68 protein-coding genes and 4 tRNA genes (1 of these 72 running past the window's edge) are annotated in these 54353 nt (G+C 56.2%); 8 read left to right on the forward strand and 64 right to left on the reverse strand.

Translation table 11 applies throughout. From position 1 onward, the window contains the following. The coding region (locus J4G38_RS20940; protein WP_226163630.1) for a transposase at positions 1 to 318 on the forward strand (318 nt) is incomplete at its 5' end. Positions 319 to 476: 158 nt separating this feature from the next. On the opposite strand, the gene rplQ is transcribed toward J4G38_RS20940, so the two are convergent. The 16 genes from rplQ to lepB form a co-directional block, all read right to left on the reverse strand. Further along, positions 477 to 1079: a 50S ribosomal protein L17 gene (gene rplQ, locus J4G38_RS20945; RefSeq protein ID WP_210521199.1), complete on the reverse strand. Its 603-nt coding sequence runs from the start codon at positions 1077 to 1079 to the stop codon at positions 477 to 479. A gap of 220 nt (positions 1080 to 1299) precedes the next feature. Beyond that, entirely contained in the window at positions 1300 to 2289 is a 990-nt protein-coding gene (locus tag J4G38_RS20950; protein ID WP_210521200.1) for a DNA-directed RNA polymerase subunit alpha, read from the reverse strand. A gap of 90 nt (positions 2290 to 2379) precedes the next feature. Next, positions 2380 to 2985 (reverse strand): 30S ribosomal protein S4, encoded by a 606-nt coding sequence (gene rpsD, locus J4G38_RS20955; RefSeq protein WP_210521201.1) that lies wholly within the window; start codon positions 2983 to 2985, stop codon positions 2380 to 2382. Positions 2986 to 3011: 26 nt separating this feature from the next. Beyond that, the gene (gene rpsK / locus J4G38_RS20960; RefSeq protein ID WP_035567868.1) at positions 3012 to 3404 is read right to left on the reverse strand and encodes a 30S ribosomal protein S11; all 393 of its coding nucleotides are present in this window, start codon (positions 3402 to 3404) and stop codon (positions 3012 to 3014) included. Positions 3405 to 3491: 87 nt separating this feature from the next. Further along, the gene (gene rpsM / locus J4G38_RS20965; RefSeq protein ID WP_046246596.1) at positions 3492 to 3869 is read right to left on the reverse strand and encodes a 30S ribosomal protein S13; all 378 of its coding nucleotides are present in this window, start codon (positions 3867 to 3869) and stop codon (positions 3492 to 3494) included. Between the two features lie 111 nt (positions 3870 to 3980). After that, the gene (gene ykgO / locus J4G38_RS20970) at positions 3981 to 4097 is read right to left on the reverse strand and encodes a type B 50S ribosomal protein L36 (RefSeq protein ID WP_035567872.1); all 117 of its coding nucleotides are present in this window, start codon (positions 4095 to 4097) and stop codon (positions 3981 to 3983) included. Positions 4098 to 4272: 175 nt separating this feature from the next. Beyond that, positions 4273 to 4491: a translation initiation factor IF-1 gene (gene infA / locus J4G38_RS20975; protein WP_035567874.1), complete on the reverse strand. Its 219-nt coding sequence runs from the start codon at positions 4489 to 4491 to the stop codon at positions 4273 to 4275. Between the two features lie 5 nt (positions 4492 to 4496). Next, positions 4497 to 5279 carry a type I methionyl aminopeptidase gene (gene map / locus J4G38_RS20980; RefSeq protein ID WP_210521202.1) on the reverse strand — a complete coding sequence of 261 codons (783 nt, stop codon included), beginning with the start codon at positions 5277 to 5279 and terminating at the stop codon, positions 4497 to 4499. Between the two features lie 9 nt (positions 5280 to 5288). Then, the gene (gene secY, locus J4G38_RS20985; protein WP_210521203.1) at positions 5289 to 6608 is read right to left on the reverse strand and encodes a preprotein translocase subunit SecY; all 1320 of its coding nucleotides are present in this window, start codon (positions 6606 to 6608) and stop codon (positions 5289 to 5291) included. 15 nt (positions 6609 to 6623) lie between these two features. Then, entirely contained in the window at positions 6624 to 7073 is a 450-nt protein-coding gene (rplO, locus tag J4G38_RS20990; RefSeq protein ID WP_210521204.1) for a 50S ribosomal protein L15, read from the reverse strand. A gap of 13 nt (positions 7074 to 7086) precedes the next feature. After that, positions 7087 to 7266, reverse strand: a complete 180-nt coding sequence (gene rpmD / locus J4G38_RS20995; RefSeq protein ID WP_168672170.1) for a 50S ribosomal protein L30 — start codon at positions 7264 to 7266, stop codon at positions 7087 to 7089. Between the two features lie 5 nt (positions 7267 to 7271). After that, a complete protein-coding gene (gene rpsE / locus J4G38_RS21000; protein WP_035567955.1) occupies positions 7272 to 7763 on the reverse strand; it encodes a 30S ribosomal protein S5 in 492 nt (163 codons plus the stop codon). A gap of 90 nt (positions 7764 to 7853) precedes the next feature. Beyond that, positions 7854 to 8204: a 50S ribosomal protein L18 gene (gene rplR / locus J4G38_RS21005; RefSeq protein WP_210521205.1), complete on the reverse strand. Its 351-nt coding sequence runs from the start codon at positions 8202 to 8204 to the stop codon at positions 7854 to 7856. Positions 8205 to 8213: 9 nt separating this feature from the next. Then, positions 8214 to 8768, reverse strand: a complete 555-nt coding sequence (gene rplF, locus J4G38_RS21010) for a 50S ribosomal protein L6 (protein WP_210521206.1) — start codon at positions 8766 to 8768, stop codon at positions 8214 to 8216. A gap of 27 nt (positions 8769 to 8795) precedes the next feature. Next, a complete protein-coding gene (gene rpsH / locus J4G38_RS21015; RefSeq protein WP_068191741.1) occupies positions 8796 to 9194 on the reverse strand; it encodes a 30S ribosomal protein S8 in 399 nt (132 codons plus the stop codon). Positions 9195 to 9470: 276 nt separating this feature from the next. Beyond that, positions 9471 to 10631, reverse strand: a complete 1161-nt coding sequence (lepB, locus tag J4G38_RS21020; RefSeq protein WP_210521207.1) for a signal peptidase I — start codon at positions 10629 to 10631, stop codon at positions 9471 to 9473. A gap of 193 nt (positions 10632 to 10824) precedes the next feature. On the opposite strand from lepB, the gene J4G38_RS21025 reads away from it, so the two are divergent. Further along, the gene (locus tag J4G38_RS21025; protein ID WP_210521208.1) at positions 10825 to 11550 is read left to right on the forward strand and encodes a hypothetical protein; all 726 of its coding nucleotides are present in this window, start codon (positions 10825 to 10827) and stop codon (positions 11548 to 11550) included. Positions 11551 to 11748: 198 nt separating this feature from the next. On the opposite strand, the gene J4G38_RS21030 is transcribed toward J4G38_RS21025, so the two are convergent. The 40 genes from J4G38_RS21030 to J4G38_RS21225 form a co-directional block, all read right to left on the reverse strand. Then, positions 11749 to 11961, reverse strand: coding sequence for a type II toxin-antitoxin system HicA family toxin (locus J4G38_RS21030; protein ID WP_210521209.1), 213 nt, complete (start codon positions 11959 to 11961; stop codon positions 11749 to 11751). Further along, positions 11958 to 12158 carry a type II toxin-antitoxin system HicB family antitoxin gene (locus tag J4G38_RS21035; protein ID WP_210521210.1) on the reverse strand — a complete coding sequence of 67 codons (201 nt, stop codon included), beginning with the start codon at positions 12156 to 12158 and terminating at the stop codon, positions 11958 to 11960. Before J4G38_RS21035 ends, J4G38_RS21030 begins: the two co-directional genes overlap by 4 nt. A gap of 115 nt (positions 12159 to 12273) precedes the next feature. Next, positions 12274 to 12609 carry a type II toxin-antitoxin system HicB family antitoxin gene (locus J4G38_RS21040; protein ID WP_210521211.1) on the reverse strand — a complete coding sequence of 112 codons (336 nt, stop codon included), beginning with the start codon at positions 12607 to 12609 and terminating at the stop codon, positions 12274 to 12276. Positions 12610 to 12665: 56 nt separating this feature from the next. Beyond that, entirely contained in the window at positions 12666 to 12875 is a 210-nt protein-coding gene (locus J4G38_RS21045; protein ID WP_262906182.1) for a type II toxin-antitoxin system HicA family toxin, read from the reverse strand. Between the two features lie 235 nt (positions 12876 to 13110). Beyond that, positions 13111 to 13782 carry a hypothetical protein gene (locus J4G38_RS21050; protein WP_210521213.1) on the reverse strand — a complete coding sequence of 224 codons (672 nt, stop codon included), beginning with the start codon at positions 13780 to 13782 and terminating at the stop codon, positions 13111 to 13113. Positions 13783 to 13896: 114 nt separating this feature from the next. Next, positions 13897 to 14166: a 30S ribosomal protein S14 gene (rpsN, locus tag J4G38_RS21055; protein WP_035567891.1), complete on the reverse strand. Its 270-nt coding sequence runs from the start codon at positions 14164 to 14166 to the stop codon at positions 13897 to 13899. Between the two features lie 12 nt (positions 14167 to 14178). Then, the gene (rplE, locus tag J4G38_RS21060) at positions 14179 to 14733 is read right to left on the reverse strand and encodes a 50S ribosomal protein L5 (protein ID WP_210521214.1); all 555 of its coding nucleotides are present in this window, start codon (positions 14731 to 14733) and stop codon (positions 14179 to 14181) included. A gap of 15 nt (positions 14734 to 14748) precedes the next feature. Then, positions 14749 to 15093, reverse strand: a complete 345-nt coding sequence (gene rplX, locus J4G38_RS21065; protein WP_210521215.1) for a 50S ribosomal protein L24 — start codon at positions 15091 to 15093, stop codon at positions 14749 to 14751. A 3-nt stretch (positions 15094 to 15096) separates the two neighbouring features. Next, positions 15097 to 15465 carry a 50S ribosomal protein L14 gene (gene rplN, locus J4G38_RS21070; RefSeq protein WP_188561967.1) on the reverse strand — a complete coding sequence of 123 codons (369 nt, stop codon included), beginning with the start codon at positions 15463 to 15465 and terminating at the stop codon, positions 15097 to 15099. Positions 15466 to 15474: 9 nt separating this feature from the next. Beyond that, the gene (gene rpsQ, locus J4G38_RS21075) at positions 15475 to 15774 is read right to left on the reverse strand and encodes a 30S ribosomal protein S17 (RefSeq protein ID WP_168672178.1); all 300 of its coding nucleotides are present in this window, start codon (positions 15772 to 15774) and stop codon (positions 15475 to 15477) included. Positions 15775 to 15779: 5 nt separating this feature from the next. Then, positions 15780 to 15992, reverse strand: coding sequence for a 50S ribosomal protein L29 (rpmC, locus tag J4G38_RS21080; RefSeq protein ID WP_035567897.1), 213 nt, complete (start codon positions 15990 to 15992; stop codon positions 15780 to 15782). Positions 15993 to 15995: 3 nt separating this feature from the next. Then, positions 15996 to 16421 (reverse strand): 50S ribosomal protein L16, encoded by a 426-nt coding sequence (gene rplP, locus J4G38_RS21085; protein ID WP_035567899.1) that lies wholly within the window; start codon positions 16419 to 16421, stop codon positions 15996 to 15998. 106 nt (positions 16422 to 16527) lie between these two features. Continuing rightward, the gene (gene rpsC, locus J4G38_RS21090) at positions 16528 to 17418 is read right to left on the reverse strand and encodes a 30S ribosomal protein S3 (RefSeq protein WP_092676431.1); all 891 of its coding nucleotides are present in this window, start codon (positions 17416 to 17418) and stop codon (positions 16528 to 16530) included. Between the two features lie 6 nt (positions 17419 to 17424). Next, the gene (gene rplV / locus J4G38_RS21095) at positions 17425 to 17871 is read right to left on the reverse strand and encodes a 50S ribosomal protein L22 (protein WP_210521216.1); all 447 of its coding nucleotides are present in this window, start codon (positions 17869 to 17871) and stop codon (positions 17425 to 17427) included. 1 nt (position 17872) lies between these two features. Next, positions 17873 to 18151 carry a 30S ribosomal protein S19 gene (gene rpsS, locus J4G38_RS21100; protein WP_068191730.1) on the reverse strand — a complete coding sequence of 93 codons (279 nt, stop codon included), beginning with the start codon at positions 18149 to 18151 and terminating at the stop codon, positions 17873 to 17875. 3 nt (positions 18152 to 18154) lie between these two features. Next, on the reverse strand, positions 18155 to 18982 hold the full coding sequence (gene rplB / locus J4G38_RS21105; RefSeq protein WP_210521217.1) for a 50S ribosomal protein L2: 828 nt from the start codon (positions 18980 to 18982) through the stop codon (positions 18155 to 18157). Between the two features lie 44 nt (positions 18983 to 19026). Beyond that, on the reverse strand, positions 19027 to 19314 hold the full coding sequence (gene rplW, locus J4G38_RS21110; RefSeq protein WP_210521218.1) for a 50S ribosomal protein L23: 288 nt from the start codon (positions 19312 to 19314) through the stop codon (positions 19027 to 19029). Continuing rightward, positions 19314 to 19952 carry a 50S ribosomal protein L4 gene (rplD, locus tag J4G38_RS21115; RefSeq protein WP_210521219.1) on the reverse strand — a complete coding sequence of 213 codons (639 nt, stop codon included), beginning with the start codon at positions 19950 to 19952 and terminating at the stop codon, positions 19314 to 19316. Before rplD ends, rplW begins: the two co-directional genes overlap by 1 nt. 9 nt (positions 19953 to 19961) lie before the next feature. Beyond that, positions 19962 to 20582, reverse strand: coding sequence for a 50S ribosomal protein L3 (gene rplC, locus J4G38_RS21120; protein WP_070727262.1), 621 nt, complete (start codon positions 20580 to 20582; stop codon positions 19962 to 19964). Between the two features lie 159 nt (positions 20583 to 20741). Beyond that, a complete protein-coding gene (locus tag J4G38_RS21125) occupies positions 20742 to 21908 on the reverse strand; it encodes an O-antigen ligase family protein (RefSeq protein WP_210521220.1) in 1167 nt (388 codons plus the stop codon). Between the two features lie 198 nt (positions 21909 to 22106). Beyond that, positions 22107 to 22412: a 30S ribosomal protein S10 gene (gene rpsJ, locus J4G38_RS21130; RefSeq protein WP_035567915.1), complete on the reverse strand. Its 306-nt coding sequence runs from the start codon at positions 22410 to 22412 to the stop codon at positions 22107 to 22109. A gap of 39 nt (positions 22413 to 22451) precedes the next feature. Beyond that, on the reverse strand, positions 22452 to 24590 hold the full coding sequence (fusA, locus tag J4G38_RS21135; protein ID WP_210521221.1) for an elongation factor G: 2139 nt from the start codon (positions 24588 to 24590) through the stop codon (positions 22452 to 22454). A 110-nt stretch (positions 24591 to 24700) separates the two neighbouring features. After that, positions 24701 to 25168, reverse strand: coding sequence for a 30S ribosomal protein S7 (gene rpsG / locus J4G38_RS21140; RefSeq protein WP_035567919.1), 468 nt, complete (start codon positions 25166 to 25168; stop codon positions 24701 to 24703). Positions 25169 to 25263: 95 nt separating this feature from the next. Then, on the reverse strand, positions 25264 to 25695 hold the full coding sequence (gene rpsL, locus J4G38_RS21145; RefSeq protein WP_210521222.1) for a 30S ribosomal protein S12: 432 nt from the start codon (positions 25693 to 25695) through the stop codon (positions 25264 to 25266). 182 nt (positions 25696 to 25877) lie between these two features. Further along, positions 25878 to 26201 (reverse strand): DUF3467 domain-containing protein, encoded by a 324-nt coding sequence (locus tag J4G38_RS21150; RefSeq protein WP_035567389.1) that lies wholly within the window; start codon positions 26199 to 26201, stop codon positions 25878 to 25880. A 28-nt stretch (positions 26202 to 26229) separates the two neighbouring features. Further along, positions 26230 to 26541 carry a hypothetical protein gene (locus tag J4G38_RS21155; protein WP_210521223.1) on the reverse strand — a complete coding sequence of 104 codons (312 nt, stop codon included), beginning with the start codon at positions 26539 to 26541 and terminating at the stop codon, positions 26230 to 26232. 83 nt (positions 26542 to 26624) lie between these two features. Further along, entirely contained in the window at positions 26625 to 30977 is a 4353-nt protein-coding gene (gene rpoC / locus J4G38_RS21160) for a DNA-directed RNA polymerase subunit beta' (RefSeq protein ID WP_210521224.1), read from the reverse strand. Between the two features lie 416 nt (positions 30978 to 31393). Next, positions 31394 to 35293 (reverse strand): DNA-directed RNA polymerase subunit beta, encoded by a 3900-nt coding sequence (rpoB, locus tag J4G38_RS21165; protein WP_210521225.1) that lies wholly within the window; start codon positions 35291 to 35293, stop codon positions 31394 to 31396. A gap of 252 nt (positions 35294 to 35545) precedes the next feature. After that, on the reverse strand, positions 35546 to 35926 hold the full coding sequence (rplL, locus tag J4G38_RS21170) for a 50S ribosomal protein L7/L12 (protein ID WP_210521226.1): 381 nt from the start codon (positions 35924 to 35926) through the stop codon (positions 35546 to 35548). Positions 35927 to 35992: 66 nt separating this feature from the next. After that, positions 35993 to 36541 carry a 50S ribosomal protein L10 gene (rplJ, locus tag J4G38_RS21175; protein WP_210521227.1) on the reverse strand — a complete coding sequence of 183 codons (549 nt, stop codon included), beginning with the start codon at positions 36539 to 36541 and terminating at the stop codon, positions 35993 to 35995. 15 nt (positions 36542 to 36556) lie between these two features. Next, positions 36557 to 37255: a 50S ribosomal protein L1 gene (gene rplA / locus J4G38_RS21180; protein WP_210521228.1), complete on the reverse strand. Its 699-nt coding sequence runs from the start codon at positions 37253 to 37255 to the stop codon at positions 36557 to 36559. Positions 37256 to 37274: 19 nt separating this feature from the next. After that, a complete protein-coding gene (rplK, locus tag J4G38_RS21185; RefSeq protein WP_210521229.1) occupies positions 37275 to 37718 on the reverse strand; it encodes a 50S ribosomal protein L11 in 444 nt (147 codons plus the stop codon). 191 nt (positions 37719 to 37909) lie between these two features. Then, on the reverse strand, positions 37910 to 38476 hold the full coding sequence (nusG, locus tag J4G38_RS21190; protein ID WP_210521230.1) for a transcription termination/antitermination protein NusG: 567 nt from the start codon (positions 38474 to 38476) through the stop codon (positions 37910 to 37912). A 12-nt stretch (positions 38477 to 38488) separates the two neighbouring features. Next, the gene (secE, locus tag J4G38_RS21195; protein WP_210521231.1) at positions 38489 to 38683 is read right to left on the reverse strand and encodes a preprotein translocase subunit SecE; all 195 of its coding nucleotides are present in this window, start codon (positions 38681 to 38683) and stop codon (positions 38489 to 38491) included. A gap of 61 nt (positions 38684 to 38744) precedes the next feature. After that, positions 38745 to 38818, reverse strand: a tRNA-Trp gene (locus J4G38_RS21200). 148 nt (positions 38819 to 38966) lie between these two features. After that, complete coding sequence (gene tuf / locus J4G38_RS21205) at positions 38967 to 40154, reverse strand: elongation factor Tu (protein WP_210521232.1); 1188 nt, start codon at positions 40152 to 40154, stop codon at positions 38967 to 38969. 169 nt (positions 40155 to 40323) lie between these two features. Next, positions 40324 to 40395: transfer RNA gene (locus J4G38_RS21210), tRNA-Thr, on the reverse strand. 17 nt (positions 40396 to 40412) lie between these two features. Next, positions 40413 to 40485: transfer RNA gene (locus tag J4G38_RS21215), tRNA-Gly, on the reverse strand. A gap of 16 nt (positions 40486 to 40501) precedes the next feature. Beyond that, positions 40502 to 40584, reverse strand: a tRNA-Tyr gene (locus J4G38_RS21220). A gap of 170 nt (positions 40585 to 40754) precedes the next feature. Beyond that, positions 40755 to 43343, reverse strand: a complete 2589-nt coding sequence (locus J4G38_RS21225; protein ID WP_210521233.1) for a M1 family metallopeptidase — start codon at positions 43341 to 43343, stop codon at positions 40755 to 40757. A gap of 97 nt (positions 43344 to 43440) precedes the next feature. On the opposite strand from J4G38_RS21225, the gene J4G38_RS21230 reads away from it, so the two are divergent. From J4G38_RS21230 to frr, 3 genes are all read left to right on the forward strand, one after another. After that, positions 43441 to 43944, forward strand: coding sequence for a biotin/lipoyl-containing protein (locus tag J4G38_RS21230; protein WP_210521234.1), 504 nt, complete (start codon positions 43441 to 43443; stop codon positions 43942 to 43944). Between the two features lie 199 nt (positions 43945 to 44143). Then, entirely contained in the window at positions 44144 to 44947 is an 804-nt protein-coding gene (gene pyrH, locus J4G38_RS21235; protein WP_210521235.1) for a UMP kinase, read from the forward strand. A 99-nt stretch (positions 44948 to 45046) separates the two neighbouring features. After that, a complete protein-coding gene (gene frr / locus J4G38_RS21240) occupies positions 45047 to 45610 on the forward strand; it encodes a ribosome recycling factor (protein WP_210521236.1) in 564 nt (187 codons plus the stop codon). Between the two features lie 113 nt (positions 45611 to 45723). Here frr and nadD read toward each other — a convergent pair whose 3' ends face one another. The 6 genes from nadD to J4G38_RS21270 form a co-directional block, all read right to left on the reverse strand. After that, positions 45724 to 46293, reverse strand: coding sequence for a nicotinate (nicotinamide) nucleotide adenylyltransferase (gene nadD, locus J4G38_RS21245; protein WP_317198220.1), 570 nt, complete (start codon positions 46291 to 46293; stop codon positions 45724 to 45726). Then, on the reverse strand, positions 46290 to 46874 hold the full coding sequence (gene gmk, locus J4G38_RS21250; RefSeq protein WP_210521237.1) for a guanylate kinase: 585 nt from the start codon (positions 46872 to 46874) through the stop codon (positions 46290 to 46292). The genes nadD and gmk overlap by 4 nt, the downstream gene beginning before the upstream one ends. 29 nt (positions 46875 to 46903) lie before the next feature. Then, on the reverse strand, positions 46904 to 47203 hold the full coding sequence (locus J4G38_RS21255) for a hypothetical protein (protein ID WP_210521238.1): 300 nt from the start codon (positions 47201 to 47203) through the stop codon (positions 46904 to 46906). A 72-nt stretch (positions 47204 to 47275) separates the two neighbouring features. After that, positions 47276 to 47920 carry a sigma-70 family RNA polymerase sigma factor gene (locus tag J4G38_RS21260; protein WP_210521239.1) on the reverse strand — a complete coding sequence of 215 codons (645 nt, stop codon included), beginning with the start codon at positions 47918 to 47920 and terminating at the stop codon, positions 47276 to 47278. A 286-nt stretch (positions 47921 to 48206) separates the two neighbouring features. Continuing rightward, on the reverse strand, positions 48207 to 49229 hold the full coding sequence (locus J4G38_RS21265; RefSeq protein ID WP_210521240.1) for a glycosyltransferase family 9 protein: 1023 nt from the start codon (positions 49227 to 49229) through the stop codon (positions 48207 to 48209). Positions 49230 to 49255: 26 nt separating this feature from the next. After that, positions 49256 to 50023 (reverse strand): glycosyltransferase family 2 protein, encoded by a 768-nt coding sequence (locus J4G38_RS21270; RefSeq protein WP_210521241.1) that lies wholly within the window; start codon positions 50021 to 50023, stop codon positions 49256 to 49258. A 97-nt stretch (positions 50024 to 50120) separates the two neighbouring features. Between J4G38_RS21270 and J4G38_RS21275 the strand changes: the two genes are divergently transcribed. From J4G38_RS21275 to J4G38_RS21285, 3 genes are all read left to right on the forward strand, one after another. Beyond that, positions 50121 to 51314, forward strand: a complete 1194-nt coding sequence (locus J4G38_RS21275; RefSeq protein ID WP_210521242.1) for a hypothetical protein — start codon at positions 50121 to 50123, stop codon at positions 51312 to 51314. A gap of 128 nt (positions 51315 to 51442) precedes the next feature. After that, the gene (locus J4G38_RS21280) at positions 51443 to 51673 is read left to right on the forward strand and encodes a hypothetical protein (protein ID WP_210521243.1); all 231 of its coding nucleotides are present in this window, start codon (positions 51443 to 51445) and stop codon (positions 51671 to 51673) included. A 104-nt stretch (positions 51674 to 51777) separates the two neighbouring features. Beyond that, positions 51778 to 52308, forward strand: a complete 531-nt coding sequence (locus tag J4G38_RS21285) for a GNAT family N-acetyltransferase (RefSeq protein WP_210521244.1) — start codon at positions 51778 to 51780, stop codon at positions 52306 to 52308. A gap of 225 nt (positions 52309 to 52533) precedes the next feature. Here J4G38_RS21285 and J4G38_RS21290 read toward each other — a convergent pair whose 3' ends face one another. Both J4G38_RS21290 and J4G38_RS21295 read right to left on the reverse strand, forming a co-directional pair. Next, positions 52534 to 53232, reverse strand: coding sequence for a DUF4328 domain-containing protein (locus tag J4G38_RS21290; protein ID WP_210521245.1), 699 nt, complete (start codon positions 53230 to 53232; stop codon positions 52534 to 52536). A gap of 163 nt (positions 53233 to 53395) precedes the next feature. Next, positions 53396 to 54353: the 3' end of a matrixin family metalloprotease gene (locus J4G38_RS21295; protein WP_210521246.1), read on the reverse strand. 1184 nt of this gene lie beyond the right edge of the window; only the last 958 of its 2142 coding nucleotides appear in the window; its start codon lies off the right edge, out of view — the gene reads right to left on this strand; its stop codon occupies positions 53396 to 53398.

Here is a 54353-nt window from a genome sequence, read left to right on the forward strand (position 1 = left end):
AACTACCGACAAGTGATTGCCATGGCGGGCTTGTCGCCCCGCGAACATACGTCGGGCACGAGCATCCGCGGCAAAGTGCGCATTACCAAAATGGGTGGCGGCTTGATTCGAGGTAAGCTGTTTATGTGCAGCTTCTCCGCTAAGAAAACAAACGCGGCCTGTGCCGCCCTTTTTGACCGACTCGTGGCCAAGGGCAAGAATAAGAAGCTCGCCCTGATTGCCGTCTGCAACAAACTGCTCAAGCAAGCTTTTGCCATCATCAAATCAGGCGTGCCTTACCAAGCCGATTTTACCTCAAAACGTGCGCTGAAAGCTTGACTTTTAACACAGTTCTTGTAAATTATTGACTCATTTATTCAACGGTCTGAACGAGTTGCTTCGCGGCGCGCAGCATCGAGGGATGAATATAGTTTGACACAAAAAAGGGGACACACCTCACGGCGCGTCCCCTCTTATATCCTACCTTCAGCTACGGCTTAAGCACCGGCTTCATCAGTCTTGGCTTCTTCGCGGCTCTCGCCATCCTTCACCGTTTCAGTAGCGGTATCGGCCGGAGCCGAAGTCTCTACTACGGCAGCAGGAGCAACAGTTTCGCCTTTCACTTCGGTAGCCGAAGTAGCGGCGTCGCCAGTAGCTTTTTTGCCACCGCGGCTGCGCGAACGGCGAGTGGTAGCGGTAGCTTTCTCAGCCGCCGCCGATTTAGCTTCCAGCAGCGTCTCGTTGAAATCAACTAGTTCGATGATGCACATCTCAGCGTTGTCGCCCAGACGGGTGTCGCTCAGCTTCAGAATGCGGGTATAGCCACCGGGACGGTTAGCAATTTTGCTCGAAATGTTGCCGAACAACTCCTTGATGGATTCTTTGTCCTGCAACGCAGCAAACACCATCCGACGCGAGTGCGTGGTGTCTTCCTTCGACTTGGTCAGCATCGGCTCTACGTACTTGCGCAGCGCTTTAGCCTTTGCCACAGTCGTGGTGATACGCTTGTGCAGGATAAGCGACGAAGCCATGTTCGACAGCATCGCGTGACGGTGGGCGGTAGTCCGGCCCAGGTGGTTGATTTTTTTTCCGTGTCTCATTGGACGTTTGAAAAAGTGTGCGCTTGCGGGCGGCGACCACGGCGGGCCTTCAATGCCTCATTAGAACCGCTGCCCCTTGGGCGCACTGGTGAATTAATTGATGGGGTGATTCTTTATGTGTTACTGTGCTGGCTCAGCGCATCAGCAGCAAGGGCTAAAAAGAAGATGTGCCAACCTGCCAGGAACTCCCAGCACATCAGCACATCTAATAATCAGCAACCTAGTCTTCGTCCAGGCGATACTTGCCCAGGTCCATCCCAAACTCCAAACCACGTTCTTCAACGAGGTTTTCCAGTTCGGTCAGGCTCTTCTTGCCGAAATTGCGGAACTTCATCATGTCGGCGATTTCGAGCTGCACCAGTTCGCCCATCGTCTTGATGTCGGCAGCCTTGAGGCAGTTCTTGGCGCGTACGCTGAGCTCCATGTCCTCCAACGGAGTCTTGAGCATCTTGCGCATCTGCATCGTTTCCTCATCAATCGGCTCGTCTTCGGTCACGCGCGGACCTTCGAGGGTCATCGTGTTGTCCGAGAACAGCATGAAATGCTGAATGAGGATATTGGCCGCACCTTTCAGTGCTTCCTCCGGGTGAATCGAACCGTCGGTCTGAATCTCGATAACGAGCTTCTCATAGTCGGTCTTCTGCTCCACGCGGGTGTTCTCAATGCTGTACTTCACGTTCTTGATGGGCGTGTAGATAGCATCGATGGCAATCTGACCGAAAACCTGGTCAGCCGGCTTGTTCTCATCGGCGGGCACGTAGCCACGGCCACGGGCAATCGTCAGTTCAAACTCCAACTCTTTGCTGGGGTCGATGTGCGCGATAACGTGGTCGGGGTTCAACACCTCGAAGCCGCTGGCGAACTTGCCGATGTCGCTACCCGAGAAGGTCTCCTGACCTTTCACGCGCACCGTAATTTTATCGGCAATGGCGTCGCTTGTCTTCTTGAAACGGACCATTTTCAGGTTCAGGATGATTTCGGACATGTCCTCAATCACCCCTTCAATCGTCGAAAACTCGTGCAGCACGCTGTTCGTGCGCACCGACGTGATGGCGAAACCCTCCAGCGACGACAACAGAATGCGACGTAGCGCATTGCCGATGGTGACGCCGTAGCCCTTCTCGAGCGGCTTAAATTCAAACGTCCCGGTGAAGTCGTCGGATTTCTCCATCACCACTTTCTCCGGCATCTGAAAAGCTAAGATTGACATATGTGGGGCGTAAAAAAATTAAAAAAATTTGGTGAAGTATAAGCACAAGTGCGGCCCGGCAAAATGCCGGGCCGCTACCAGTAGCGCTATTTACTTCGAATACAGTTCGACGATGAGCTGCTCGGTGATTTTCTCCGGAATCAGCTCACGGGCGGGGGCATTGATGAACTTGCCAGCCAGCTCCTTGCCGTCCCACTCCAGCCAGGAGAACTGGCGCGAGTTGCGAACCGACAGGCTCGTGGTGATGGCTTCCAGCGACTTCGACTTCTCACGCACGGCAACGATATCGCCGGGACGGAGGTGGTACGAAGGGATGTTCACCACTTCACCGTTCACGGTGATGTGCTTGTGACCAACGAGCTGGCGGGCAGCACGACGCGTCGAGGCAATGCCCAAACGGTACACGGCGTTGTCCAGACGGGCTTCCAGCAGCGCGAGCAGGTTGTCGCCGGTGATGCCGGGAAGGGCTGCTGCTTTGTGGAACAGGTTTTCGAATTGCTTCTCCAACATGCCGTACATGTACTTCACCTTCTGCTTCTCCATCAGCTGGACAGCGTACTCCGACTGCTTCTTGCGACGGCCACGGCCGTGCTGGCCCGGAGGGTAGGCTTTCTTGTTGAGCGCTTTGCTCGGGCCGAAAATCGGCTCGTTGAAGCGACGGGCAATTTTTGAGGTAGGGCCGGTATAACGTGCCATTGTAATCTAATTTCTGAAGTGGAAAACTAAACGCGACGACGCTTGGGGGGGCGGCAGCCGTTGTGGGGCAGCGGCGTTACGTCGCGGATGGTGGTCACCTCAATACCCACGTTGCCGAGGGCGCGGATGGCCGACTCACGGCCCGAGCCGGGGCCTTTTACGAATACTTCGGCTTTGCGCATGCCCAGGTCGTGGGCTACTTTACCGCAGTCGCTCATCGCCATTTGGGCGGCGTAGGGCGTGTTTTTTTTCGAACCACGGAAGCCCATTTTGCCGGCCGAAGCCCACGAAATCACTTGACCGTTATTGTTCGTAATCGAGATGATGATGTTGTTGAACGAGGCACGGATGTGTACCTGGCCCACCTGCTCCACCACGACAACGCGCTTCTTGGCTTTGTCTTTTCTTTTTTGTGCCATTTGGTTATCGCAAAAAATGCGGGAGGTGTTGGCGCTGGCTGCGCGAGTGCATTACTCGCCAGAGCCAGCGCCGATTCCCGGTTAAGTTTATTTAGTTGCCTTCTTCTTGCCGGCCACCGTTTTACGCTTGCCCTTGCGGGTACGCGAGTTGTTCTTGGTGCGCTGACCACGAACTGGCAGACCTTTGCGGTGACGCAGACCACGGTAGCAGCCGATGTCCATCAAACGCTTGATGTTCGTCGTTACTTCCGAGCGCAGCACGCCTTCCGTCTTGTGCTCAGCAGCAATGATGGCACGGATGGCACCCGACTCCTCGTCGGTCCAGTCCTTCACCTTCTTGTTGATGTCAACCCCGGCTTTCACCAGAATCTTCTGAGAATTGCTCCGGCCAATGCCGAAGATGTAAGTCAGGGCGATTTCGCCGCGCTTGTTGTCCGGGATATCAACCCCTGCGATACGAGCCATTGTGTGTGGTTATGTGTTTGCGGACAGAAACCCGGCAACTGCTTGGAAGGCGGGCCGGAGGTGAATAACCAACGACTCAGTACCCAAGGTTCCGGGGTTCTAAAAATTGAATTAACCCTGACGCTGCTTAAAGCGTGGGTTTTTCTTGTTAATGACGTAGAGTTTGCCATTGCGACGCACAATTTTGCAATCAACGCTACGCTTCTTGATGGAGGTCTTGACTTTCATTGTTCAAAAAATTTATTTCTTGCTTCTCGTTTTTTGTCGCTATGCCTCTTGATTAAAAACTTGATTGTTTTATAAACAAGCACAAGAACTAACGTGACTCCAAGAACACTGATGAACAAAGAACCAAAAACTATTTGATTCCAATTATCATCAAGTTTATCAAGGAGAAATGGTATCACTTGTAGCGATACTTAATCCGACCCTTCGACAAGTCGTAGGGCGACATTTCCAGTTTCACCTTATCGCCGGGCAGAATCTTGATGTAGTGCATCCGCATCTTGCCCGAAATGTGGGCAATCAATTGGTGACCGTTCTCCAATTCCACGCGGAACATGGCGTTAGAAAGGGCTTCCAGGATGGTTCCGTCCTGCTCAATCGAGGCTTGTTTTGCCATAAGGGCTACTGCTGCAATGCTTTTTCTATGTACTCAAAGGAGGTGAGAATCTCCGCCTTTTCTTTTCTTACTACCACGGTGTGCTCGAAGTGCGCCGAGGGCTTGCGGTCCTTGGTGCGGACAGAGCCATCTTTCTCGAATATCACTTCCTTCTTGCCCAGGTTAACCATCGGCTCAATAGCGATGACCAAACCCGTTTGCAAGAGCGGCCCGGAACCTCGCTTGCCGTAATTCGGTACCTCGGGTTTCTCGTGCAGCTTGGCTCCCAACCCGTGACCGACCAACTCACGCACCACCCCGTAGCCCAACGGGCCCACATGGTTCTGGATGGCGTAGCTGATATCGCCCACGCGGTTGCCACTCACGGCTTGTTCGATGCCTTTGTACAAGGCTGCTTTGGTTTCCCGCAGCAAAGCCAGTACTTCTGGCGCCACCTCCCCGATTGGGTAGGTGTAAGCACTATCTGAATGAAAACCATTCAGTAAAACTCCGCCGTCCACCGTGAGAATGTCGCCATTCTTCAGCGGCTCGTCGGTGGCAAACCCATGCACCACCACCGAATTCGGCGAGAGGCAGAGGCTGTCCGGGAAATCATACAATCCTTTGAAAGATGGCACCCCGCCGTGGTCCCGGATGAATTCCTCCGCGCGCTTATCAAGCTGCCGCGTCGTTACTCCTTCCTTTATCATGCTTGCAACTTCACCGTGGGCTTTGGCCAACAGTTGAGCGCTAGCCCGCATGAGGTCAATTTCTTCTTCGGTTTTGTATTGAATGCTACCGCTTGCCATTGCTGTGGTTTACGAGGCGATGGAAATGGGCTGGGCCGTGCGACCGCGCAGCTTACCCGATTTCATCATGCCATCGTAGTGCTGCATCAACAAGTAGCTCTGCACCTGGTTCACCGTGTCGAGCACCACACCCACCATGATGATGAGCGACGTGCCGCCATAGAAAGCCGAGAACGGGCGGGTAACGCCCAACAGCAGCGCAATAGCGGGGAAGATGGCAATGAGGGCCAGGGCCACAGCACCCGGCAGAGTGATGCGCGTCAGAATCTCATCGATGTATTCCGAGGTATCGCGGCCAGGCTTTACGCCGGGCACGAAACCACCACTCCGCTTCAGGTCATCGGCAATTTGGTTGGGATTGACACTGATGGCAGTGTAGAAGTAGGTGAAGATGACAATCAGCAAGCCGAAAGTCAGGTTGTACTGCCACGACGTGTAGTCCGAGAACTTCACGCCGATGTAGCTGGCGGTGTCACTCTGGTTCTGCCATACCGACGCCACGATAGCGGGTACGAACATCAGCGACTGCGCGAAGATGATGGGCATTACACCAGCCGCATTCACTTTGAGGGGAATGAACTGACGCTGCGCATCAAGCTGCGTGGTGCCGCCAACCTGCTTGGCGTACTGCACCGCAATGCGGCGAACAGCTTGCGTGAGCACGATTACCGCCATTACCACAAGGAACAGCACCACCATTTCCAGCAGGAAGATGAGGGATTTGTTCACGCCTTTGGCAGCGGCCTCACCAATGATAGCACCAGGGAGACGCGACACGATACCAATCATGATAATCATGGAGATACCGTTGCCGATGCCTTTGTCCGTGATTTTCTCGCCCAGCCACATGCAAAACAACGTGCCGGCCGTGATGATAATCATGGTCGAAACGGTGAAGAATGTGCCGGGGTTGATGATGGCCTCAGCGTTGATGGTAGCGATGAAGCCAACCGATTGGGCCAATACAATCGGAATCGTGAGAATCCGGGTGTACTGGTTGATTTTCTTACGTCCCGACTCGCCTTCCTTCTGGAGTTTCTGGAAGTAAGGCACGGCAATCGTGAGCAGCTGCAACACGATAGAGGCCGAGATGTACGGCATGATGCCCAGCGCGAAAATCGACGCATGGCTGAATGCGCCGCCGAGCAGCGTATCCAGAATACCGAATAGACCTTGGGCACCCGTCTTGAGTTGGGTGGGGTCCACGCCCGGCAGCACCACGTACACGCCGAGGCGGTAGATGGCAATGAAGAAAAGCGTATTGAGGATTCGCGTACGCAAATCCTCAATCGCAAAAATGTTTTTTATCGACTCGATAAACTTATTCATTGCCGAAGGTAGCTATTAGAGCGTTACCGCTTTGCCGCCCGCCTTCTCAATGGCTTCAACAGCCGACTTCGAGAATGCGTGAGCATGAACTTCTACAGCCGTAGCGATTTCGCCGCGACCGAGGATTTTGATTTTCGCGTTCTTGGAAACCAAGCCGTTAGCCACGAAGTAGGCAGCATCCATCGTAGTGGTACTGTTCTTTTCGAGGAGGGTAGCCAGCGCATCGAGGTTGATGGCTTTATACTCTACACGGTTGATGTTCGTGAAGCCGAACTTAGGCACACGGCGCTGGAGGGGCATCTGGCCACCTTCGAAACCGGACTTGCGCTTGTAGCCCGAACGCGACTTGGCGCCTTTGTGACCACGGGTCGACGTGCCACCGCGCGTGGAGCCTTCGCCCCGGCCAATCCGCTTCTCGTTTTTAGTCGAGCCGTAGGCAGGCGATAAATTGCTTAGATTGAGCATGACGATAATAGTCTTACAGTTCGGTTACTTGGAGCAGGTGCTGCACGCTTTTAACCATGCCCATAACGGACGGGTTCACTTCGTGGGTAGCGGTGCTGTTGAGTTTGTTCAGGCCGAGGGACTGAACGGTGCGCTTCTGACGCTCGGGGCGGTCAATGGCGCTGCGCACGAGCTTTACTTGAATTTGTGCCATGTCAATTAACCGTTAAAAACGCGGGCCAAAGAAATACCACGGGCTTGAGCGATTTGCAACGGGTCACGCATTTTGGCGAGGGCTGCAAACGTTGCTTTTACCACGTTGTGAGGGTTCGACGAGCCTTTCGACTTCGCCAGCACATCCTTGATACCGGCGCTCTCGAACACGGCGCGCATGGCACCGCCGGCGATTACACCCGTACCAGCCGCGGCGGGCTGGATGAGCACGAAACCACCGCCGTAGCGGCCTTCCATGAGGTGAGGAACGGTGTGCTTGTACATCGGCACTTTCACTACGTTCTTCTTGGCGTCGTCAATGCCTTTGGCAATGGCGTCGGTTACTTCGTTGGCTTTGCCGAGGCCGTAGCCTACGTTGCCGTTGCCGTCGCCTACTACCACAATGGCAGAGAAGCTAAAGCGGCGACCGCCTTTCACCACCTTCGCTACGCGGTTGATGGCTACTACTTTTTCTTTGAAGTCGGAGTCAGCTCCCATGCGGGAGTTGTCCTTGTTCCGGTCGCGGTCGTTGCTGCGCTGACGGTCTCCGCCAGGACGATTGTTGTCGCGTTCTTGCGCCATGATAGTTTAGAAATTAAGGCCGCCTTCGCGAGCTCCTTCAGCCAATGATTTTACGCGACCGTGGTAGAGGTAACCCGAGCGGTCAAACACCACTTTCGTGATGCCTTTCTCCTGGGCGACGGCGGCGATTTGCCGGCCTACGGCAGCGGCCAGGGCCACGCCGTTACCACCTTCGGCGGTTACTTTTTTCGACGTTGCGGCAGCCAGGGTGCGGCCGGTCGTGTCGTCGATAATCTGAGCATAAATGCCCGTGTTGCTGCGGAACACCGACAGGCGCGGACGCTCCGTGGTACCAGACACTTTCGTGCGGATGATGCGCTGAATCCGCTTGCGGCGAGTTGCTTTATCAAATGCCATGATGCGAACTTATTTAGAGGCCGTTTTACCAGCTTTGCGACGGATAATCTCGCCCACGAAGCGCACACCTTTGCCTTTGTAAGGCTCCACTTTGCGCAGCGAACGAATTTTAGCGGCTACCTGGCCCAGCAATTGATTGTCGATGCTGGTCAGCGTAACAATCGGGTTTTTGCCTTTGTCGGTAACGGCGGTAGCAGTTACTTCACCCGGCAGGGCGATGTACACGTTGTGCGAGTAGCCCAGGGCCAGCTCCAGCGTGCTGCCCACCAGCGAGGCCTTGTAGCCTACGCCTACCAGCTCCAGCTTCTTCTCGAAGCCTTTGCTAACGCCTTCCACCATGTTGTTGATGAGCGAGCGGTAGAGACCGTGCATGGCCTTGTGGCGCTTCTGCTCGGTGGGACGGGTTACCGTGAGGGTACCGTCTTCAACAGCTACGGTGATGTCGCGGTCCACTTTCGTGGTTAGCGAGCCCTTGGGGCCTTTCACCGTCACTGCGTTATCGTTGTCGACCGAGATAGCGACCCCAGCAGGGACGGAAATCGGCAGTTTACCAATACGTGACATAATTGAATTTGCTAAAGCGGTTCCGGACTAGTACACGTAGCACAGCACCTCGCCGCCCACGTTCTCGGTTTTGCACTCTTTCTCCGTCATCACGCCTTTCGAGGTCGAGATGATGGCGACACCCAGGCCGCTGAGGACGCGGGGCAGGTTGTCGGCGGCCACGTACTGACGCAAACCGGGCGTCGAAACGCGCTGCAGTTTGGTGATGGCGGGTGCCTTCGTGGTCGGGTTGTACTTCAGAGCAATTTTGATGGTGCCCTGAACCGACGAATCATCAAAACGGTACGACTGAATGTAGCCCTTGTGGTAGAGCACTTTCGTGATTTCCTTTTTGATGTTGCTGGCCGGGATTTCTACCACCCGGTGGTTCGCCTTGATGGCGTTGCGCACCCGGGTCAGGTAGTCGGCAATGGGGTCAGTGTTCATTATGTAGTAAATACGTCCGCTTTTTTCGGAGCGCAAAGATAAGAAAATTTCGCCGGGTGCCCAACGGGACCAACGAAATTTCGGTTAAGACTACTTGGCACGCCCGGCGACGGCACGGCCAATGGTTTCTTTTGGCAACCTGCCAAATGGTTTTGAGGCGAACCTCAGGTTTTGGGAGTGCAAAGGTAGCAGGCTTACAGGGCTTTTGCAAGCGTGTAATAGAAATTCCTGCCGTACGAGGGCGGCTGTAGTGATTAGCGAGCCTGGCGCTGGGGCTCAGCTGATGGAACGGAACAGGCGGCTCCAGCGGATTTTGTGCAGGAAGTCGGCATTGGGGTCAATGGATAGCCACACGAAAACGGCCTTGCCAACGATGTGGTCTTCGGGCACGAAACCCCAGAAGCGGGAGTCTTCGGAGTTGTGGCGGTTGTCGCCCATCATGAAGTAATAGTTCTGCTTGATGGTATAGCGGGTCAGGGGTTGGCCGTTTTGCTGCATCATGCCATCCTTCCAGCTGATGCCGGCGTTGTGCTCGTATTGCGACACGATTTTGTAGTAGATGGCAGCATTGGCTGGCGTCAGGGTAATTGTCTGGCCTTTTTGGGGAACGGGCAGCGGGCCGTACTCATCAAGCTGCCAACGGTTGGGGGTGGCACTGGTGGCAGTCGATACATCGAAGTCGGCGGCATCGGGGAAGAGCTGGACCTCGTAGGGCATTACGGCGAGGGACTTCACATAGGGCTGCCGGCGGAAGTAGGCGGCCACCCCGGCGGGGCAGCTGATGACGAAGCCGGGTTGGCCCGTTTCCGGGTTGGTGCTCACGCGGGGGATGCCGTCGGGCTCGCGGTAGTCGACCACGCCCTGGGCGTGCAGGGCGGCGAGGATTTCGTCGTTGGCCGCTGCCACTTCCATGAAATAGGTGGTTTGCGGGTGGCCGGCTACTGCGCCGGGCCGGCCATTGAGGAATACTTCGCCGCGACGGATTTGCAGGGTATCACCGGCCACGGCGATGCAGCGCTTGATGAGGTGGGTGCGCAAATCGGCCGGCCGCTGCTGCTCGTGCGGCACATGAAACACCACCACATCGTTGCGCTGCACCGAGCTGAACCCCGGGAAGCGGTAGGTGGGCAGTTGGATGAGGTCGGAGTAGCTTTTCAGGCCCGTCCCCCAGATGGTTTGGTGCGTGAGGGGCACTTGCAGGGGCGTCTGGGGGGTGATGGGGCCGTAGTGCAGCCGGCTCACGAACAGGTAATCGCCCACCAGCAGCGACTGCTCCATGCTCTCCGAAGGGATGGTGTAGGCCTCCACCGCCGACCAGCGCAGCAGCGTGGCGGCCACCAGCGCAAAAATCAGCGAGTTGGCCCACTCCCGGGTCTGACTTTTCGGTTTCGGGGGCGGGGTGCTGGCGCTTGGACGCTTCGTGCTTAAAAAAGCCATGGGTAATGGGGGTTAGCTGAATGGGAAAAGTAACTCAAACGTAAGGGATTTTCGGGATGAGCCGGCGGCAGTGAACGTTCCGCAAGCCCCGGATAGTGTGCCGGGCGCGCCCCTCCCCTATTGCTCAGCTTTTTCTGCTACCTTGCCCGCGCCTACGGGCTGCGTTGCCCGTGGTTTATCTCCCCTATTCCCAATGGCGAAAACTCCCACCAAACTGTTCAGCACCAAATTCCGCAACTGGCTGCTCTACCTCGTCGTGTCGCGGCAGAATCTCAAGGCCGTGGCCGGCTACACCCTTCAGGCCCTGCAACAGGATGGCCCGCGCTTCAAGCCCCAAATCGACCTGCTCCAGCCGCTTTACGACGGGTTCGATGCCAGCCTGACCACAGCAGCCGGGGCCAGCGCCGGGCGCGGGGCGCAAACCCTGCTCGCCAGCACCGTTTTCGGCCTGGTGAAGCAGTTTATGAAGCGGGCTTACAAGAAGAGTTTCGCCGCGCTGGAAGAAGACAACCCGACGCTGTTCAAGGAATTCTTTCCGACCGGGCGCACTGAGTTTTCGTCGGCCTCGCGCAAGAGCCTGGGCACCTCGTTCGACCGCTTCGTGAAATCCCTCGCCGAGCACAAGACCGACGTACCCGACGGAGCCAACCTGCTCAAAGCCGCCCAGCCGCTGGCCGAGCAGTACACCGAGTCGCGCAAGCAGCAGGCCGCCCGCAAGAAACAAGTGAAAACCGCCGTTACCACCCTCGACGCCGACGAAACCGACCTGCTCGTGGAGCTTTTCGGGGCCTACACCGCCCTGCTGGCCTACTACTACAAAACGCCCGAGCGCGCCGAAACCTACTTCGACTTCTCCATGCTGCCCCACAACCAGCCCGCCGCAGCCACCGGGGCCAGTTCCAGTCCAACGCAGCTCTAGACTTTTCTGTGATGGTCTGTAGGACGTCCAACGGACCTCCACAGAAAAGTATGAAGGCCCGTAGGACGTCCTACGGGCCTTCATACTTTTCTGCGATGCCCTGTTGGAAAGCCAACGGGCACCTGGGTTTTTCTGTGGAGGCCCGTTGGACGGTTTTCAGGCAGCGGGAGAAACTTGAAGGGACGGGAGCCTCTGGAATCACAAATCCTTGGGCGTTAGCCCAGTCTTCTTCGCCATCCGCTTGAGCATTACCGGCCCGATTTCCTCACCGTCGTGAAAGGCAAACGTGTAGTCTTCCCACCCCGCTCGCGACAGCGTCCGGTGCAAACCCGATTGCCGCTTCTGCTCCCAGCCGATGCGCAGCAGCGCCGCCAGTACCAGCCGGGCCTTCGCGGCTCCAAACTGGCTCACGCCGCAATGGAGAACACGCCCGCCAAATCCGGCACCTCCTCGCCATGTTCCAGCCGTTCAGCAATCACGCGCAAAGCCAACGCCTGAACATGAGCAATGGCAACTTCCCGTGTAGCGCCGTAAGCCAGCGCCCCGCTTATCTCAATGACTTCGGCCAGCCAACGGCCATCTGCTTCGCGTTCGGTTTCTATAGTCATGAGGAATGCCACCGGCTCCTTTATGCACCGGGGCGGGCTGGTTCAAATATACGCCCCTCCCCCACCACCCGCTACCCCAGCATCTGATGAAACTGAAAGTGGTGGGAGAATAATGTCAGGCACCCACATAACGCGCCAGTGCCTCCCCTATCAGTTGGTTCAGGCTAATATTTCGTTGTTTGGATAGAATAGCTGCTTTGCGGTGCAATTCGGTATTCACGCGCACATTGAACGTCCCGGTATAGGGCTTATCAGGCTTCTTGCCCACTTCCGCGCACGTTTCCAGGTAGCTTTCCACGGCTTCCTCAAAAGCCGCTTTCACTTCCTTGGCCGTTTCGCCCTCGTAGGAGACCAAGTCCACGATGGCTTCAATCTTGCCGTAGAAGATTTCCGATTCGGGGCTATACTTCACGATGCTGAAGTAGCCTTTATGGGTGAGTACATTATCCATTGATGGGTTACCGTTATCGCCCGGCTGGCAAGTATTTCAGGTATTGAACGAAAGCTTCAACCTTGCGGAAACTGTACGGCCGGCTGGCAGATATTCAGCTTTTCAATAATCAAATCAAGTTGATAAGGCTTCAGAATATTGCCCGGATGCGGCTTGTGCAAATCCAGCACCTCCTGGCTCGCCTCGTTGTAGAACTTCCGTCGGCTGCCGCCCGTCTTGCCGCCTTTGAGTAGCAAGAAGCCATAAGCCGCCAGCAACTTTTCCAATTCATCCCAAGTAAAATCCTTGGGTCGCTTGCACAGACGTTCCGTCAACTTATCCCGTCTGCTCATTTGGTGGGGTTATTAATATTGCCAAGCAACACCTGTAACTGCTTCTTAGTTACACAAAGCTAATTGTTTTTAGGGATAAGCATCATTGGTTTACCCCTCCACCACCACCCGCCGCCCCAGCAGCGACAGAAACGGAAGTGACGAAAAAGCATCTAAGTGAGCAAGGCTGCTATTTCACTTTCATTTGCTTAAGCTCGATATAGCCAGAACTATTGCAAAGAAAACAAACACCCTTTTCTACGTGGTCATACTGGGGCAAACGCCCTGTCCCGTTACATCTCGTACAAACAGTATAATTGCTAAATTTCTGCAACTCTACATCCCTAGAAACTTGGCTTTGATACACAGGTATTGGAGTACCGTCACTATGAACTTTACGGTGACACCAATTACAGAGAGTAATGAGTGCATCATCTCTGTATTGCCAAGGCAATGATGACCGCAGATAATACCTATGGTGAATTTCTAAGTGATAGGCTTTTGGTGCATGAATTAGTCCTTGAAAAGCGACAATCACTCCATTATCACTTATCGGAATCGTTAAAAAGAATGGAGTATCACCGAAAGTAGCTGGAGGGATGTAGTTTTTCTCGGTATGTCCATCAAAGAAAATGATTTCATCCTCCCAAAATTGGCTTTCTTTATAAGGGTGGTCTGAAGGTAGCCAGTCAATGCCAATCGTGCTTCCTTTTCCGCACTGCTGACATAGGTTTATATCTCTTTTCAGAATAGATTTTCTTCGCTCAAACCATTCGTTGGTGTTAAGTAGACGCTGATATGCGATGTAATTCCCATTACATTCTGCAAGCAGTTTACTAAAGGGTATCACAGGTTCTCTCATACTTTATGTTGTTTTGAACAAACTTCTTGTAGATTGAAGAACGTCTATAAAAAAATCCCCAAGCCAAAGCTAAGCTTCGACTTGGGGATTTTACTTTGCTGCGAGAACCGGATACTACCAGCTCGACTTGGTCACACCGGGGATTTTTCCGGCGAGGGCCATTTCGCGGAAACGCACGCGGCTGATGCCAAACTTGCGCATGTAGCCGCGGGGGCGGCCGTCAATCATGTCGCGGTTGTGCAGGCGCACGGGCGAAGCGTTTTTGGGCAGCTTGTCGAGACCTTCGTAGTCGCCGGCAGCTTTCAGAGCCTTGCGCTTCTCAGCGTAGCGGGCCACGGTGGCAATGCGCTTGCGCTCCCGTGCTTTGATGGATTCTTTAGCCATGAGTTCGGGAGATTAAGCTTCTTTTTTAGCGTTGGCGAAAGGCATACCGAATGCTTTCAGCAATTCGTAGCTCTGCTCATCGTTCTCGGCGCTGGTCACGAACGTGATGTCCATGCCCGAGATGCCTTTGATTTTATCAATCGAGATTTCGGGGAAGATGATTTGCTCCTTCACGCCGAGCGTGTAGTTGCCACGACCATCGAAACCTTTGTCGTTGATGCCTTTGAAGTCACGTACGCGGGGCAGGGCCACCGTCAGCAGACGGTCCATGAACTCGTACATCTTCTCGCCGCGCAGCGTCACTTTCGCACCGATAGGCATGCCTTCGCGGAGCTTAAAGTTCGACACTGATTTCTTGGCGATGGTGGCAATGGCTTTCTGGCCGGTGATAACCGTCAGCTCTTCCACGCCGTTGTCGACCAGCTTCTTGTCAGCTACCGCGGCACCGATGCCACGGTTGATGCAGATTTTGGTGACTTTCGGTACCTGCATGATGCTCTTGAACTGGAATTTCTCCTGGAGCGCGGGTACGATGTCTTTTTTATAAATGTCTTTGAGACGGGCCATGATGCGGGGGGCTGCTTAAGCCGTTTTGGCAGTGGCACGCTTGGCTTTAGCAGGAGCAGCAGCCGGAGCTGCGTTAGCTGCCGCGCCTTTGCGCACCCGCTCACCAGTGGTGGGGTTGATAGCCTGCACGTTGCTCACGTGCATGGGCGCCTCCATCTTGGTGATGCCGCCCTGGGGCGATTTGGCGCTCGGCTTGTTGTGTTTCGTCACCAGGTTCAACCCCTCAACGGTTACGCGCTGGGTTACCCGGTTTACCGACACGATTTTGCCGGTTTTGCCCTTTTCGTCGCCAGCAATCACCTTCACGGTATCGCCCGACTTTACGTGCAGCTGCACGGGGTCTGCTTTTCTGATAGCCATGATTTAGAGTACTTCGGGTGCTAGGGATACGATTTTCATGAACTGACGCTCACGCAGCTCACGGGCCACTGGGCCGAAGATGCGCGTGCCGCGGGGCTCGTCGTTGTTGTTGAGCAACACGGCAGCGTTGTCGTCGAAGCGGATGTACGAACCGTCTTTACGACGAATCTCCTTCTTCACGCGCACCACTACGGCCTTGCTCACGGTGCCTTTCTTCGCGTTGCCCGAAGGGATAGCCGACTTAATGGCTACCACAATCTTGTCGCCAACGCTGGCGTATTTCTTGCCCGTGCCACCCAAAACGCGGATGCAGAGGACTTCCTTGGCGCCGCTATTGTCGGCCACCGTCAGGCGGGATTCTTGCTGTATCATCGAGTTAGATTATTTAGCGCGTTCAATAATTTCCACCAGGCGCCACCGCTTGGTTTTGCTCAGCGGACGGGTGCTCATGATGAGCACCGTGTCGCCTTCGCCGCACTCGTTTTTCTCGTCGTGGGCGTGGAATTTCGTGGTTTTGGTCACGAACTTGCCGTATTTGGGGTGCTTTTGCTTCTGCACCACAGCCACGGTGATGGACTTGTCCATCTTGCTGCTCGTCACCTTGCCGGTGATTTCTTTGCGCATGTTGCGCGAAGCTTCATCAGCAGCGGTTTGGTCTTGGGTTGTTACGTCGGTTGCCATCGGAATTAAGCGGGGTTAGAGGCCTGCTCGTTGTTCCGACGAGTCTGCTCGGTGAGCAAGCGGGCGACGTTTTTACGGTTGGCCTTGAGGCGGGCGGGGTTTTCCAGGGGCGAAATCGCATGAGCGAAACGCAGCTGCTGGCCCGTAGCCTGCTCGGTTTTGATTTGCTCTTTCAGCGCGTCGGCGGAAAGGCCTTTGTGGTCGGTCTTGTTCTTCATGACTTAGGCGGCGTCCGTGTAGTCGCGGCGAACCACGAATGAAGTACGAACCGGCAGCTTCTGAGCCGCCAGACGGAGCGACTCCTTAGCTACTTCCAGCGATACGCCGTCCGACTCGAACATGATTTGACCCGGCTTCACGCAGGCTACCCAATACTCGGGCGAGCCTTTGCCCTTACCCATCCGCACTTCAGCAGGCTTCTTGGTAATGGGTTTGTCGGGGAAAATGCGAATCCATACTTGCCCTTCGCGTTTCATGGCGCGGGTCATGGCGATACGAGCAGCCTCAATTTGGCGAGCCGTAATCCAAGACACTTCCAGCGACTTGATAGCGAACGAACCGAAGTCTATGGAGCTGCCGCGGTAGGCGAGGCCTGTTACGCGACCCTTTTGCATCTTGCGATACTTGGTCCTTTTCGGTTGTAACATTTGATTTTAAATAAAGAGAGTGTTCTGTAAGAGAGAGGGTCGAACAGCCGAACATTTCGCTTCGTTCACCCAAGCGGCAAACGAAGCGAAATGACCTGGCTTGGTTCTAGCGACGCGGGCCGCGAGCGGCACCACCGGCAGCACCACCACCTTGGGCGGGACCGTTGCGGCGGGGACCAGCGTTGTCGCCGCGGGGAGCACCACCGCCAGCGTTGCCGCCACGGTCGTTGCCACCACGGCCACCAGCACCACCGTCACGACGCGGGCCGCGGTCGCCTTCACGACGCTCGCCACGGGGGCCACGGTCGTCACGACGTCCACCGGCATCGCCACCGGGGTTGGTGAGCTGCTGGTTGGGCGAGAGGTCGGGCTTGCCGAACACCTCACCGCGCATCACCCACACCTTGATGCCGATTTTGCCATACACGGTCTGAGCTTCCGACAAAGCGTAGTCGATATCGGCGCGCAGCGTGTGCAGCGGCGTACGACCTTCTTTGTACTGCTCCGAACGGGCAATCTCCGCACCGCCGAGACGGCCACCGCACTGAATCTTGATGCCTTCGGCACCAACACGCATTGCAGCCTGAATCGACATTTTCATGGCGCGACGGAAGGAGATACGAGCGGCCAGCTGCTGGGCGATGCTTTCGCCTACCAGCTTGGCATCCAACTCCGGACGCTTGATTTCGAAGATGTTGATTTGAACGTCTTTGCTGGTGATTTGCTTCAGCTCGTCCTTAATCTTGTCAACCTCCTGGCCGCCTTTACCGATTACCACACCCGGACGCGCCGTGTTGATGGTGATGGTGATGCGCTTCAGGGTGCGCTCAATCACAATGCGGCTAATGCCGCCTTTCTGAATGCGCGCGTTGATGTACTTGCGGATTTTCTCGTCCTCCACCAATTTCTCGGCGAAGTCCTTGCCGCCGTACCAGTTGGAGTCCCAGCCTTTGATGACTCCCAAGCGGAAGCCAACCGGATTTACTTTCTGTCCCATATTAAATTAGGATTTGGCGTCGGCCTTAGGGTTTTCGGTAGTACCAACTTGCTTCGCGTGCTCGGTGGTAGTTTCAGCTTGAGCACGAGCAGCTTTCGAACCGGCTTTCTCCACTTTCGTGTCGATTTTCAGCGTCACGTGGTTGCTGCGCTTGCGGATGCGGTGGCCACGGCCCTGAGGGGCGGGGCGCAGGCGCTTCAGCTGGCGTCCTTCGTCCACGAAGATTTCGCTGATGTAGAGGTTTGCGTCCTCAATCCGCTCTTCTTCGTTGTGCTGCTGCCAGTTGGCCAAGGCCGAAAGGAGCAGTTTCTCAATCTTCTCGGCACCGATGTTGGCTTCGAAGCGCAACAGGCCAAGGGCCTGGGTCACTTTCTTGCCGCGCACGAGGTCGGCCACCAGTCGCATCTTACGAGGCGAGGTCGGCACATTGCGGAGTTTTGCTACTGCTTCCATCTTAGCGCTTGCCTTTATCTTTTTTGGCGACGTGACCACGGAAGTTACGCGTCGGAGCAAATTCGCCCAACTTGTGTCCTACCATGTTCTCGGTCACATACACCGGGATGAACTTATTGCCGTTGTGAACAGCGAACGTGTGGCCAACGAAATCGGGGGAAATCATCGAGCGGCGCGACCAAGTCTTTACCACTGATTTTTTACCGGCCGTTTCGAGTGCCGTGACTTTCTTTTCCAGCCGGAAGTCAATGTACGGCCCTTTTTTGAGTGAACGTGCCATATATTACTTCTTGCCTTTGCGGCTCACAATCAGGTTCTCCGAATACTTGTTCTTGTTACGGGTCTTCTGGCCTTTAGCCAAAATGCCGTTACGGCTACGTGGGTGACCACCCGACGATTTGCCTTCGCCACCACCCATGGGGTGGTCGACAGGGTTCATCACCACACCACGAACGCGGGGACGACGACCAGCCCACCGGTTACGGCCAGCCTTACCCATCACGGTGTTCATGTGGTCGCCGTTCGACACGGTACCAACGGTAGCCATGCAGGTAACGAGCACCATGCGCATCTCGCCGGAAGGCAGTTTCAGCGTGGCGTACTTCTCTTCGCGGGCTACGATTTGGGCGTAGGTACCGGCCGAGCGGGCCATTGCTGCACCCTGGCCAGGCTGCAATTCGATGTTGTGGAGGATGGTACCGAGGGGAATCTCGCGCAGCGGCAAGGTATTGCCCACTTCGGGAGCCACGCCCGGGCCCGATACAATCTTCGCGCCTACCGTCATGCCGGCGGGAGCGATGATGTAACGCTTCTCACCATCGGCATAGTTTACCAAGGCGATGCGGGCGGTCCGGTTCGGGTCGTACTCGATGGACTTCACGACGGCCGGAACACCGGCTTTGTCGCGCTTGAAGTCCACGATGCGGTACTGGGTTTTATGACCACCGCCGATGTAGCGGTTGGACATTTTACCGGAAGAGTTCCGGCCACCCGATTTGGGGAGGGAAGTCATCAGCGACTTCTCCGGGGTCGACGTTGTAATCTCGTCGAACGCCGGCGCAACGCGGAAGCGCTGCCCTGGGGTTGTTGGTCTGAGTTTTTTAAGTGCCATTACTAGCTAGTTGTGCTTTTGCGGCGGAAGAATTGAGGCGAAGCCTAGAGGTTGGTGTAGAAGTCGATTACGTCGCCTTCTTTAACCGTTACAATGGCTTTCTTGCCGTGGGCACGACGACCGGAAACCTGGCCGCCTTTGGTGCCTTTCGACTTCATTTTGCCAATGGTGCGCATCGTGTTGATGTCGGTTACCGTCACGCCGTAGAGCGTTTCGATGTCCTTCTTGATTTGCACTTTGTTGGCGGTTCGCTCCACTTCAAAAGTGTAGCGACCTTTCTCGTTGAGGCCGGTGGCCTTTTCGGTGACGATGGGGCGTTTCAGCGTGCTCATTATTCGGCGGTGCTATAGAGTTGAACCAATGAAGCCATGCCGTCTTCCGAAATCAGCAGCGTGTCCGTGTTCAGCAGGTCGTGGGTGTTGAGGCCGATGGGCGTCGACACTTTCACTTTCTGCAGGTTGCGGGCGCTGAGAAGCACGTTCTTGTTTACCTCACCGGTAACCAGCATGGTCTTCTTGCCATTGTTCAGCTTGAGGCCCTCCATGATGGCAACGAAGTCCTTGGTGCGGGGAGCATCCATGGCAATGTTCTCCACGATGGAGATTTTGCCATCCTTCGCCAGGCTCGACAGAGCCGAGAGGCGTGCTACGCGCTTGGTCTTCTTGTTGAGCTTGAAGTTGTAGTCGCGGGGCTGCGGACCGAACATGCGGCCACCACCCACGAACACACCCGACTTCATGCTGCCGGCGCGGGCACCGCCCGTACCTTTTTGCTTCTTCAGTTTCTTCGTGGTGCCGTGCACCTCGTTGCGCTGCTTGGACTTGTGCGTGCCCTGGCGCTGGTTGGCCAGGTACTGCTTCACGTCCAGGTACATCACGTGCTCGTTTACTTCGAGGCCGAAGATGGCGTCAGACAGGGTCACTTTGCGGCCGGTGTCTTCGCCTTTGAGGTTATATACTGCGAGTTCCATCGTACTAGTCTATTTCTCGATTACCACGTAAGAATTCTTCGCGCCGGGAATCGAGCCGCTCACCAGAATCAGGTTCTTGTCGCCTACTACGCGCATCACCTTCAGGTTCTGCACTTTCACGCGGTCGTTGCCCATCCGGCCACCCATGCGCATTCCTTTGAATACGCGCGAAGGCCAGGAGCAAGCACCAATCGAACCGGGGTGACGCAGGCGGTTGTGCTGGCCGTGGGTCTGGCCACCAACACCCTGGAAGTTGTAACGCTTTACAACGCCCTGGAAACCCTTGCCTTTGGAAGTGCCTACTACGTCAACAAACTCGCCTTCCTCGAAGAGGGTCGCGTCGATGGTTGCGCCAGCGGCGTAGGTCGATTCAGCGTCGAGGCGGAATTCAACCAGTTTTTTCTTGGGGGTAGTACCGGCTTTCGTGAAGTGACCAACCAATGCTTTGGTGGTGTTCTTCACTTTTTTTTCGCCGTACCCAATTTGAATGGCGGTGTAGCCGTCATTCGCGATAGTCTTAACCTGCGTCACTACGCACGGACCCGCTTCGATGAGCGTGCAGGGAATGTTTTTCCCATCCGGAGTGAAGAGGCTTGTCATACCGATTTTCTTACCGATGATGCCAGGCATTCTGTTGTTGATTAAATGACACAAAAAGAAAACGACCGAATGCCGTTTTCGCTAAGGGAGTGCAAAGATAGGAAAAAAGCCTCGGGAATCACAAGGACAGCTAGAAATATTTTCTAGGTGAGGCTGTTAGCTTCCCGGAAGTTGTTTTTGAAGTTTGGATTAGGCGGGCCGCCAGCCCGTGTCCTCTTCTTCGCAAGGCAATGAACCCTGCAGCGCCAGCAGCAAGAAGAATACCACGAAGGCCAAGCCTATCTGCGTTTCTAAGGTGTATTCCACCAGAAAGGACAGGCCGATGCTCACGTACTGAGCCAAGAGCAGTGGCGCGCGCTTGCGGCGCGCCCACCAAGCCGGGTAAAACAGTCCGGCACAAAAGACCAGCAAGCCAATAGCACCGTAAGCAGCAAGATTATAGATGTACTGGTTATGTGGTTGAATATAGAAATCAGCGGTAAGCTGAGGGTATAGTTTGGCGTAGCGCCGGGCCATTTCGCTTTCCAAATCTGGCTTGCCCACGCCTATCAGCTTGTTATCCTGCCACACCGACCATGCTGCATTATAAGAATAAACCCGTGATGCAATGGAGAAATTCTTCCCAGCGGAGCTCTGCTCAATGGTACTAACGTCTTCCTGGGTATTGTAGAGCTTATTCCGAAAGGTAGGAAATGCCACAAAGCTCAGAACCGGGAGCAATAGCAGGATAGCAGCCAATACGCCAGCTTGCTTCCATTGCTGCTTGCGAAGAATCAGATACAGAACACTTAAGCAGCCAAGGGCGTAAAAAGTCATTTCGCCACTGCGCACGGCTAGCAAATGCAGGAACAGCGCGAGCGCAACGATAGCGCCAATTAACCAGGGACGAAAACCTGACCGAACAACGCCGTGGACCAGCAGCATTACCCCGGCAGCAATGGCCAAGGTGATAATGAGACTAAAGCGAATATGGTCCGGCTCCGTCGGCATTACCTTGGAATGGAGGTAGGCTTCATTTATCTGCTGGGCATGAAGCAAGTAGTTGGCCGTCGCCCCGGTGGCCGCCAAAATCGTCATTGCAATAAGCAACAGCCACAGCCACCGCAGATACCGGCTGGGCAATGGCGGCAGAAGCCAGAACGAGAACGGCAAAATCAGGAACGGAAGCTGCAAGCCCAAATCGGTCCGGTACTCATTCATATTGACTGCTTCGGTATGAAACCCTGCCAGCAGATGCAATAAGAATACCATGGCCAAGCTACCAAAAACCGGCCATAGCGACCAGTTGGCAATGCGCCGATGCGCTACCGCATACACCATACTCGTTGCCATCAGGCCTGCCATGGCAATGCCCAAGGCTACCCGCAGCCAATTGACCAGGAAAATGCTAACGATAATGCACGCGCAAAAGAATAAGGCAGAACGGTGTAGTCGCGCAAGAGAAAAAAGAGACGGCATGAACATTCACAAGTGGCCCCGCAAGTTCTAAAGAAAAAGCCCCACCGCGACGAATCACGGCAGGGCTTTAACTCAATTAAGACTGAAATCGATGCCTCAGACTTTGATTTCTACGTCAACGCCGCTGGGCAATTCCAGCTTCATCAGGGCATCTACCGTCTTCGACGAAGTTGAGAAGATGTCTACGAGGCGCTTGTAGGTGCAAAGCTGGAACTGCTCCCGGCTCTTCTTGTTCACGTGGGGCGAGCGCAACACGGTGAACTTTTCTTTTTGGGTCGGCAAAGGAATCGGGCCGCTCACGATGGCACCGGTGGCCTTCACAGCTTTCACGATTTTCTCGGCCGATTTGTCTACGAGGTTGTGGTCGTAGGACTTCAGCTTAATGCGAATTTTCTGATTCATTGGGGGGTTTGGTCCGATTGACCAAGTTAGTGACCGGTATTATTTACTTCCTTTTACTTTGGCAATGATGGCATCGGCCATGTTGCTCGGCACCTGCTCGTAGTGCGAGAACGTGAGCGAAGCCGAAGCCCGACCCGACGAAATCGTACGCAGCGCGGTTACGTAACCGAACAGCTCCGACAGCGGCACGTCGGCCTTAATCAGCTGGGCACCACCTTTGGTGTCCATGCCTTTCATCAAACCGCGACGACGGTTCAAGTCACCGGTTACGGGACCCGTGTACTCGTCGGGGCACACCACTTCCACGCTCATGATGGGCTCGAGCAATTTCGGGCCGGCCTGGCGGGCAGCTTCGCGGAAACCACCACGGGCAGCGAGTTCGAACGACAGAGCGTCCGAGTCAACGTCGTGGAAGGAACCGTGATAGAGACGCACTTTCATGCCCTCAATCGGGAAGCCGGCCAACGGACCTTGCTTCATGGCTTCTTCAAAACCCTTCTGGATGGGGGCAATAAATTCGCGGGGAATAACACCACCCACAATTGCGTTGTCAAACTCGAAGCCGGGCTTTTCGGGCTCGGTCTCTTTCGGGCCGAGTTCGAACACGATGTCGCCGAATTTACCGCGGCCACCGGTTTGCTTCTTGTAGGTTTCGCGGTGGTCGACTTTCTTGGTGAGAATCTCCTTGTAGGCCACCATTGGGGCGCCCTGGTTGATTTCCACTTTGAATTCGCGACGCATGCGGTCGATGATGATTTCCAAGTGCAGCTCGCCCATGCCGCGCAACACCGTTTGGCCCGTTTCAGGGTCGGTGTTTACTTTCAGCGTAGGGTCTTCCTCGATGAGTTTGGCGATGGCCATGCCCATTTTGTCAACGTCGGCCTGCGTTTTCGGCTCAATGGCGTAACCAATTACCGGCTCGGGGAAGCTCATCGACTCAAGGACGATGGGGTTCTTTTCGTCGGTCAGTGTATCACCGGTTTTGATGTCTTTGAAACCAACACCAGCGGCAATGTCACCAGCCTGAATCCGGTCAATCGGGTTCTGCTTGTTGGAGTGCATCTGCATCAGGCGCGAGATACGCTCCTTCTTGCCGGTGCGGTTGTTGAGCACGTACGAGCCCGAGTCCAGTACCCCGCTGTAGCAGCGGAAGAAGCATAAACGGCCTACGAATGGGTCGGTGGCAATTTTGAAAGCGAGCGCGGTGAAAGGCTCGTCGTTGTCGGGGTGACGCTCAATTTCCTCACCGTTCTCGGGGTTGGTACCGATGATGGCGGGCATGTCGAGGGGCGACGGCAGGTAAGCCATTACGGCATCCAGCATCGTTTGAACACCTTTGTTTTTGAAGGCCGAACCGCACAATACCGGCGAGAATTTCATGTCAATTACCGCCTGGCGGATAACGACCATCATTTCCTCTTTGGTAATGGAATCGGGGTTGTCGAAGAATTTCTCCAGCAACGCGTCATCATATTCAGCCACGCTCTCAACGAGCTTCTGGCGCCATTCGGCTACGGTTTCCACCAAGTCCTCGGGCACGGGAATTTCGCTGTACGACTTGCCCTCGGTGGCATCGTCCCACACAATGGCTTTGCCAGTGAGCAGGTCAACTACGCCTTTGAAAGTGTCTTCGGCACCAATCGGAATCTGCAACGGCACGGGATTAGCACCCAGTTTGTCTTTGATTTCGTTAACGGCTTTGAAGAAGTCAGCGCCGGCACGGTCCATCTTGTTGACGAAGCAGATGCGGGGCACTTTGTATTTGTCGGCCTGACGCCATACGGTCTCCGACTGGGGCTCCACACCCGATACGGCGCAGAACAGCGCCACGGCACCGTCAAGCACGCGCAGCGAGCGTTCCACTTCCACCGTAAAGTCTACGTGGCCGGGGGTATCAATCAGGTTGATTTTGTAGAGGTGGGTGTCCGCCGTGGGGTCGCCCTTCACGTCGGTGGGGTAGTTCCAGAAGGTGGTGGTGGCAGCCGAGGTAATCGTGATGCCGCGCTCCTGCTCCTGCTCCATCCAGTCCATCGTGGCGGCACCATCGTGCACCTCCCCAATTTTATGGGTTTTACCCGTGTAATACAGAATACGCTCCGACGTCGTGGTCTTACCGGCGTCGATGTGCGCCATAATCCCGATGTTGCGGAGGTATTGAAGTTCTTTGTTGACGGCCATGATTTTGGTTAGGGTCTTAGAAGCTTGGGGTCTTAGAGTCTTGGGTCGTTTAACAGAACAGTCCGTCAAATAAATCCAAGAACCTAAGACCCCAAGTGTCTAACAGCTGATTAGAATCGGAAGTGCGAGAAGGCTTTGTTAGCCTCTGCCATGCGGTGGGTGTCGTCTTTTTTCTTGACGGCAGCACCTTCACCTTTAGCAGCAGCGATGATTTCGCCAGCCAACTTGTCCTTCATGGTTTTCTCACCACGACGACGAGCGTACTGAATCATCCATTTGGCACCCACCGAAATGCGGCGGTCGGCGCGCACTTCAATCGGAACCTGGAAGGTGGCACCACCTACGCGGCGGCTTTTCACTTCCACGGTGGGCATCACGTTGTTCAACGCTTTGCGCCACATTTCGAGGCCACTCTCCTTGGTGCGCTGCTCCACGAGGTCGCAGGCGTCATAGAAGATGGTGTACGCCAGGTTTTTCTTACCGTCGTACATCATGTAGTTCACAAAGCGGGTTACCAGCGTCTCCTTGTATTTAGGGTCCGGCAGCAAGATGCGCTTTTTTGGTTTAGACTTTCTCATTGGTTTATTTAGTTGTCAGTTGTTAGTTGCTAGTTGTCAGCTGCTAAGGCTTTGAAACCCGAGCAACCAACAACTAGCAACTGACAACTAATAAATTATTTCTTCTTCTTAGCGGGAGCTGCTTTGCCGCCTTTGCCGGCTGCTGCAACCTGACCGGGCTTCGGACGCTTGGCACCGTATTTCGAGCGGCGCTGCGTGCGGCCGCTTACACCGGCGGTGTCCAGGGCGCCACGGATAATGTGGTAGCGAACACCTGGCAAGTCTTTAACCCGGCCGCCACGAATCAGCACGATGCTGTGTTCCTGGAGGTTGTGGCCTTCACCGGGGATGTATGCGTTTACTTCCTTACCGTTGGTAAGGCGCACACGGGCCACTTTGCGCATAGCCGAGTTCGGCTTCTTAGGCGTGGTGGTGTACACACGGGTGCACACGCCCCGACGCTGCGGGCACGAATCAAGGGCGGGCGACTTCGACTTGGTAGTCAAAGCCTCACGGCCTTTCCGTACTAACTGATTGATGGTTGGCATTTAAGGAATGGTTTGTTTGGAGCCGTTTGCCCCTAAAATTTGGCTTGCAAAGGTAAGATTATTTCGCCGCAATAGCAAACAGCGTGAGGATGTTAATTTTAAGGTCATCGGTTTGGGCCTAGAGTCAAAAGCGCCTCCACTACAAATGGAGGCGCTTTCGCAGCTACAACTTCTGGTTCACCCTACGCCTCCCCTACCGCACCACCGAAGTTCATCGGGTAGCTCGGGGCTTCGTTCTGCATCTTGATTGGACCGAAGGCGGCTTCAAACCGCTCGATGTTCTCGGTGAGGGCTTGCAGCAGGCGCTTGGCGTGCTCGGGCGTGACGACGATGCGCGCCTTCACCTTGGCCTTGGGCAGGCCGGGCATCATGCGGATGAAGTCAATTACGAATTCGCTGTTGCTGTGCGCAATCATGGCGAGGTTGGCGTATTCGCCCTCGGCCATGGCTTCGGAAAGCTCGATGTTGATGGCGTTCGGGTCCGGGTTTTGGTCGGTTGGTTGCATATGATTTACTTGGCTGTTTACCGGCAATCTATTCTAAAAGAGAAGTTTTCGCTTTGTGAAGTGCTTCAATTAATAGGTCAAAGTCTACAACTTTATTGGTCTTTTTGTCATCTAGCAAGCTAAATAACTCAACCATGACTTTATCTGGCCCTTCTTCTTTACTAACTATAGCCACTAGTTGTCCATTTGACTTGACTTCGATATGGTCGAATTGGTCAATTTCTTTCTCTTCTGCCCATTTTTTAGCGGACGCAGTAGTTTCAGCGTTTTCAACATACACATATGCTACAAGTTCTTCGTAGTCAATAGGACTTCCAATTACGATTGTATACTTCGGCATCGTCTCATGTTGTAATTAATCTTAAACAGAAAAAGCCGACCGGGATACCCCAGTCGGCTTTTCCATTACAAACCTACGGCAGATTACTCGGCCGACACTTCGCGCTTGCCAGCCCGGCTGGGGCGCTTGGCGGGAACGGCGGCTTCGGCAGCTTGCGCGGCTTGGGCAGCTTCCATCTCCTCTTTCGAGCCGACAATCTGGCGGGTGTACTCGCGCAGACCGGTACCGGCCGGGATGAGGTGACCGACGATTACGTTCTCCTTCAAGCCCAGCAGCTGGTCGGCCTTGCCACGGATGGCGGCTTCGCTCAGCACCTTGGTCGTCTCCTGGAAGGATGCGGCCGAGATGAACGAGGCAGTGCCCAGCGAGGCCTGCGTGATGCCTTGCAGCGTGGGGCGCGAAACCGAAGGCTGCGCATCGCGCACTTGCACGAGGGCAAGGTCGCGGCGTTTCAGGCTGCTGTTCTCGTCGCGGAGGCGACGGGCCGTCACAATCTGACCAGGCTTCATGTTGCTCGAATCACCGGCTTCGGTCACCACTTTCATGTCGATAATCATGTCGTTCTCGGCCATGAAGATGATTTTATCAATCACCTGGTTTTCGAGGAACGACGTGTCACCGGCATCCAGAATCACCACTTTCTGCATCATCTGGCGCACTACCACCTCGATGTGCTTGTCGTTGATTTTCACACCCTGCAAGCGGTACACTTCCTGAATCTCGTTCACGAGGTACTCCTGCACGGCGCCGGGTCCCTGAATGCTCAGAATGTCCGAAGGCGTGATGGCACCATCCGACAGCGGCATGCCGGCGCGGATAAAGTCGTTGTCCTGCACCAGAATGTGCTTCGACAGCGGCACCATGTACTTCTTCTTGACCCCGTCTTTCGACTCGACGTAGATTTCCCGGTTACCGCGTTTCACGGTGCCGTAGGTTACCACGCCGTCGATTTCCGATACCACGGCGGGGTTCGACGGGTTCCGGGCTTCGAAAAGCTCCGTTACGCGGGGCAGACCACCGGTGATGTCGCGGGTTTTGCCCACGGCCCGAGGAATCTTGGCCAGGATTTGTCCGGCTTTGATTTTCTCGTTGTTCTCCACGCTGATGTGCGAGCCCACCGGGATGCTGTAGGCCTTCTGGCCTTCAGCGTCGCCCTTTTTGCCGGGGCGAATGATGATGGACGGGTTCTGGTCCTTGGCCTTTGACTCGATGATAACCTTCTCGCGGTGACCGGTCTGTTCGTCCGATTCCTCACGATACGTGATGCCTTCGGTGATGGCGTCGTACTGCACGGTACCGTCGAACTCGGCAAGAATAACGGCGTTGTACGGGTCCCAGTTGTTCAACTCCTGGCCTTTCTCCACTTCCTGGCCTTCTTCCACCAGCATGAAAGAACCGTAAGGAACGTGGTTTGAGGTAAACACCTTGCCAGTGCCTTTCTCCACGATGCGGATTTCGCCCGAGCGACCCATTACCACGGCACCCTTCACGCCTTCGGCGGTAGTGGTGGCCACGGTACGTACGTCTTCAAACTCCACCACACCGGCGAACTTGGACTTGATGCTCGACTCAACTGCGATGTTGGAAGCCGTACCACCTACGTGGAAGGTACGCAAGGTCAACTGCGTGCCAGGCTCACCAATCGACTGAGCGGCGATAACACCAACCGCCTCGCCACGCTGCACCATACGGCCCGAAGCCAGGTTACGGCCGTAGCACTTGGCGCAGATGCCGCGCTTGCTTTCGCAAGTCAGCACCGAGCGAATCTCCACCGACTCAATGCTGGTAGCATCAATGCGACGCGTCGTGTCTTCCTTGATTTCCGAACCGGAAGTCAGGATAATCTCATCGGTCAGCGGGTCGATGATATCGTGAACCGTTACGCGGCCCAGGATACGCTCGGCCAGCGGCTCAACGATGTCCTCGTTGTCTTTCAACGCGAAGGTTTCGATGCCACGCAGGGTACCGCAGTCCGGCTCGTTTACGATTACGTCCTGCGAAACGTCTACCAGACGACGGGTCAGGTAGCCGGCGTCAGCCGTCTTCAGAGCCGTGTCAGCCAGACCTTTCCGGGCACCGTGCGTCGAGATAAAGTACTCAATTACGTCGAGGCCTTCTTTGAAGTTCGACAGAATCGGGTTTTCGATAATCTCGCCAATCGAGCCTTGCAGCGACTTCTGGGGCTTGGCCATCAGGCCACGCATCCCGCCCAACTGACGAATCTGCTCGCGCGAGCCACGGGCTCCCGAGTGCATCATCATGTAGATGGAGTTGAAGCCCTGGTTCTCGCGCTCCAAACGACCCATCAGCGTTTCCGTGATTTGGTTGTTGATACGCGTCCAGATATCGATAACCTGGTTGTAACGCTCGTTGTCGGTAATCAGACCCATCTGGTAGTTCTGAGTAACGGCCTTCACGTCATTCTGGGCTTGCAGCACCAGCTCGTCTTTCTCTTTCGGAATCTGGATATCGCCCAGGCCCATGCTCAGGCCGCCTTTGTAGGCCGACTGGAAGCCGAGGGTCTTGATGTCGTCCAGGAACTGCGCGGTGCGGGCCATGCCCGTGCGCTTGAATACCGTCGAGATGATTTGCTGAAGCTTCTTCTTGGTCAGCAGCTCGTCCACGAAACCAACTTCAGCAGGCACAAGCTGATTGAACAGTACGCGACCGGCCACAGTCTCCACGATTTTGGTAACCAAGTCGTCGTTCTCGTCGCGAATCTGCGTCCGCACCTTAATGTAGGCATGCTTCGACAGCTGGCCTTCATTGAGAGCAATCACAACTTCTTCGTCCGAGTAGAACACCCGGCCTTCGCCCTGGATTTTCTCGTCGTCGGTGCTGCGCTTGCCTTTGGTCACGTAATACAGGCCCAGAACCATGTCCTGCGACGGCACCGCGATGGGTGCGCCGTTGGCGGGGTTCAGGATGTTGTGCGACGCCAGCATGAGCATAGAGGCTTCCAGGATAGCGGCCGGTCCCAGCGGAACGTGCACAGCCATCTGGTCACCGTCAAAGTCAGCGTTGAAAGCCGTACAAACGAGGGGATGCAGCTGGATAGCCTTGCCCTCGATGAGGCGCGGCTGGAACGCCTGGATGCCCAGACGGTGAAGCGTAGGGGCCCGGTTGAGGAGCACTGGGTGGCCTTTCAGCACATTTTCCAGGATGTCCCAAACAACGGCGTCCTTGCGGTCCACGATTTTCTTAGCCGATTTCACCGTCTTCACAATACCGCGCTCGATGAGCTTGCGGATGATGAACGGCTTGAACAGCTCGGCCGCCATGTTCTTGGGCAGGCCACATTCGTGCAGCTTCAGCTCCGGACCCACGACGATTACCGAACGACCCGAGTAGTCGACCCGCTTACCGAGCAGGTTCTGACGGAAGCGGCCCTGCTTGCCTTTCAGCATATCGGACAGCGACTTCAGGGCGCGGTTGCCTTCGGCGCGCACGGCGTTCACCTTGCGCGAGTTGTCGAACAGGGAGTCAACGGCTTCCTGCAGCATCCGTTTCTCGTTCCGCAGAATTACCTCCGGCGCTTTGATTTCAATCAGGCGCTTGAGGCGGTTGTTGCGGATGATAACGCGACGGTACAGGTCGTTCAGGTCGGAAGTGGCGAAACGGCCACCGTCGAGCGGAACGAGGGGACGCAGTTCCGGAGGAATCACCGGCACCATGCGGATAACCATCCACTCGGGGCGGTTTTCCACGCGGGTAGCGGCGTCACGGAAAGCTTCCACTACGCGCAGACGCTTCAGGGCCTCAGCCTTACGCTGCTGCGAGGTTTCGTGGGCAGCCGAGTCCCGCAGCGAGTAGCTCAACTCGTCCAGGTTGATGCGCTCCAGCAACATGTGCAGGGCATCAGCACCCATGCGGGCGATGAACTTGTTGGGGTCCTCGTTGGGCAGCATCTGGTTCTCCCGGGGGAGCTTGTCGATGATGTCCAGGTACTCGTCTTCGGTGAGGAAGTCGAGAATCTGCACGCCTTCTTCAGCCAAAGTGCCGGGCTGAACAACGACGTACCGCTCGTAATAGATAATCTGGTCGAGCTTCTTGGTGGGCAGGCCCAGCAGGTATCCGATTTTGTTGGGTAGCGACTTGAAGTACCAGATGTGGGCAACGGGCACCACCAACTCGATGTGGCCCATGCGCTCACGACGCACCTTCTTCTCGGTCACCTCCACGCCGCAACGGTCGCAGATAATGCCCTTGTAGCGGATGCGCTTGTACTTACCACAGTGGCATTCCCAGTCCTTCACCGGACCGAAAATCCGCTCGCAGAACAAGCCACCCATCTCGGGCTTGTACGTGCGGTAATTGATGGTTTCAGGCTTCACCACTTCGCCGGTGCTGCGCTCCAGAATTGCTTCGGGCGAGGCCAGCGAAATGGTGACTTTGGAGAAGTCCTGCACCAGTTTCTTGTTTTTTGCGAAAGCCATTTGATTGGTTTTAAGCTGTTAGCTGTTGGCTTTGAGCTGTTTGCTCCTTCACCCTTCGCCAGAAGGGCGCAAGAGAAGCAAACAGTTTGACACTTAGAAAAGTGCCTTTGCTGAACAGATAGGTATGTTTGGCAAAGGCACTTCCAAAAGGTCTATTTATTAAATCTGACCGGCAGCGCGGAACGGCGGAAGGCCTTCGATTAGGAAATTCAGAGAGAAAACTGCTGTACTGACCATATCTCGGAACAGCCTCCCCTATTTCTTTCACCGAAGCGTTTTCGCACCCTTCGTTACCAGAGTAGCTCAATCAGCGGCTCCTGTTGCCTGCCGGCAGGGGTTTGGTTGTTAGTTGCTCGTTGCCTGTTATTAGTTTCAATAAGAAATTTAACAACTCACAGCGAGCAACCGACAACTAATTATTCCAAGGTAATTTCCAGCGCTAGACCACGCAGTTCGTGGAGCAACACGTTGAACGACTCGGGGATGTTGGGCTTGGGCAATACGTCGCCTTTTACAATGGCTTCGTACGCTTTAGCACGGCCGACCACGTCATCCGACTTCACCGTCAGAATTTCCTGGAGCACGTTGGACGCGCCGAAGGCCTCCAGTGCCCACACTTCCATCTCGCCGAAGCGCTGACCACCGAACTGCGCCTTACCACCCAGCGGTTGCTGCGTGATGAGCGAGTACGGCCCGATGGAACGAGCGTGCATCTTGTCATCCACCAAGTGACCAAGTTTGAGCATATAAATCACGCCCACGGTCACCGGCTGGTCAAACTGCTGGCCGGTCAGGCCATCGTGCAGGTAAGTCCGGCCGAAGGTGGGCAAGCCCGCCTCGGTCAACTCCGCCGATACTTCGGCTTCGGTAGCACCGTCGAAAATCGGGGTAGCGTACGTGCGACCCAATTTCAGGCCAGCCCAACCGAGTACGGTCTCGTAAATCTGCCCGATGTTCATGCGGCTAGGCACACCCAGGGGGTTCAGTACGATGTCCATCGGCGTGCCGTCGGCCAGGAAAGGCATGTCCTCATCGCGTACGATGCGGGCTACCACACCTTTGTTTCCGTGGCGACCTGCCATTTTATCACCCACCTTCAGCTTGCGCTTCTTGGCGATGTAAACTTTGGCCAGCTGCACGATGCCAGCGGGCAGCTCATCCCCTACTTCCAGGGTGAAGCGCTGACGCTTGAAGCGCGCGGTGATGGTGTTGCGGCGCTTGGCGTAGTTACGCACCAGCTCCAGCACCAGGCCATTCACGCGGGCATCAGCCGTCCAGCCTTCCAGAATCAAGTCCTTGAACAAGTTGACTTCTTCCGGAACGGCGTAGTTGCTTTCGTCCTTGTAAGGATTCTTCTCAGGGAACATCCCCTCGTTGATATTCTTACGATTGAACTTCACACCTTTAGCAATCATCTCCTCGCCGAAGCGGTGCTTAATGCCCTGGCTCGTCTTGCCTTCCAGCAGTTGCACCAGCTTATCAATCATGATGGCTTTTACACCGCGTAATTCTTGCGCGTAGGTCGCCTTCAGGTCTTCCACTTCCTTCTTCGACTTAGCCCGGAGGTTTTTGTCTTTTTTAGGACGTGAGAAGAGCTTGGTGCCGATCACCACACCCTGCAAGGAGGGCGGTGCTTTGAGGGAAGCATCCTTCACATCGCCGGCCTTATCGCCGAAGATGGCGCGAAGCAGCTTCTCTTCCGGAGTCGGGTCCGTCTCGCCTTTCGGCGTGATTTTACCAATCAGGATGTCGCCTTCCTTCACTTCAGCACCGAGGCGGATAATACCGTTGTCGTCGAGGTTGCGCACGGCTTCTTCGCTCACGTTCGGAATTTCCGAGGTCAGTTCTTCTTCGCCGCGCTTGGTCTCGCGCACTTCCAACTCAAACTCCTCAATGTGAATCGAGGTAAAAATGTCGTCGCGAACCACGCGCTCCGAGATGACGATGGCATCCTCGAAGTTGTAGCCCTGCCACGGCATAAATGCCACCTGCATGTTGCGGCCCAGGGCGAGTTCGCCCTGGTTGGTGCCGTAACCTTCGCAGAGGGCCTGGCCTTTGGTTACCCGCTCGCCGCGCTTCACGAGCGGTGTCAGGTTGAGGCAGGTGTCCTGGTTGGTGCGACGGAACTTGATGAGGTCGTACGTAATACGCTCAGCGTCGAAGCTCACCATGATGTCGTCCTCCGTGAGGTCGTACTTCACCACGATTTTGTTAGCGTCAACGTAGTCAATCACGCCTTCGCCTTCCGACATAATCAGCGTCCGCGAGTCGCTGGCAATACGCGCTTCCAGACCCGTGCCCACAATAGGAGCCTCGGGGCGAAGCAGCGGCACCGCCTGGCGCTGCATGTTCGAGCCCATCAGTGCCCGGTTAGCATCATCGTGTTCCAGGAATGGAATCAGCGAAGCTGCAACCGATACAATCTGGTTCGGGGCCACGTCCATGTAGGAGTATTCCGACGGATTTACCACCGGGAAGTCACCTTCAAAACGGCCTTTCACCAATTCCTGGGTCAGGTTGCCGCCTTCATCCAGCAGGGAGTTGGCCTGCGCGATGTGGTGAGTATCCTCTTCCTCAGCAGTCAGGAATTTCACGTTGGGGCTCATGTCCACCTTACCTGCTTTCACATCACGGTAAGGAGTTTCGATGAAGCCCATGGCATTCACGCGAGCGTGAACACACAGCGACGAAATCAGACCAATGTTAGGTCCTTCCGGTGTTTCAATCGTGCAAAGACGACCGTAGTGCGTGTAGTGAACGTCACGTACCTCAAAGCCAGCACGCTCACGCGACAGACCTCCCGGCCCGAGCGCCGATACGCGACGCTTGTGCGTCACCTCGGCCAGCGGGTTGGTTTGGTCCATGAACTGCGACAGTTGGTTCGTACCGAAGAACGAGTTGATAACGCTGGACAACGTCCGGGCGTTAATCAGGTCCACTGGCTTGAAGTCCTCGTTGTCACGCACGTTCATGCGCTCCTTAATGGTACGCGCCATCCGGGCCAGGCCCACGCCAAACTGTGCATAAAGCTGCTCGCCCACAGTGCGCACCCGACGGTTGCTCAAGTGGTCAATGTCATCGACAATGGCCTTCGAGTTAATCAAGCCAATCAGGTACTTCACGATGAGAACAATGTCCTCATTGGTCAACACCCGCGACTCCTGCGCCATGTCAATCTGGAGCTTCTTGTTAATCCGGTAGCGGCCTACTTCCCCGAGGTCGTAGCGCTTATCCGAGAAAAACAGCTTCTGGATGATGTCACGGGCCGTTTCTTCGTCGGGAGCTTCCGTGTTCCGGAGCTGGCGGTAAATCTGCTCAACGGCTTCTTTCTCCGAGTTGGAGTTATCCTTTTGCAGCGTGTTGTAAATAATTGCGAAGTCCGCAATGTTCACATTCTCACGGTGCAGAATGACCGACTTAACGCCAGCTTCAAGGATGGTATCAATATCGGCTTCCTCAATCACAGAATCCCGCTCCAGCAACACTTCGTTGCGGTCGATGGATACGACTTCGCCGGTGTCTTCGTCCACGAAGTCTTCCGTCCAGGTGCGGAGCACCCGGGCAGCGAGCTTGCGGCCCACGGCTTTCTTAAGGTTTTTCTTATCGGATTTCACTTCCTCCGACAGCCCGAACAGGTCGAGAATGTCTTTGTCCGTGCCGTAGCCGATGGCGCGAAGCAGCGTCGTCACCGGGAATTTCTTCTTCCGGTCGATGTACGCATACATCACGTTGTTCACGTCCGTGGCAAATTCAATCCACGAGCCTTTGAACGGAATAATCCGGGCCGAATACAGCTTGGTACCGTTCGTGTGCTTGCTCTGGGCGAAGAATACGCCCGGCGAACGGTGTAGCTGCGATACGATAACGCGCTCGGCGCCGTTGATAACAAACGAGCCCTTCACGGTCATGTAGGGAATGTTCCCGAGGAACACCTCCTGCTCAATCGTCTCGAAGTCCTCGTTGTCCTTATCATTGCAAATCAAACGCAGCTTGGCTTTCAGTGGAACTGAATAAGTCAAACCACGGTCGATGCACTCGTCAACCGAATATTTCGGCGGGTCGACGTGATAATCGATAAAGTTGAGCACGAAGTTTTCGCGCGAATCGGAAATCGGGAAGTTCTCGGCAAACACTTTGAACAATCCCTCGTTAGAACGGCGCTCGGCAGCCGTCTCCAACTGGAAGAATTCCTGAAACGAGCGCACTTGCACGTCCAGGAAGTCAGGGTACTCAATAACCTTTCTAATCTTAGCGAAAGAAATTCGCTCAGCGGCGGCCTTTTTAAGCGCGGCCGTTTTTGCTTTCGGTGTAGCCAATGCGTGGGGGATTAAAAGATGGACACGGAAGCGTACTATATTTGCCAACCGAACGTCGACAACTGGAAAGTGCACATCCTAAGCTAATTACTTAGACCTGGGCACAGTCCAAAAAAGCGCCTAAGGGGCGCGGATAACTCTTTAAACGGAAGCCTGAGGCAACTGCCGGACTACAAACAGGAAAAGACCTGGCTTAGTTGCCAGGTCTAATCCTTATTTGAAGCGAGTCCGGGAATGCTTCAGGAGCAGAAATTACTTAACCTCTACTTCAGCACCGGCTTCTTCGAGCTGCTTTTTCAGCGACTCAGCCTCGTCCTTGGTTACGCCTTCTTTCACAGCTTTGGGAGCACCGTCAACCAGCTCTTTAGCCTCTTTCAGGCCCAGACCGGTCAGGTCTTTCACCAGTTTCACCACAGCCAGTTTGGCACCACCGGCAGCCTTCAGGATAACGTCGAACGACGTCTTCTCCTCGGGAGCTTCTTCAGCAGCAGCGCCGCCGCCACCAGCCATCATTACGGGAGCAGCAGCAGCGGGCTCGATGCCGTACTCGTCCTTCAGGATGGTTGCCAATTCGTTTACTTCTTTCACCGTCAGGTTTACAAGCTGCTCAGCGAATGCTTTCAAATCTGCCATTTCTGTAGATTGTTAAAAAAATGTGTTGTTGAAAATTTAGTATTGAAGTCGAAAAAGAGTGGGCGCTTAGGCGGCCTCTTTCTCGGAAAGCGTTTTGAGGATACCGGCCAGTTTGTTGCCACCGCTCTGAAGAGCCGAGATAACGTTTTTGGCAGGCGATTGCAGCAGACCGATGAGTTCACCGAGCAGTTCCTGCTTGCCTTTGAGGGTCGTGAGACCTTCAAGCTGGTCGGAACCGATGTAGATGCTGGCATCCACATAAGCGCCTTTCAGCACGGGCTTCGGCGTAACGCCGCGGCCGTAAGCCTGCGCCTTATAGAAGTCGCGCAGCATTTTAGCAGGAGCCGAGCCGCTCTCCGTAGAGAACAATACGCCCGACTGGCCTTTCAGCGCGGCATCCATTTCCGACGTGTCGTGGCCGAGGGTGTCCAGGGCTTTCCGGATGAAGGTGTTTTTGTACACCTTGTATTCCAGGCCGCGGTTGAACGCGAGGCGACGGAAGTCGTTGATTTTCGCTACCGACATCACCGAAGCATCGACAATGTAGAACGAGTTGTGCGATTGCATTTTTCCGCTCAACTCATCCACGAGGGTTTGTTTTTCTTCCCGAGTCATGTTTGGTTGGGTTAATTAGCTAGCGGAGTTTACCTGGCTGTCCACCGGAACGGCGGGCGACATCGTGCTACTGAGCGTAATGCTCTTGATGTAGGTACCTTTCGAAGACGAAGGCTTCAGGCGACCCAACGTCTGGATTACCTCCAGGGCGTTTTCGGCCAGCATGCTCGGGTCGAACGATACTTTACCCACGGAGCAGTGAATGATACCGGTTTTGTCAACTTTAAAGTCGATTTTACCAGCCTTCACTTCCTGCACCGCCTTAGCGACGTCGGTCGTAACGGTGCCCGACTTCGGGTTCGGCATCAGACCACGGGGACCGAGCACACGGCCCAGGCGACCCACTTTGGCCATAACAGCCGGCATGGTGATGATTACGTCGATGTCAGTCCAGCCTTTCTCGATTTTCGAGATATAGTCGTCCAGACCCACGAAGTCGGCGCCGGCGGCCAGAGCTTCGGCCTCCTTATCTGGAGTCACGAGCGCCAGAACGCGAACGGTTTTGCCGGTGCCGTGGGGCAGGGTGGCCACGCCACGAACCATCTGGTCCGCTTTGCGGGGGTCCACACCGAGGCGAACGTCAATATCTACTGAAGCATCGAACTTGGTGTAGGTAATGTCCTTCACCACGATTGCGGCTTCCACGAGGCTGCGCATTTGCGTCAGGTCGTGTTTGGCAAGGGCTTCCTTGCGCTTTTTGCTTACTTGTGCCATGTGTCGTTTCTCCGTTTAATTATTCAGCAAAAGGAGAAGTGCCACTGATGGTGATACCCATGCTACGAGCCGTACCAGCTACCGATTTCATAGCCGACTCCACCTTAAAGGCGTTCAAGTCAACCATTTTCGTTTCGGCAATGGTGCGTACCTGGTCCCATGTCACGGAGCCCACTTTGTTCCGGTTCGGCTCTTTCGAACCGCTCGTCAACTTGGCAGCTTCCATGAGCAGCACCGGAGCTGGTGCCGTCTTCACCACGAAGTCGAACGACTTATCGGTGTACATGGTGATGAGTACAGGACAAACTTGGCCGGCTTTATCTTGGGTGCGCGCATTGAACTGCTTGCAAAACTCCATGATGTTCAAGCCTTTGCTACCAAGTGCAGGTCCTACCGGCGGCGATGGGTTCGCTGAGCCTCCCTTTATCTGCAGACGCAGATAACCTCTGATTTCTTTGGCCATTTGATTGTGTAGTCTGGGGCGCCTACGTCGTAACTCGTGCTTGCCTCAGTTTAGTAAACTCCTGTTTGGAAGCCCCGCCGACCCGGAGCAATTAGTCGGCGTGGTATTTATCTAGTTGTTAGTTACTGGTTGTCAGTTGTTAGTTTTCAGAATCGTTTCCTGACAACCAGCAACTAACAACTAACAACTGATTATACTTCTTTTTCTACTTGGGTGTAGCTAAGTTCTACTGGCTGCGAACGGCCGAAAATCTTCACTACCACGTTGAGTTTCTTCCGCTCTTCAAATACTTCGTCTACATTACCAGAGAAGCCATTAAAAGGGCCGTCCACCACTTTCACAAGTTCGCCTACTACGTAAGGCTTATCAAGTGTAGCGGTAGTCTGCTGCTCGGCTTCGTCCACAATACCAAGGATGCGATTCACTTCGGTGATGTGCAGCGGAACGGGCTTGTTGTTGGCCGCGTCCTTCTTGTCTTTGTCGCCGAGGAAACCAATTACGCCAGGCGTGCTGGTGATGATGTGGTCTACTTCGCCGTGGCTGAGGTCAGCATGAATGATGATGTAGCCGGGGTAGAGGTTCCGCTCGCGGACGCGCTTCTTGCCGTTGCGCATCTCAAACACCTTCTCGACTGGAATCAGCACTTGCGGAACAAGCTCGGTCAGGCTATGCCGGCCGAGCTCGGTTTCGAGGTAATTTTTGGCTTTTTTCTCCTGGCCGCTCACGGAGCGCACCACGTACCATTTCAATTCGCCCATCTTGACTGCTGATTAGCGAAACGAGTTATAAAACGCTTTAAGTACCGACTCAAAGCTGATATCCATGACGCCCACCACGACGGCAAACACGAGCGAACCAATCAGCACGAGACCGGCGCTCTTTTGCAGTTCCGTCGTCGTGGGCCACGTTACGTTGTAACGCATTTCCTCGATGGTGGCGCGGAAGTAATTGCTCAGTTTGTCCATTGGATGAGGAAAAAACAGCGTTGCCGCTGAAAACAACATGGAGCGGACCAATTGGCCCAAATGGCACGAGTGGAGAGATTCGAACTCCCATCAAAGGTTTTGGAGACCTCTATTCTACCCTTGAACTACACTCGTTTGTTGACATTCCCGTAAAGCGCATTTCGCCAAAGGGAGTGCAAAGGTAAGAGAAACAGTGGAGAAAACAAATACTCCGTTCTGTTTCAGCGTAAAAAAGCCGCCCCCGAGGTTTCGGAAGCGGCTTTTTTTACTGTTAAGCCGGAGCTTAGTCGAGAACTTCCGTTACCTGACCGGCACCGACCGTACGACCACCCTCACGGATAGCGAAGCGGAGGCCTTTCTCCATTGCCACCTTGTTGATGAGCTCAACGGTGATGGTGATGTTGTCGCCGGGCATTACCATTTCAACGCCCTCGGGGAGGGTGATGATGCCGGTAACGTCGGTGGTGCGCAGGTAGAACTGCGGACGGTAGTTGTTGAAGAACGGCGTGTGACGGCCACCTTCCTCTTTCGAGAGAACGTAGACTTCGGCCTTGAACTTTTTGTGAGGAGTTACCGAACCGGGCTTGCAGATAACCATGCCGCGACGGATGGCTTCTTTCTCAATACCGCGGAGCAGCAGACCTACGTTGTCACCAGCTTCGCCACGGTCCAGGATTTTGCGGAACATTTCCACACCCGTAACCGTCGACTTCAAGCCTTCGGCACCCATGCCGAGGATGTCAACTTGCTCACCCGAGTTGATGATACCGCGCTCGATACGACCGGTGGCCACAGTGCCACGGCCGGTAATCGAAAACACGTCCTCAACAGGCATCAGGAAGGGCAGGTCGGTCAGACGGGCCGGAATCGGAATGAACGAGTCAACCGCTTCCATCAGTTCGTTGATTTTAGGAACCCAGGCAGCATCGCCGTTCAGGCCGCCGAGGGCCGAACCCTGGATAACCGGAATGTTGTCGCCGTCGAAGTCGTAGAACGAAAGCAGCTCACGGATTTCCATTTCCACCAGCTCGAGGAGCTCGGGGTCATCCACCATGTCAACTTTGTTCATGAATACCACCAGCTGAGGAACACCTACCTGACGGGCGAGCAGGATGTGCTCACGGGTCTGGGGCATCGGGCCGTCGGTGGCAGCTACCACGAGGATAGCACCGTCCATCTGGGCAGCACCGGTAACCATGTTCTTCACATAGTCGGCGTGGCCGGGGCAGTCAACGTGGGCGTAGTGACGGTTAACCGTCGAGTACTCTACGTGCGAGGTGTTGATAGTGATACCACGCTCTTTTTCTTCGGGGGCATTGTCAATCGAAGAGAAATCACGCTTTTCGGCCAGGCCCTGGTTTGCCAACACCATGGTGATAGCAGCGGTCAGGGTGGTCTTGCCGTGGTCGACGTGACCGATGGTACCGATGTTTACGTGCGGCTTGGACCGGTCGAAATTTTCTTTAGCCATTGTAAAGAGTAAAAAAGAGGTGGTGAAGTGAATTTGAAGGATAAATACGACCCTACAACAAGAAAGCGAGACTCAGCCCCTACGAAATAGAAAACTGTGCGTCGCTTACCTGGGAGAACCGCGCCCGCGGCCAGAAAATTCAGGCTGCAGGACTTGGGGTTATAATCTGAGCCATTTATGGGATTTGAACCCATGACCTCTTCCTTACCAAGGAAGTGCTCTACCACTGAGCTAAAACGGCTTATTCTGAAAAAGTTGAGCGGGAGACGAGGTTCGAACCCGCGACCTGCAGCTTGGAAGGCTGCCGCTCTACCAACTGAGCTACTCCCGCAGATGGTCTTATAAAGTGGGGAGAGAAGGATTCGAACCTTCGAAAGTTTACACTAACAGAGTTACAGTCTGTCCCATTTGGCCGCTCTGGAACCTCCCCAATTTGGTGCTTGCCGGCCGATTGCCAAGAAGCGAAACCCCCTCATTTTGACGGCTACCAGAGTAGTAGTGTTTCGTAAGGAGTCGCAAAATTAAAGCTTTTCTGACAACGGGCAAGCGGTAAGGCAAAAAAAGGTTGGTCTTTTTTGAAAAAAGCCCCTCCTGATGCTTCTACATGAGATTATAGAATGCCTTTAATCGGTCGTCCGTTTCTTTTTCGCGGATATTCTGCAGCACGGCCTTCAACGTGGGGTTGGTGGGCATGAGCATAGCTAGGCCGCGATACGCGCCCAACCGGACGTAATACTGCGGTGCATTGCGGGCGTATTCTTCCAGGACTCTTAGACCTTTGTCACGCTCTACGGGGGGAATGTGAGTCATGAGGGTGCCGAAGGATTGGAAGTACGCGTACAAATCGGCGTCGGCAACGTCAGACAGGCGGCGCAGGAACCACGGGTACTGGTCGAGGCCGCCATTGAGGGCATAAAAATCAGCTACGGCCAGGATTAGCGGGCTACTGGTCGTGTTATCGAGGGCAGCAACCTGCTGGCGGGAATTGGTTTCGGGCTTTTTGGACAGGACTTCGACTGCGGCGGCCGCGACGAGGGCAGAGCTATCGACAACGGCAGCCCCGTAAATCGGGCCGTAGCTGCCATCGGGAAAGCTGGCCAGGGTAACGATGGCCTGCGCCCGGACGCGGGGGTTAGGGTCGGTGGTAGCGAGGCGCTTGATGTCCTTGCGCATGCCTTCGGGCTCGGGGCCCCGGTAGCGGCGGAGGTGGTCGAGGGCCGTACGGCGGAGGGCCCAGAACTTGTCGTTCAGCGCGTTGCGCAGGAGGCTGCTCACCGATAACTCAGTGGTTTTATTCTGCAGCAGCTCCAGCACTTCGGATTTCTGCTGGTAGCTCTGGGCGTGGTAGAACTGGAAAATCAGCTCGTCCTGCGTCCGCTCTTCATCGAACTGGGCCAGGAGTTGGCTTTCGTTGTCAAATTTGACCAGGCTCGGCTTTTGGTTGGCGGGCAGCGTGAAGGTCTGGTCGGCCTTGGTGACGGTGAGGTGGTGCTCAGTGGGCTGGTTGCTGCCGGTCCAAACGGCCACCGTGACGGGCAGGCGGTAGACGGGCTGGAACAGGGTATCCTGGGTTTGCTGCACGCGCAACGTGACCTGGCCGTTGGTGTAGGTGTGGGTGATGTGGAGTTCGGGATGGCCGCGCTTGAGGAACCATTGGTTGAAAAACCACATCAGGTCTTCGCCGGTGGTTTCTTCGAAAGCGACGCGCAGCTTGGAGATTTCAACTGCTGACTGCTTGTTTTGGGTCAGGTAGCGATTGAGGGCGGCGAAGAAGGCGTCGTCGCCCACGTACTTGCGCAGCATGTGCAGCACGCGCCCGCCCTTGTCGTAGGAATGTCGGTCGAACATGTCTTCCCGGCTGGCATAACGGTAGCGGATGAGGGGCTCGCGCTTGGACTGGGCTTCTTCGAGGTAGTTGTTTATTTTAATCTCCTGCACGAGGCCGGCCTCATCGGTACCGTACTTGTGCTCGGCCCACAGGTACTCGGAGTAGTCGGCAAACGACTCGTTCAGGGGCAGGTTCGACCACGATTCACACGTCACATAATCGCCGAACCAGTGGTGGAACAGCTCGTGTGCGATGGTGGATTCGGCCGTTTGGTAATTGGCATCGAGCAGTTCGCGCCGGGTAGCCTGGATGATGTTGCCGTGGGTGGTGGCCGTGGTGTTTTCCATGGCCCCGCTCACGTAGTCGCGCACGGCTACCTGGGCATATTTTTCCCACGGGTACTCCACGCCCAGCTTTTTGGAGTAGAAATCCATCATTTCGGGCGTGTGGCCGAACACGGCGCGGGCTGTGGCCGCGTACTGCGGCTCGACGTAGTAGTCGACGGGTTTGCCGTGCCAGGAGTCGCTCACGACCGCAAAATCGCCGACGACCATCGTGGCCAGGTAGGGCGCGTGGGGCTCGCTGAGCTTCCAGGTGTCGGTACGCGTGCCGTCGGGGTTGGCGTGGGAGGAAATAAGGAGGCCGTTGGAAAGCGTCTTGAACTGCTTTTCCACGGTCATGCTGATTTCCTGGGTCATCCGCTGGTTGGGCTTGTCGATGGTGGGAAACCAGCAGGAACTGGCTTCCGTCTCGCCCTGGGTCCAGATTTGGCGGGGCTTATTTTTTTCGAGGCCGAGCGGATTAATGAAATAAAGGCCTTTGTCGGAGGTAATGGCAGCCGAGCCGCCCTGGGGCAGCTCGTTGGGCTTGGCCACGTACACGATGCGCACTTGGTACGGGGTGCTGCGCGGGTACGGATGGTCGAGGGCGATGACGAGCTTGCGCCGGTTGTAATTGTAGTTGAGGTTCTTATTTTTCTTGTCGCCGACCAACTCGACTTTCTGAATGTCGAATCCTTTGGCATCGAGCACCACTTCGGTCTGCGGGTAGAAGTGCGAGCGCAGCGTGAGGATGGCCGTGCCCAGCAGGTGTTGCTTTTTGTAGTCGAAATGCACGTCGAGTTTGGTATCAACCACCTCGGTGAGGATGGTGACGGCGGGCTGCAGTGGCGCTTCGGCCGGCAGCCACGAAGGCACCACAATGCCCGCGGACGAAGGCGCGGCAGGAACCGCCGGGGCGGCTTTTTTGTGAACTGGTGCCTTGCTTGGCCCCTTGCCGGGGGCCGGGGTCCCCGATTGCGCGACGGCCAGTAAGTGCACAAATAACATCAGGGTGGTAAGGCCTGGAACCAGATACTTCATGCCAACAGCGACGGGCGAAAAACGCCTCAATTTCTGAATTAATTTGAGATTTGGCCTACCTTTAACCCCGCTTCCGTCCTACCTCACTCGTTTTTAGATGTTCCAAATTAGCACCGGCCCCGGCCAACTCTGGGAAGTTGACTACCGCGCCGCCGATACGGTGGCAATCAACGGCCAGCCTTTTGCCTGGGACCTAGCGGATTTGGGCGAAGGCCGGTTTCACATCCTGCACGAAGGTCGCTCCTATAATGCGGAAGTCGTGTCGATGGATGCCGCAATAAAAAGCATTTTGCTGAAAATAAATGGCCAGCAAATTGAGCTAACCGGCAAAGACCGGTTCGACCTGCTCCTCGAACGCCTGGGCATGAGCAACGCCGCCGTCGCGAAGGTCAATGAGCTAAAAGCCCCCATGCCCGGCCTCATCGTAGATATCCGGGTGGCGCCCGGGCAGGCCGTGCTCAAAGGCGACCCGCTGCTGGTGCTGGAAGCAATGAAGATGGAAAATATCCTCAAAGCGCCGGCCGATGGCACGGTGAGCAGCCTCAAAGTAACCCTGCGCGACAACGTGCAGAAAGGCCAGGTACTGGTGCAGTTCGCCTGATTTTTTACTTGCGCTGTTCCATGGATTCCTTCCGCCAACCACCGCCACAGGATGCCAATGACTGGCGGGATTCGGGCCGTAGAACAGCGGAGAATCATCGGACAATGATAGTAATCGTAACCACAATCGTGGCACTGCTACAGAAGCTTCGGCAACCGGGCATCTCTAAAAGAATCGTAACCATTAGCTTCAACTTATTTTGAAATACAACCGCATCCTCCTTAAACTCAGTGGCGAAGCGCTGATGGGCCAGCAGCAGTACGGCATCGATGCCGAGCGGCTGATGCAATACGCCTCCGAAATTAAATCGGTGGCCGCCACGGGCGTGCAAGTGGCCGTCGTGATTGGCGGCGGCAACATTTATCGCGGCGTGCAGGCCGAAGCCTTCGGCCTCGACCGTGTGCAGGGCGACTACATGGGCATGCTCGCCACCGTCATCAACTCCATGGCGCTGCAAAGTGCCCTGGAAAAACTGGAAGTAAGCACGCGCCTGCTCTCGGGCCTCACCATTCAGCGGGTGTGCGAGCCGTATATCCGGCGGCGCGCCGTGCGGCACCTGGAAAAGGGCCGCGTGGTGATTTTTGGCGCCGGCATCGGTTCGCCGTATTTTACCACGGACTCGGCGGCCTCGCTGCGGGCCATCGAAATCGAGGCCGACGTGGTGCTGAAAGGCACGCGGGTAGACGGCATCTATACCGCCGACCCGGAGAAGGACCCCACGGCCACGCGCTACGCCGAAATTACCTTTGATGAGGTGCTGAGCAAGAACCTGAACGTGATGGATATGACGGCCTTCACGCTGTGCAAGGAAAATAACCTGCCGATTATCGTGTTCGATATGAACACGCCCGGCAACCTGGAGCGTTTGCTCAACGGCGAATCGATGGGGACGCTGGTGAGTGCGGGCGGCACGGGCACCGGCCGCGATGGCCGCAAGCCGCTGCTGGACCCCAAGCACAGCCCATTGCAGCCGCTGGTGGGCAACCAGCCGGAACAAGCTTAACTTTTAGTTGTCAGATGCTCGTTGTCAGTTGTTAGTTTGCACCGAAAAACGGACGACTGGCTTTGGCCTCTGACCACCAATAACTGACAACCAAACGAAATGGACGAAGAAATTCAGTTTTACCTCGACGAGCTTGCTGAATCGATGAGCAAGGCGCTGGCGCACGTGGGCGTGGAAATGAGCCGTATCCGGGCCGGCAAGGCCTCGCCGGCCATGCTCGACGGCCTGCGCGTGGACTACTACGGCACCCCCACTCCCATCGGCCAGATTGCGACCGTGACGGCGCCCGATGCCCGCTCGCTGCTCATCAAGCCCTGGGAAAAAAATATGGTGAGCGAAGTAGCCAAAGCCATTAAGAACAGTGACCTGGGCCTGAATCCGGTGTCGGATGCCGACGGGGTGCGCCTCAACATTCCGGCCATGACCGAGGAGCGCCGGCGCGAGCTGGTGAAGCAGGCCAAGAATGAATCGGAAGCTGGCAAGGTACGGGTGCGCGGCATCCGCAAGGACGTGAACGAGTCGCTGCGCAAGCTTTTGAAAGAGGGCGCTTCGGAAGACGCCGTCAAAAGCGCCGAGGAGAAAGTGCAGAAAACGACGGATTCTTACATTGCCGAGGTTGAGAAGACGCTCAGCAAGAAGGAATCGGAGATTATGACCATCTGATTGAGTCCGCTTGAAAATGAAGAAGCCCGGCGATTTATCGTCGGGCTTTTTTGTGGCTATTGTCGCACGCAGGGTTTCGCGGTGTTAAAATCGCAGGGTTACGCAGGGCTGTTCTATTTCTTTCCTAACGCGGCTTCTACGGCGGCGGGCACCAGGTAGCGGATGGATTTGCCGGCACGGAGGCTTTCGCGGATGTAGGTGGCCGAAATATCCAGCAGGGGCGCGGTCAGGATTCGGACGCGGGGAAATAGCGCTAAATCTGGCAGCACGGTGCCGGGGCGCGGGTAAACGTAGATATCGACCTCGGCCAGCAGGCGGGCCGATTCCTGCCAGCGGGGCAGGCCGGGGAGGTTGTCGGCACCCATCAGCAGCACAAAATCGTGGTTGGGGTGGCGCTGGCGCAGGGCACCGAGCGTGGCGATGGTGTAGCTGGGACGCGGCAGGCCGAACTCGATGTCCTCGGCGCGCAGGCGCGGGTTGCCGGCGAGGGCCAGCTCTACCAGATTCAGGCGCTCGGCTTCGGGCAGCAGGTCGGCGGCGGCTTTAAATGGATTGTGGGGCGTGACGACGAGCCAGACTTCGGCCAGGTCGGTGCGGGTGGCAAAGTGCTCGGCCAGGATGAGGTGGCCGGTGTGCACGGGGTTGAATGAGCCGAAGAGCAGGCCGATTCGCAGCCGGTTCATACAATGGCGGGCTCGGCGCTGATGAACTGGCGCACCAGCTTTTCGGCCTGGTCGGAGGCTACGTCGAGGTCGTCGTTGATGACGGTCACGTCGAACCGGTCTTCAAAGGCCAGCTCGAAATTGGCCTTGTACACCCGGGACGAAATGCTGGATTGCGAATCGGTGGCGCGTGCTTGCAGGCGCTGCTCCAGGACTTCAATGGACGGCGGGCGGACGAAAATCGCCAGCGCCCGGTCCTTGTAGAATTCCTTGATACTGAGGCCACCTTTCACGTCCACATCAAGAATGGCGTGTTTGCCGCTCTCCCAGATTCGTTCGACTTCCGACTTCAGCGTGCCGTAGAAAGCGCCTTCGTAGACTTCCTCCCACTCCACAAATTCGTCGTGACGGATTTTGTCCTGGAACTCCTGAGTGGAGATGAAATAGTAGTCTTTGCCATTGGCCTCGGTGCGACCGCGACGGTCACGGGTGCAGGCCGAAATGGAAAAGCTCAGCTCCGGTAACCGCTCCATGAGCCGGTGCACGATGGTGGTTTTGCCCGCGCCAGACGGAGCCGAAAACACAATAATTTTGCCTTGCATCGCGCAAAGCTAGCCAGCCGGAGCCGGTATCAGGCCATTACAGCGCCTACGCGGGCCAAAATTGCTTCGGGCAAGCGGGCCGGAATGGGCCGGCGGGACACGCGCTGGTTCAAAAAACCGATAAATATGTGCTGCTTCTCAATGTCGTCGAAGCAGGGGGAACAATCGGTGCCGTGGTCGTAGAGAAAGTCCTCGTCTTCTGCGGTCACGGGCTGGCCTTCGATGAGCTGGTCTAGTACAGTATTCACGCGTTCGCAGTCGGGGCCATTGTCGGGGGGAGTGGCAACAGGAGCCGACGTGTTGGTTTGTGTAGTAGCAGCTTGGTTCATAATTGAAAATTGCGTGAAGACTGTGAGAGACAACGACGTGCAAGGCCACCGCAGCGTGCGCTTGCAGGGAGATTAATTATTCTCGGGCTCGGTTAGTTCCGTTTCGTCGTCAATTGTATCATTACCATATCCCATTGATTGGGCGTACTTCTCGAGCTTATCCTTGAGGAAATTGCGGGCCCGGTGCAGGCGTGAACGCACCGTACCAATCGGAATATCAAGCACTTTGGCCATTTCCTCGTAGGTAAATCCTTCGAGGTCGCAGAGGATGATGACGGTGCGAAAATCTACCGGCAAAGAATTTAGCGCACTAGCTACTTCGTCGCCAATCAGGTCGCGGGCCGATTGCTGGCGCATGTCGGACGACGACGCGCCGATTTCGCCCTCGGCCTCCACGTCATCGGGGTTATAATACCCTTCTATTTCGCTGTAATCGACTTTTGCGGGCTGTTTGCTCTTCTTGCGAAAGTCGTTGATGAACGAATTTTTGAGAATGCGAAAAAGCCACGCTTTGGCGTTGGTGCCGGGCTCGAAATATTCGAAAAAGCGGTACGCCTTAAGGTAGGTTTCCTGAACCAAGTCGTTGGCATCGTCCTCGTCGAGGGTGAGGCGGTAGGCAAAGTTGTAGAGCGGGTCGAGCACGGGCATCAACTCGGCCTGGAAACGCCGGTCTTTTTCCTCTTTGCTCAGTTTGACCCGTTCGGGAGAATCGCTCATACAGGTGGGCGGGGGAAATTGTGGGCCGAAACCTACGAAATAAAGGGGGACTTGAACAAATTTGGCTAAACCTAGTACTCGGTGGCGGTGCCTGGCGCGGTTGCTTCGGGCTGGTAGCGCTTATCAAATACCAGTCTTTGCCCCAGCCGGAAACGGCCGGGCTTAGGTGAATTTAGCACGCGAAACACTGCCCGATGTACGGATTGCGGCGGCTCGTAGGTTGCGCCGCCGGCCCCGGCCGTCAACTTAACGGCGCAAATGCGCCATTGTTTGCTGCTAATGGGCTTTAATCGACCAAAAGTAACGGCTCCCAGGCCAATACCCGCGCCGCCACCACCATTGGCCCGATGGCGCGGATGCAGGTGCACGCCGCTGGCTGGGCGCGGCAATCTTCGCAGTTAGGCTTGTCGAAAACCACGTATTCGGCGTGCGGACCCAGCGGGGCCCAGCGGCCGGGGTGCATGGGCCGGATGGGCGGGTACAGCCCCAACGCGTGGCGGCCCAGCGCGGCCGCCAGGTGCAGCGGGCCGGTGCTGCCCGCCACCAGGCCATCGGCGGCGGCGATGAAGGCAATGAACTGCGGCAGGCTGAGCTGGCCCGTGAGGTCGGCGGTGAGGAAAGGCGCGTGTTGGGACAGCCATTCGGCCAGCTCCTCGCCCTCCGCCGCCGTGCCGCTGATGAACACGCGGTGGCCGGCCTGGTGCAGCAGCCGGGCCAAGTGGCCGAAATGGCCGAGGCCCCACTCGCGGGCGCTGCCCCGGCTGCGCGGATGCAGAATGACATTGAGCTGGCCGGGCTGGCGCTGGCGCAGGAGCTGCGCGAACTGCGGGGCCAACGGCGCTACGGCGTTCAGGCGCACCAAATCGGCAATTTCGGGTAGCGCCAACTCTGGCGGAGTGCCTAATGGCTGAAGCAGCTTCAGGTTCAGCTGGGCTTCGTGCAGGGGCGAGTGGCGGCGGCTGAGAGCCACCAGCCGGTTGCAGGTGAGCCAGTGCAGCCAGCGGTTGCGGGTGCCGATGCGGACGGGAATGCGGGCCTTTTGGGCGAGACGGGCGAGGGCTTTGTTGGGGAAAACGTGGATGATGGCGGCGGCTCCGAAAGCCTGCAAAATGGCTACCTGCTCAGCCTGGGGCTGCTTCAGCAACTCATCAACGTTCAGAAAATCATCGACCCACGGGCAGGCAGCGGCCACGGGCGCGGTATAGGTGCGGCCGATGAGCACCACCCGGCAGCCGGGAAACAGCTGCTTGAGCCGGCCGCAGACCGGCAGGGTCAGCACCACGTCGCCGATGGCGTCGGTGCGGGACACGAGGAAGGTTTGGCGGCTTTCCGGGCTCATGCTTCGGCGCGTTCGGTGCGGGTTTTCAGCTTGGCGAATTTCAGGAACACGCCCCAGGCCGAGATGCCGGCGATGCACAGGCCGGCAAACCCATCGAGCAGGCCCAATCGAAAGAAATAGCCGTGTATAAATTTCCAGAGCGGCTTGAGCAGCAGGTGGAACAGGCCGACGTTGGTTTTGCCGCGCAGGGCCAGCTCCTGGGCCGTGATGCTGGTGAACTTGTTGAGCTGGCTGACGTGCTGGGCGATGCTGTGGTAGCTGTAGTGCAGGGCATCGCCGGCGAGCTGGCCGGTAGTTTGGCCGGGGCTCACCTCGTAGCGCTCGTGCAGGAGCAGGCCGGTCCAGCGGCCCAGGCGGCGGTCGTAGAGGCGCAGCTTGCGGTCGGGGTACCAGCCGCCGTGGCGCACCCAGTGGCCGCAGTAGTTGGTGAGGCGGGCCAGGGAATACGCGGCATGCTGCCAGTCCTGCTTGGCTTCGCGGATGGAGTGGCGCAGCTCATCGGTGAGGACTTCATCGGCGTCAAGCTGCAGAACGTGGTCGAACCGGGCCTGGGCGGTGGCGTAGTTTTTCTGCTCGACGTAGCCGGCGAAGGCGTGCTGGATAACGCGGGCGCCGTGCTGCCGGCAGATTTCCACGGTGGCGTCGGTGGAGAAAGAATCGACGACCAGCACGTCGTCGGCCACGTCGCCCAGCGCCTGGAGGCAGCGGGCAATGTTGGCCGCTTCATTGAAGGTGATGATGACGACGGCGAGGGAAACGCGCATGGGCTGGCAAAGGTAGGGGCAGCCGGCAACGCCCGCATCGCGTACCTTGAGCGGCATTTCGGGCAGGCCCGATTTTCCATCACTTCTATCATTCCTCGTGACTCCCTGGCAGGAAACTCAAGGCCAAGAATACCGCATGGCCAAGGGCTGGCGTGTTTTCGTTTACATCTGCATGCCGCCGCTGGCGCTGCTGTTTTTAGCATTACCATTCTTGCTGATGCAGGGCAAAAACCTTTCGCTGGCTACTGGTGCTGGCTTTGGCCTGCTGGGAGTTGGCTTGGCCGGTCTCGTGGTGTATGGACTGTTAGACACTTTGAAAAACTGCTTCATCATCGGCTTGCGGGAGGTGAGCCAAGTGGGGGTATTCAACACAAAAACACTGACTCTGCAGGAAATTGATGGCTACCGGATTGGTGACAAATACACTTTCATTTATCCGAAGGAGATTTATTTGCCCACGCTGAAAATTGCCTACACAACTGAGCGATACCACGAAATCACACAATGGCTGGCCGCGCGATACCCCGACTTTGATAAGGTAGCCACTGAGAAGGCTACCGCCACTTTGCTGGCGGATACTGCCCTTGGCGATACGCCGGAGGCACGAGTTACTGCGCTGGCAAAGGCCCAGCGAACGGCTCGCTTACTGAATATTGCTGGCTGGGCAGGGGCGGGTTGGCTATTTTTCTATCCGCATCCATACAAATGGGCTATTGCAACAGGGGTATTTTTACCGCTGCTGGCGACGCTGGCACTTCGGCTCCACAAACACACGTTAGGGTTCTTTGAAGATAAGACCAGTGCTTATCCATCCGTAGCGACAGCTGTGTTTATGCCCAGTTTGAGTCTTGTTATTCGCAGTTTATTCGATTTTGAGGCGGTTGACTATGCTTCCTTGTGGCTGCCAGCAGGGTTGGCGGGTTTAGGGATGGCCGTGCTGTTGGTATTGGGTGCGCGCACATGGTTTTTTAGAGACAACGAATTATTTATCAAATCTTTGGTAGTAATACCAGCAGCCATAATGTATGGCTACGGGGCCACTTCCACCATAAACGCCGTGTATGACGAGAGTCCGGCTACCATCTATAGGCCACAAGTAGTAAGCAAGCACATCAATTCGGGCAAATCCACGACGTATTATCTCAAACTGCCTGCTTGGGGACCAGTTGCCACGGAAGAGGATGTGAAGGTGAGCCGCACGTATTACCAGCAAGTGCAGCCGGGCCAGCAAGTAGCGGTTGCGTTGCGGCCGGGCCGCCTGGGAGTGCCGTGGTTTGCGGTACTGGAGTAGGCCAGCCGGCGTGGCCCGGTGATGGGCAGCCAACGCCCGGCCAAAATCTCCCGTAGTAAACGGACCTATTTTCCGTATTGCAAGCCGCACTCCGTGCGTAACTTGCGCCCGCATTCGTTTCCCCACACATGAAAAAAACGCTTTTTTCCGGCCTGTTGGCCGCTGCCCTGCTGTCGTTCACGCTGCCTTCGTGCGGCCCCTCTACGACGGAAGGCGACGATGATGTTGCCACCGCCAAGCTGCCCGCCCTGCCCCCCGCGCCCGACACCACCAAGGGTGCCAAGCAGCCCGCCCAGTTCCGGGAGCTGAACTCGGTGAATGCCATCGAAGACATCAAAAAGATGCAGCCGCAGATGTAATTCGCGGTTTTTGGGTTAATCCAGGTTTACTTATCGGGCCGTTGCTGCTGAGGCGGTGGCGGCCCGATTTCTTTTTGGCGCGGCCAGGCCGGCGCGTTTTTGTTATGAAAGACAACATTGTGCTGCGCCGCGGCGTGGAAGCCGACCTGCCCCAGGTGCTGGCCCTGATTCGGGAACTGGCCGAGTACGAGCGCGCCCCCGAGGCCGTGACCAACACCCTGACGGCCATGCAGCGCGACGGCTTTGGCCCGGCGCCCATCTTCAGCTTTTTTGTGCTGGAAAATCAGGAAGCCGAAATCATCGGCCTCGCCCTGTTCTACACCGCGTATTCGACCTGGAAAGGCCGGATGCTGTACCTGGAAGACCTGGTGGTGACCGAGGCGGCCCGGCGCGGCGGCTTCGGCCGGCTGCTGTTTGATGCCGTGGTGGCCGAGGCCCGCGCCACCGGGGCCGTGCGCCTCAAGTGGCAGGTGCTGGACTGGAACGAATCCGCCATCGGCTTCTACAAAAAGCTGGGGGCCAACATCGAAAGCGAGTGGCTCAATGGCAACCTCGACGATGCCCAGCTGGCGCGCTACGAGGTGGCCCCGGCGGCCGAGGTGGCCGCCACGCCCGCCGGGCGCAACCAGCTGTAAAAGTCTTGAATTAAGTTGTTAGTTATTCGTCGTCAGTTGTTGGTATCTGGAAAACATCTTAACTAACAACGAGCAACTGACAACCCATTTATTACTTAGTCTTGTCGTTGAGCGACTGGAACCGCACCTTACTGCGCCGGCTAAACACTATCAGCAACCGAAGGCCCGCGAAGCTAACGACGAGACTCCAACTATTGAGTTTTTACTCAGTTCTGACAAGTCTGGTTAGTATTCGTAGTCGGACTGGTCTTCTTCGGGCGCCAGGGCCGGAACGGGGGCGGGCCCGCCGATGCGGCTGACCTGCAGGCGCAGGTCCATCTGAACTTCGTAGCTGGCAATGCGCCGCACCACCAGCACCGAAAGCACCGCAGTGCCCAGGCTCAGGCCCGCCGTGAGGATGTTGCCCCAGGCCGCGCTTTGCAGCTGCACAACGGTATTGGCGCTGTTGGCCATTTTGCCGGTTACGTTGCTGACGATGCCGTGCAGCACAAACAGCAGCCACCACGCCCGCAGCAGGCCGTGCGGCGTCACCTGCTCGAAGGCCACCAGCTGAGTCTGGCGCCACACTTCGCGCACAATGGAATAGGGCCGAAACAGGTTGAGGAAAGGCACAAACCACGCCCCGGCAGCCCAGCCTTCGCTGTGCTCCATGGGCCGGCGCAAGGCGTGCAGGTTCCAGTAAGCCCGGCGCAGCCAGCGAATGAACATTGCCAGACTGGTCACCATCAGCACCAGCTCGACAATGATGAGCAGGTTGTGCACCAGGCCCAGCGGGCTGGCGTCAATCTCAGCGGCGGTGCGGCCCGTGGCTACCTCGTTGAGATACCAGAAATTAGACAGAATGGTGAGGGCCAGCACCACGGCCATGGCCTGAAAAATGGTGACTGCCTGCTGGGCGCGGGCCGTATTATCGCGTAAAACCATGGGTAGAATGAGCGCCTGGGCCAGGTTGCCGGCCGAATGAAAGCGGAAGATAGCACGCTGCGGACCAGATACTTTGCTGTCAGTTATTAGTTGCTCGTTGTTGGTAGGCAGACAACAAGCAACTAACAACCCGCTTACGGTTGAACGACTGTTTATTGCCCGCTTATATCCGAATGAATTTGCGGTTGCCGGTGTGGCCCTGCGCATCCTGCCAGTGCAGCACGTACAGGCCCGGCGCCATACCTGTAATACTGAGGGGCAGCACGTTGAGGCCAGCGGGAACGCTGAGGCTGGTGGCCCGAATCTGGCGGCCCAGCACGTCGTAGAAGCGGAAGACAACCGCGCCATCGGCCGGGGCGGGGTATTGCAGGCGCAGCTGGTCGCCGGCCACGGGGTTCGGAAAAATGCTCACGCTGGCATTGGCCCCGTCGGAGCTGAGCAAGGCAGGGGCCACGTTATCGAGCGAGCCATCGGGCCGCAGCAGGCGGAGGCGGTAGTAATGCAAGCCGCTGGGCGGCTGCGCGTCGGTGAACTGGTAGGCGCTGGCGGGCGGGCGGGCGGCCACGGTGCCCACCCGTTCCCAGGCGGTGGTGTCGCCGCTCAGGCTGCGCTCCACCACAAAGCTGCTCAGGAAGCATTCGTCGCGGGTGGCCCAGGCCAGGGCCACGCCGGTACCCGCCACGAACTGCGCATTGAAGCTGGTGAGCGGCGCGGGCAGCAGCGCCGGCCCGCCACAGCCCAGGCTGCGGAAACTGCGCACGCGCAACACCTGCCGCCCGCCCGCTACGTCGCTGAGCAGGTTGAGGACGCGGGTAGTCTGGCCGAGGGCGACGGCGTAGTGCATCACCGCGCCGGGCAGGATGAGGTGGTTGAGCTGTTGGGCATGCCCCAGCTCGTGCACGGCCACCGTTTCAAAATCGACCTGACTCCGGGTAGGCGCGCCCGTGGCGAACTGAAACGCGGTGCCATCGTCGAACTGCATGTCGACTTCCTTCACCCAAAACACTACCTCGCCATTGGGGGCGTAGCAGCCGCGGTAGTAGCTGGTGGTGCGGCCCAGCACCCGGGCGGGCAGCTCGGCACCGGCGTCGAAGGCCACCACGTTCTGGCCATCGTCGGCG

The organism is Hymenobacter terricola, from assembly GCF_017921975.2.
Classification (GTDB): Bacteria; Bacteroidota; Bacteroidia; order Cytophagales; family Hymenobacteraceae; genus Hymenobacter; species Hymenobacter terricola.

Bases quoted from the DNA above. Each gene is read 5' to 3' on its own strand.
- rplQ (WP_210521199.1), bottom strand. From the start codon at position 1,079: ATGAGACACGGAAAAAAAATCAACCACCTGGGCCGGACTACCGCCCAC.
- J4G38_RS20950 (WP_210521200.1), bottom strand. From the start codon at position 2,289: ATGTCAATCTTAGCTTTTCAGATGCCGGAGAAAGTGGTGATGGAGAAA.
- rpsD (WP_210521201.1), bottom strand. From the start codon at position 2,985: ATGGCACGTTATACCGGCCCTACCTCAAAAATTGCCCGTCGCTTCAAC.
- rpsK (WP_035567868.1), bottom strand. From the start codon at position 3,404: ATGGCACAAAAAAGAAAAGACAAAGCCAAGAAGCGCGTTGTCGTGGTG.
- rpsM (WP_046246596.1), bottom strand. From the start codon at position 3,869: ATGGCTCGTATCGCAGGGGTTGATATCCCGGACAACAAGCGCGGCGAA.
- ykgO (WP_035567872.1), bottom strand. From the start codon at position 4,097: ATGAAAGTCAAGACCTCCATCAAGAAGCGTAGCGTTGATTGCAAAATT.
- infA (WP_035567874.1), bottom strand. From the start codon at position 4,491: ATGGCAAAACAAGCCTCGATTGAGCAGGACGGAACCATCCTGGAAGCC.
- map (WP_210521202.1), bottom strand. From the start codon at position 5,279: ATGGCAAGCGGTAGCATTCAATACAAAACCGAAGAAGAAATTGACCTC.
- secY (WP_210521203.1), bottom strand. From the start codon at position 6,608: ATGAATAAGTTTATCGAGTCGATAAAAAACATTTTTGCGATTGAGGAT.
- rplO (WP_210521204.1), bottom strand. From the start codon at position 7,073: ATGCTCAATCTAAGCAATTTATCGCCTGCCTACGGCTCGACTAAAAAC.
- rpmD (WP_168672170.1), bottom strand. From the start codon at position 7,266: ATGGCACAAATTCAAGTAAAGCTCGTGCGCAGCGCCATTGACCGCCCC.
- rpsE (WP_035567955.1), bottom strand. From the start codon at position 7,763: ATGGGAGCTGACTCCGACTTCAAAGAAAAAGTAGTAGCCATCAACCGC.
- rplR (WP_210521205.1), bottom strand. From the start codon at position 8,204: ATGGCATTTGATAAAGCAACTCGCCGCAAGCGGATTCAGCGCATCATC.
- rplF (WP_210521206.1), bottom strand. From the start codon at position 8,768: ATGTCACGTATTGGTAAACTGCCGATTTCCGTCCCTGCTGGGGTCGCT.
- rpsH (WP_068191741.1), bottom strand. From the start codon at position 9,194: ATGAACACTGACCCCATTGCCGACTACCTGACCCGGGTGCGCAACGCC.
- lepB (WP_210521207.1), bottom strand. From the start codon at position 10,631: ATGGCTTTTTTAAGCACGAAGCGTCCAAGCGCCAGCACCCCGCCCCCG.
- J4G38_RS21025 (WP_210521208.1), top strand. From the start codon at position 10,825: ATGGCGAAAACTCCCACCAAACTGTTCAGCACCAAATTCCGCAACTGG.
- J4G38_RS21035 (WP_210521210.1), bottom strand. From the start codon at position 12,158: ATGACTATAGAAACCGAACGCGAAGCAGATGGCCGTTGGCTGGCCGAA.
- J4G38_RS21040 (WP_210521211.1), bottom strand. From the start codon at position 12,609: ATGGATAATGTACTCACCCATAAAGGCTACTTCAGCATCGTGAAGTAT.
- J4G38_RS21050 (WP_210521213.1), bottom strand. From the start codon at position 13,782: ATGAGAGAACCTGTGATACCCTTTAGTAAACTGCTTGCAGAATGTAAT.
- rpsN (WP_035567891.1), bottom strand. From the start codon at position 14,166: ATGGCTAAAGAATCCATCAAAGCACGGGAGCGCAAGCGCATTGCCACC.
- rplE (WP_210521214.1), bottom strand. From the start codon at position 14,733: ATGGCCCGTCTCAAAGACATTTATAAAAAAGACATCGTACCCGCGCTC.
- rplX (WP_210521215.1), bottom strand. From the start codon at position 15,093: ATGGCTATCAGAAAAGCAGACCCCGTGCAGCTGCACGTAAAGTCGGGC.
- rplN (WP_188561967.1), bottom strand. From the start codon at position 15,465: ATGATACAGCAAGAATCCCGCCTGACGGTGGCCGACAATAGCGGCGCC.
- rpsQ (WP_168672178.1), bottom strand. From the start codon at position 15,774: ATGGCAACCGACGTAACAACCCAAGACCAAACCGCTGCTGATGAAGCT.
- rpmC (WP_035567897.1), bottom strand. From the start codon at position 15,992: ATGAAGAACAAGACCGACCACAAAGGCCTTTCCGCCGACGCGCTGAAA.
- rplP (WP_035567899.1), bottom strand. From the start codon at position 16,421: ATGTTACAACCGAAAAGGACCAAGTATCGCAAGATGCAAAAGGGTCGC.
- rpsC (WP_092676431.1), bottom strand. From the start codon at position 17,418: ATGGGACAGAAAGTAAATCCGGTTGGCTTCCGCTTGGGAGTCATCAAA.
- rplV (WP_210521216.1), bottom strand. From the start codon at position 17,871: ATGGAAGCAGTAGCAAAACTCCGCAATGTGCCGACCTCGCCTCGTAAG.
- rpsS (WP_068191730.1), bottom strand. From the start codon at position 18,151: ATGGCACGTTCACTCAAAAAAGGGCCGTACATTGACTTCCGGCTGGAA.
- rplB (WP_210521217.1), bottom strand. From the start codon at position 18,982: ATGGCACTTAAAAAACTCAGACCAACAACCCCAGGGCAGCGCTTCCGC.
- rplW (WP_210521218.1), bottom strand. From the start codon at position 19,314: ATGAGCACGCTGAAACGCCCCATCGTCACCGAAAAGGCCACCGGCCTC.
- rplD (WP_210521219.1), bottom strand. From the start codon at position 19,952: ATGGAACTCGCAGTATATAACCTCAAAGGCGAAGACACCGGCCGCAAA.
- rplC (WP_070727262.1), bottom strand. From the start codon at position 20,582: ATGCCTGGCATCATCGGTAAGAAAATCGGTATGACAAGCCTCTTCACT.
- rpsJ (WP_035567915.1), bottom strand. From the start codon at position 22,412: ATGAATCAGAAAATTCGCATTAAGCTGAAGTCCTACGACCACAACCTC.
- fusA (WP_210521221.1), bottom strand. From the start codon at position 24,590: ATGGCCGTCAACAAAGAACTTCAATACCTCCGCAACATCGGGATTATG.
- rpsG (WP_035567919.1), bottom strand. From the start codon at position 25,168: ATGAGAAAGTCTAAACCAAAAAAGCGCATCTTGCTGCCGGACCCTAAA.
- rpsL (WP_210521222.1), bottom strand. From the start codon at position 25,695: ATGCCAACCATCAATCAGTTAGTACGGAAAGGCCGTGAGGCTTTGACT.
- J4G38_RS21150 (WP_035567389.1), bottom strand. From the start codon at position 26,201: ATGCAACCAACCGACCAAAACCCGGACCCGAACGCCATCAACATCGAG.
- J4G38_RS21155 (WP_210521223.1), bottom strand. From the start codon at position 26,541: ATGCCGAAGTATACAATCGTAATTGGAAGTCCTATTGACTACGAAGAA.
- rpoC (WP_210521224.1), bottom strand. From the start codon at position 30,977: ATGGCTTTCGCAAAAAACAAGAAACTGGTGCAGGACTTCTCCAAAGTC.
- rplL (WP_210521226.1), bottom strand. From the start codon at position 35,926: ATGGCAGATTTGAAAGCATTCGCTGAGCAGCTTGTAAACCTGACGGTG.
- rplJ (WP_210521227.1), bottom strand. From the start codon at position 36,541: ATGACTCGGGAAGAAAAACAAACCCTCGTGGATGAGTTGAGCGGAAAA.
- rplA (WP_210521228.1), bottom strand. From the start codon at position 37,255: ATGGCACAAGTAAGCAAAAAGCGCAAGGAAGCCCTTGCCAAACACGAC.
- rplK (WP_210521229.1), bottom strand. From the start codon at position 37,718: ATGGCCAAAGAAATCAGAGGTTATCTGCGTCTGCAGATAAAGGGAGGC.
- nusG (WP_210521230.1), bottom strand. From the start codon at position 38,476: ATGGGCGAATTGAAATGGTACGTGGTGCGCTCCGTGAGCGGCCAGGAG.
- secE (WP_210521231.1), bottom strand. From the start codon at position 38,683: ATGGACAAACTGAGCAATTACTTCCGCGCCACCATCGAGGAAATGCGT.
- tuf (WP_210521232.1), bottom strand. From the start codon at position 40,154: ATGGCTAAAGAAAATTTCGACCGGTCCAAGCCGCACGTAAACATCGGT.
- J4G38_RS21225 (WP_210521233.1), bottom strand. From the start codon at position 43,343: ATGAAGTATCTGGTTCCAGGCCTTACCACCCTGATGTTATTTGTGCAC.
- J4G38_RS21230 (WP_210521234.1), top strand. From the start codon at position 43,441: ATGTTCCAAATTAGCACCGGCCCCGGCCAACTCTGGGAAGTTGACTAC.
- frr (WP_210521236.1), top strand. From the start codon at position 45,047: ATGGACGAAGAAATTCAGTTTTACCTCGACGAGCTTGCTGAATCGATG.
- nadD (WP_317198220.1), bottom strand. From the start codon at position 46,293: ATGAACCGGCTGCGAATCGGCCTGCTCTTCGGCTCATTCAACCCCGTG.
- gmk (WP_210521237.1), bottom strand. From the start codon at position 46,874: ATGCAAGGCAAAATTATTGTGTTTTCGGCTCCGTCTGGCGCGGGCAAA.
- J4G38_RS21255 (WP_210521238.1), bottom strand. From the start codon at position 47,203: ATGAACCAAGCTGCTACTACACAAACCAACACGTCGGCTCCTGTTGCC.
- J4G38_RS21260 (WP_210521239.1), bottom strand. From the start codon at position 47,920: ATGAGCGATTCTCCCGAACGGGTCAAACTGAGCAAAGAGGAAAAAGAC.
- J4G38_RS21270 (WP_210521241.1), bottom strand. From the start codon at position 50,023: ATGCGCGTTTCCCTCGCCGTCGTCATCATCACCTTCAATGAAGCGGCC.
- J4G38_RS21280 (WP_210521243.1), top strand. From the start codon at position 51,443: ATGAAAAAAACGCTTTTTTCCGGCCTGTTGGCCGCTGCCCTGCTGTCG.
- J4G38_RS21285 (WP_210521244.1), top strand. From the start codon at position 51,778: ATGAAAGACAACATTGTGCTGCGCCGCGGCGTGGAAGCCGACCTGCCC.
- J4G38_RS21290 (WP_210521245.1), bottom strand. From the start codon at position 53,232: ATGGTTTTACGCGATAATACGGCCCGCGCCCAGCAGGCAGTCACCATT.